The organism is Flavobacterium lindanitolerans (genome assembly GCF_002846575.1).
GTDB classification, from domain to species: domain Bacteria; phylum Bacteroidota; class Bacteroidia; order Flavobacteriales; family Flavobacteriaceae; genus Flavobacterium; species Flavobacterium lindanitolerans.
In genome coordinates this window covers 1-57671 of the sequence record NZ_PJND01000012.1, presented here as the reverse complement: position 1 = coordinate 57671, position 57671 = coordinate 1, and the positions used below count along the sequence as shown (strand labels likewise).

The following is a 57671-nucleotide window of genomic DNA, read 5'->3' as shown; positions in this document are numbered from 1 at the left end:
GCATATTGTTTTTTATGCCAAAATAGGAAGCGAAACCAATGATTTCGACATTGCTGATGTTTGCAATGAGATTTGTGAAAAGTTGATTTACCGCCATCCACATATTTATGGAGATGTGACTGTAGCGGATGAAGACGAAGTCAAGCAAAATTGGGAAAAGCTGAAACTCAAGGAAGGTAAAAAATCAGTTTTGGAAGGTGTTCCTAAAAGTCTTCCTGCACTTGTAAAGGCAAGCAGAATCCAGGATAAGGTAAAAGGTGTGGGATTTGATTGGGAAGAACCGCATCAGGTTTGGGATAAGGTAGAGGAGGAAATTCAGGAATTCCAGGAAGAAATCAAAAACGGAGACCAGGATAAAATCGAATCTGAATTTGGAGACGTTTTGTTTTCCATGATAAATTATGCCCGATTCCTGAAAATTAATCCTGAAGATGCTCTGGAAAGAACCAATAAGAAATTTATTAAGAGGTTCCAATATCTTGAAAATAAAGCTAACGAATTAGGAAAGCAATTATCCGAAATGACATTGGCCGAAATGGATGTTTTCTGGAACGAAGCCAAGAGATTGTAAAATAAAAAGGCTGCCTAAAAATAGACAGCCCTTTCAAATGAATTATAATTAACACAACTAACCTTTAGATAGTATTTTCAACAATCAATTGCCATTTTTTGGCTATTTGTTCGTTTTCCTGCCAATAGGCTTTTCCTAATTTATCCGTTTCTAAATCGTACAGTACGATTGTGGTTGTATTTCCGTTCTTTAATTTGAACGTAAATATTATTTTGTCATCATTATTCCCTGAAGATGTTTCTTCAATCCTGCAAGAGTTAACTTCGCTTAAATCAACAAAAGAAGCTCTGTCATTTTCTTTATTCAAGTCAATAAATAAAAAGCCTTTATTGGTTTTGTCAAGTGAATAGATTTTCTTGTAATGGGTTTCCTTTGTTGAAAAATCATATTTTCCCTGACGGAAATGATTAAAAATTTCTTTTACTTTCTTTTTGTTTTTTGCCTGATTGTTGGCAATATAGATTAAAGGTATGGCGCAAATCAATGTTAGCACCAACCCTATAATTAGAGATGCTGTATCCATTTTTTTTAATTTAATAAATAGTAATTGTGGGCTGTAATACTTTACAGCCTTTCGATTTTAATTCAACAGAATAAAATCACCAGAAAAAATGGAAGGGAAATAATAAGATTGAAACATTCAGGCATCGGTTGATGTCTTGTTTCAAAAAAGCTGCAGTAGCTTTGCAGGTGCTGAATCCTGAAAAACTTACATCGTAGTAAAATTCAAACCATTTGGCATAGGTAGGAAGGTCTGCTCTTGGGTTTGAAATGGAGTTTATGCTTATTTCCTGATTGATAAACGCAGAAGCCTTGAGAAAATCAACCTGCTCAATTGATTTTTTATTTTGAGGAATGGATATAGCGCCAAAAGCCTTCGCTTCCTCCGTTTGACTAAAAAAGAGAGAAACCAGGAAAATAAAAAACACGGTGATGTTTTTAATCCATTTCATCGCGCAAAGATACCTTTTATCCGAGAGGAATAAAAGGAATACGGTTTTTAAATACTATAAATCAATGAAAAGCCCCACAATTGCGGGGCTTTTATCTGAAAATTTTATTCTGTTTTTAAGTTTCTGACCTGTTTCAGCTTTTCTTTCCACATCTGTAGACTTTCTTTATGTCTTTCAATATTTTTCTTTACTTCAAGCACCATCGGATTGTCTTTTTTTGCATTGGCAAAAAACTGAATGTTATTTTCAAGCTGGAAAATTTCCTGTTGTACTTCTTCAATTTTGCGAATCAGGAAGATTTTCTCATTCTCTAATTTTCTGCTATCGTCAGAGCTGGAAAGCTGGTCAATTCTGCTGTTGAATCGCGCCATTTCCGAATCTTTCTTGCTTAGGCTAAGCTTGTCGAACAAAGCATCCAGTATCTTATTGAATTTTCCTTCAATATGACGTCTGGCGTGTGGCACTTTTCCAAAGCCTTTCCAGGTTTCGATATGGGCTTTGATAGCATCCAAATCTGCTTTGTGTTCGCCTGTCAATTCAAAATCCCTGATGGTTTCAAGATAAGCTTTCTTTTTCTCAAATGCTTCCAGTTCTTCTGAATTTACTTCATTTCTCTGGGCATGAAGTTTGTCAAAATAATGATTACACGCTTCTTTGAATTCTTTCCAGATACTGTCTGAATATTTTCTTGGAACATGGCCAATCTGCTTCCATTCTTCCTGAATTTGTTTCATTACAGGAGTGGTTGCTGCAAAATCTTCACTGTCTTTTAATGATTTGGCTCTTTCCACCAAAGCCATTTTTTTGTTCAGGTTTTCCTGCTGGTCTTTTTTGATATCCTTATAGAAAGAGTTTTTCAGTGCATTGAAGTCACGGACAGCATTTTTAAAGGCAGACCAGGTTTCTTCATTAACATCGGCAGGAACTTTTCCGGTAGCAAAGAACTCATTGCGTAAAGCCTCAACTTTTTCAATTTGAGCCTGCCATGAAGAGTGTGCTTCGACTTTTTCTTTGGCAAGTTCCGCTATTTTTGATATAATCTCTTTTTTCTTCTCAAGATTTTCCTGTTCTGTACCTCTTTGTTTTTCGAACAGTAATTCTCTTTTATCATGGATTTTTTTAGTCAGTTCACTAAATGTGTTCCAAATTGCTTCACGGTGTTCTCTTGAAACCGGGCCTATATCTTCTTTCCAGATTTTATGAAGGTCTTGCAATTCGCGGAATGCCTTGTTAACATCCGGCTCATTCACAAGTTCTTCAACACGGGAAATGATTCTTTGCTTTTGCTCAAGGTTGTGCTTAAAGTCCAAATCTCTGGCTTCTCTGTCAAGATGCAGGTAATCATAGAAATTTTCAACATGGAAATGATAGTTATTCCAAACGTGATTGTATTTGTCTCTTGGAATAGGACCAGCATTTTTCCATCTTTCACGCAATTCATTGAAATGCTTAAGCGTGTCCTTGATATTTTCCTGTGGATTGATTAATTCTTTAAGTTCTTCAACAATAGCCAAACGCACATCCAGATTTGCTTTTAGATTGTTTTGAAGGCTTTTGAAATGTGTGTTTTTCTTGTCTCTATATTGATTGATTAGTGTATCAAATTTGACTTTTAATGGAAGATGGTAATGGAAATCTTCTGTAGTGTCCGGGTTTTCAGCCAGAAACTCTTCTCTTTTCTCTTCAATGAAGTGGTTGTATTTTGATAGGAAAGCAGAACGAAGCTCTTCTACATGGTCTTTCACAGACATTACTTTTTCTACAGCAACAAGTTTTTCCAGTTCTGCTACAAGCGATTCCATGTCCATTGCTTCATAATCCTGCATTGGGATTTCATGACGCTCTTTTAGTGTTTCGTCTTCGCTTTCTTCAGCATTGGAATCTGCTATGGCATCCAAAGCTTTTTGGTTGTCACTCACAACAACGGTTTCTTCCAGTTCTTCCGGAGAAATTTCTATGGCATCCGCAGTTTCAGAAACAACATCATTTGCATCGTCTGAACTTACTTCTGTAGCGTCAGCGTTGTTTTCATTTGGCTCCTCAATTTGCGAATTTTCGTTTTGAGACACATTTTGTGTTTCATTTTCGTTACTTCCATCTGCTTCATGCAGGTTATCATTCTTTTCTTCTAACATCATTAAATGTTTATGGTTGGTAATACTTTCGTTTGGAAAGATAGTAAAGGCATCTGAAAATTCAAAGAAAAACCAATATTTTACTCGATTTTCCGGGTTATTCTTTTTTTGCGAATAGGGCTGTTTCAGATTCTGACGATTTGTTTTTTATTTTTTTTTAAGCTTATCGATTCCAGATTTTCCATGATTTTTCGGCCTGATACTGTAGCATTTCCAAACCGTTTTTAATCTTTGCGCCTTGTTTTTTTGCTTTTTTAAGGAAGATAGTTTCTGCAGGATTATAAATCAGGTCGTGAGCAATATGTTTTGGCGTAAAATACTCATAAGGAATAGGAGGATAGGCATCAGTATTTGGCGATGTGCCAAGCGGTGTGCAATTGATTACAATTTGATGGTTGTCAAAAGTGGTGGCATTGACCAGATTATATCCAATACTTTCGTCTGTTGCCTCTCTGGAAACGAAAGTATATAAAATTCCGAGTTCTTCTAATGCATAGGCAATGCCTTTTGAGGCGCCTCCTGTTCCAAGAATCAAGGCTTTTTTGTGGTGGGGTTCCAATAAAGGTTCTAACGATTTCCTGAAACCATAGTAATCGGTATTATAGCCTTTTAAATTTCCTTTTCGGGTGACTTTTATAGTGTTGACTGCGCCAATCTTTTCTGCTTTTCTGGAAATCTTATCCAGATAGGAAAGTACGGATTCTTTGTACGGAATCGTCACATTCATCCCTTTTAGGTTGGGATTATTCTTAATGATATCTGGAAATTCTTCAATAGACGGGATGTCAAAGTTTACATAATCGTAGTTTTTCAGATTTAAGGACTTGAATTTTTCTGTAAAATATCCTTTTGAAAAAGAGTATGCGATGTTTTTTCCAAGAAGTCCAAATAAGTGAGTGATTTCCATATAACCAAAATTAAAGCCTGACAAAGCGAAATTAATCATTTTTGTCAGGCTTTAAAAGTTATGTTTGGTATTGTCTACTTCTTATTAATCATTTCCTGGACATCTTCTCTTGCCCAAACATCAGGAAACAGGTTCTCTAAAATGGTGTGATTTTCAAAACTTACACGCAAACCGTTACTCAGATGGAATTTTCCTTTGGCTTCGTCTCCTTCTGCAAAATACAGTCCGGCCAGGCGGTATTCCAATTGGAATTCTTCAGGGAAATATTCTGAAGCCTGCAATAACGTGTGTATGGCGGCATCGTATTCGCCCAGATTTTGCAAGATGTCAATCCAATACAGCCAGGTGTCTAATTCATAATCTCCAAACTCTACAGCTTTTCGGTATCCCATTTCGGCTTCTTCCAGAAAATCCAAAGCTCTGTTGATGGTGGCATAACGTTTCCAGTATAATCTGTTTTCGTTGTCAATCCCGATAGCTTTGTTCACATAAAACAAGGCTTTCTGATAGTTTTTCTGTCTTACATAGAAATCGGTAATCGCAATCCATCCCTTGTCTAACAACGGGTCCTCATGTACGGTTTTATGGAAATATTTCAGAGCCAAAGGCTTGTTGCCTAATTTCTCATAACATTTTCCAATTCGCAATAGGGCATACGATGTAGGGTCATCCAGTTCGATGGTCCTGTTATAGCTTTCAATCGCTTCTTCATAACGTTTAAGACGCTCCAAAGATTTTGCTTTTTCCATAAAAGCACCCATGAATTCGTCATCAATCATTGAAGCATAATCGAAGCAACGTAAGGCATTTTCATAATCCTGTAGTCCGTAGTAAAGTCTTCCGCTTTGATGCCAGGCGATTTCACTGTAAGGATTTCGGTCAATATATTTCTCAAGGAAAGCAATAGCTTCCTTGTTTTGGTCTAAAAATTCAAAACAATATACCACATTATATAATGCGGCCTGGTCTTCCACATCTTCTTCCAGACATTTAATAAAATTCTCTTTCGCTAATTCCAGATTGTCCATAAAAAGATATTCCATCCCAATCAGGTTGTAAACGTCAGCATAATCATCCGTAAGCTTTAAGGCTTCCTGTAATAATTCTACCGCTTTTTCGTGATTGTCTCTCTTGGAATAAATATTGGCTTTTTGGATAAAAATTTCTTCGTTTTGAGGTTCAATGGCGTAAAGTTCATTTAAAAGCTTTTCAGCAGTTTCAAGCTTGTCGTCATATACCAACATTTCTACTTGTACTAGTTTTAAGCCTGTAGAACGAGGGTGCTGCTCAAGCGCTAATTTTAAGGCCTTTTTGGCCAGAGACGCTTTACCCATATCCAGGTAGTGAAGAATAATTTCTTCAAATTCTTCCGAATCAAAGAAGAGAACTTTGTTGGTTTTCAACATGGATTCGAACTTGGACAAGGATAAATTGTAATCTTCTTCATCGTGACTCAAATGCATACTCTTTGTTTTTAAAATTATCCTTAATAAATTTAGGGAACGTAAATCTTTTGTCGAGGTTGGGCTAAAATTGTTGTGAACAATTTAATTAACAAAACTCCTCTCTGTAAGTTACGGATTTTTATTGTTAAATCCTAGTTTTTTAGTGCGGAATATACTTCATCCATTACTTCCAGCATAATGGCACAGCCTTCTTTGATTTCTTCTTCAGAAATGGTCAGAGGAGGCGTAATCCGGATTGCTTTTCCTTCAAACAGCAGCCAAAATAGAATGAGTCCTTTGTCCTGGCATTTCAGGATGATTTGGTTTGTTATTTCAGCATCTTCTGTCATTGCTGCCAGCATTAATCCACGTCCTCTTATTTCTTTTATCAAAGGATGTACCAAAAGCGAACGGAAAAGCTTTTCTTTTTCAAGTGTTTGTGGAATCAGGTCGGTTTCTGTGATTTCCTGCAGCGTTGCAAGACTTGCGGCCGCTATGACAGGATGTCCTCCAAAGGTAGTAATATGCCCAAGTTTTGGATTGTCACTTAATAAATCCATCATTTCTGACGAAGCCGTAAAAGCGCCTACAGGCATTCCGCCACCCATTCCTTTACCTAAAATTATAATATCGGGTACAACGTCATAGTTTTCAAAACCGAACAGCTTTCCGGTTCTTCCAAAACCCGGCTGGATTTCATCTATAATCATCATGGCACCTACTTCCGTGCACCGTTCTCTTACTTTTTTCAAAAACCCATTTTCAGGCTGAATGAATCCCGCACCGCCCTGAATGCTTTCCAATATGATTCCGGCCGTTTTTGTCGTGATTTTTTTTAAGTCTTCTTCATTATTGAATGTAATGAAATCGACATCAGGAATTAACGGACGGAAAGCCCGTTTTCTTTCTTCAAATCCCATAACGCTCATAGAGCCCATCGTATTGCCATGATAAGCATTATTGCACGAAATAAGCTGGCTGCGTCCTGTAACTCTTCGGGCCAGTTTTAAAGCGCCTTCGGTGGCTTCTGTACCGGAATTGACCAGATAGGTTTTTTCAAGTGGCTTAGGTAAGAGTGAAGCTAATAATTTGCAAAACTCAACAGCCGGATTTTGAGAATATTCGCCATATACCATGACATGTGAATATTTGTCGAGCTGGTTTTTTATGGCATCATTGACTCTTTTGTTCTGATGGCCTAATGTACAGGCCGATACTCCGGCTACGAAGTCAAGATATTTTTTATTGTTTGTGTCGTATATATAAGAACCGATGGCGTGAGAAACTTCCATTCCAAGCGGGTAAGGGGAAGTTTGTGCCTGGTATTTTTGAAAATCTTTATTCATTTTATTTGCATTATGGTAGTGGCATTACTGAGTTTTTGCTTTTTTCTCCAGCCTTTTCTCAGGTTTTTTCTTGTCGTAATCCAGAGTTTCTTTGCGGACTTCCATAGGAGTATCTTCCTTGGCTTTGTCAATTTTGCTCTGTTTTAATATTTTTTCATGGATTTCGTTTTCCTCAGGAGGAAATATATCGTCTTTGGTTTTTATTATTTCATCGCCCCGCCAGAGGAATCCTCTCAGTTTCCGTGCGTTTTCAGGAAGGTCTTTTTCAGGATAACTTTCACTTTCAGGATTTGTAAAAGAGGTTACAGTCGTAATTTTATTGTCTTCCAGTTCCAGATGGATACGGCTGCTGATTCCTTTGTCAATAGCAACCAATTGTCCTTTATCATAGCCATAATAAAGCTTTTCTGTATTTTTAACGAGGTCGACTTCATATAATTTGTTGTCCCGGAACTTGCCATATAAATTAACACCTTTGACCTGATTATAGCCGGTGCCTAAAGTGTCTTTTGAGGCTATAAAAGCATCCGTCAATACTTTGAGTGAATCCAGTTTTTCAGTTTCAGGATTTGAGATAAGATGTATTACCTTTCCCGTCAATTGGTTTTCTCCATTCCAGATAACCGGTCTTCCAATTAATTGTGTCAGTCCGTTTTTTTGATTCGAATGTAAGGAATCGCATTTGCCGCTCATGTCAATTTTATAAAATCGAACGTTATTAAAAGCACGAACAATACGGTTTTCCGGTTTTCCGGTAACCATCAGCTTTTTTCCATGAACATAAAGTGTATCTTTTTCTATGAGGGTAGCGGCGACGGCCCTTTTGGTCATGACTAAAGAATCCTGATTCCGGTAGACTTCACCATAATGCCCCCGAACAACTCCTTTGTTAATCGAATCTGTTATCTTAACATTATTAGTTGCCGAAGCAAATTCACGGTTCCGGTCATAATACAAACTATCTCCTCTTATAAGACGGTTGTCGTATTTGATATAGGAATTTTTGACGAAATGGGCAAAATTTTTCTTGGTGTCATAAAATCCCTTTTCGGTATAGATAAAGTTTTCCTTACTGGTAATAGTTGAAGGGCCAAACAGATAGGAATGACCCGAATTGGAATAGTAATCGAGATGGTTTGACTTGATTACATATTTCGGGTTTGTTATGGTAACAGCGGTCAGGAACTGGAATTTCTTTTCATTAAGGTAATATCTTCCGGATTTGCTCCTTAAAGTATTTTCCTGGTCTTTTATGGTTCCGTAGGTAGTATAGTAAGCCTGTTGGATTCTCCTGTCGAAATTAATGGTGTCTGTTGTCAGTGTCATTTTCGGGTCACGCATTACTACGTTTCCGGTAGCGAAGGCAAATTTTATATTACCCTGGTATTCAGCATAACGGCTGTCCATAAATACGGTATCGCCCTGATTCATTTTTACATCACCAAAAGCTTTTATATAGTTTTCTTTTTGGAACAAATAGGCTGTGTTGCAAGTCATCCTAACACCATCATGCAGGATTCTCACGTTTCCTCTGTATCGGATAGCCCCGGGAATTTCTTCCTGTTGGATATCGACAAAGTCGGAATTCTCTACTATGATTTTTTTTGGTGGAGCCTGTGCCAGCAGCGTATTGAAACTCAGTAGTATAAAAAAGCTTGCAAGAAATAAAAAGTTCTTCTTCAATGGATGGAATTTTGGTTCAAATTTAATTAAAATCTCCATATCTGATTTTTAATTAAGAATTATTTGTGTAATCAATTGAAAGTAAATCTGGTTAGGCGGATTTTTTTATAATTTGCTTCACATTGTCAGGATTGAATGACTTTGTATGGGATAAATCTGTAAGAATCTGTGAAATCTAAGGTATGATTTTTAGAGTTGCCACAGATTAAAGGATTAAAAGGATTTTTTTAGAAATTTATCTGTGAGAATCTGCGAAATCTGTGGCATAATTTTTTGAAGTTGCCGCAGATTAAAGCATTGGAAGGATTTTATTAAATCTATAAGGAACAAAAAACGCCTTGAAATTATCAAGGCGTTGTTCTTATTTTAAAATTGTCTGTTTTCTGTCAGGTCCAACGGATATGACTTTAATTGGCACTTCTACAAAATTTTCAATGAATTCGACGTATTCTTTTAATTCTGAAGGAAGTTCGTTATAGGTAGTCATTCCGGTAAGGTCTGCTTTCCATCCTTTTTTCTCCACATAAACGGGAGAAACATTTTCCGGTTCGATATTGTAAGGAAGGTGGTCAATTTCAGTTCCTTTGTAATTGTAAGCCGTACAGATTTTCAGCGTATCAAATCCGGATAACACATCGCCTTTCATCATATACAAAGCAGTTACTCCGTTGACTTGTATAGCATATTTCAAGGCTACCAAATCTAACCATCCGCATCGTCTGGCACGACCCGTAACAGAACCAAATTCGTTTCCGACTTTTGCCATTGTTTCACCGTCCTTGTCAAAAAGTTCGGTAGGAAACGGACCGCTTCCAACTCTTGTTGTATAGGCTTTGAAAATTCCAAACACTTCTTTTACGCGATTAGGAGCGATTCCCAGTCCCGTGCAAGCCCCTGCTGCTGTTGTATTTGAAGAAGTAACAAAAGGATAAGTTCCGAAATCAATATCTAAAAGTGAGCCTTGCGCTCCTTCTGCTAAAATTGATTTGCCTTCTTTCATGGCCTTATTGATATATTCTTCGCTGTCGATGAATTGTAGCGTTTTTAAGACTTCAATCGATTCGAAAAATTCATCTTCCAATTCTTTTAGGTCATATTGCAGGTCAACATCATAAAAAGCAATCATGGCTTCATGTTTGTCAGCCAATGCTCTGTATCGTTCTTTAAAATCAGCCAATTCGATATCGCCCACACGAAGACCGTTTCTTCCGGTTTTGTCCATGTAGGTTGGTCCAATTCCTTTTAAGGTTGAACCAATTTTTGCTTTGCCTTTCGATGCTTCCGAAGCAGCATCAAGCAAACGGTGTGTTGGTAAAATAAGGTGTGCTTTTCTTGAGATAATCAATCGTGACTGGATATCAATATCAAATTTTGCCAGGCCTTCCAATTCTTTTTGGAAAACAACCGGGTCGATTACGACTCCGTTTCCAATAATATTGATTGAATTTTTATGAAAAATTCCTGAAGGAATAGTTCTCAAAACGTGCTTGATTCCATCAAATTCAAGCGTGTGTCCTGCGTTAGGTCCGCCTTGAAAACGGGCAATAATATCGTACTTTGAAGTGAGAACGTCAACAATTTTTCCTTTGCCTTCGTCGCCCCACTGCAAGCCGAGTAGTAAATCTACGGTCATTTTTTTGTTGTTAGTTGTTTATTTATTCTTTAGGTGTAGTCTTTTTGTTTCCGTAAAGGTAAAGGGAGTGGTTGTGAATTTCGATATCAAAAATTTCTTCGATAGTTTTTTTGATGCTTTGGATTCGCGGGTCGCAAAACTCTATCACCTCGCCAGAATCTGTCATGATGATATGGTCGTGCTGTTTGTCGAAATAGGATTTTTCGTAATGTGCCTGATTTTGTCCGAATTGGTGTTTTCTTACCAGGGCACAGTCCAATAAAAGTTCAATCGTGTTGTAAAGCGTAGCCCTGCTCACACGATAATTTTTGTTTTTCATCTTGATATAAAGAGATTCGATGTCGAAATGCTCTTCATTATCATAAATCTCCTGGAGAATAGCATAGCGCTCAGGAGTTTTGCGATGTCCTTTTGTTTCAAGATATTTTGTAAAAACATTTTTTACAATCTCTTGATTTTTATTGTTATCTACGGAAATTAGTGTCATATCCTGCAAAGATAAATCATTTTATTTCAAGTATCAAGTTTCTCGTTTGTTGATTTTTACCTAAAAAAATATTAAAACTTTTTAGTGTAGAAAAACGATTGTTTTCTTGATTTGTAAATGGCTTCGATTCCGATTTTAATTCTTGTTAATTCTTGTGACTTTATCGATTCCATCAATCTTTTTGATGTTTTCAATCAGTTTTTTCAGAATGGTATTGTTTTGTACGATAACCACAACCTGTCCGTTAAAAATACCCGCATCACCACTAAGCGAAATGCTCTGGATGTTTACGTGCATGTTGTTAGAAATTACTTTGGTCAGTTCGTTGGTCAAACCAAGCGTATCCATTCCGGTAATGTTCAATATGGCTTTAAATTCCTGCTGTGACGAATCAATCCATTTCGCTTTGATGATTCTGTAGGCATAGTTCGATTGCAGGCTGATTGCGTTGGGACAGTCTTTTTTATGGACTTTTATTCCTTCATTGATGGTTACAAATCCAAAAACTTCGTCTCCGGGAATCGGGTTACAGCAGGTGGCCAGTTTATAATCCAGTTTGTCCTGTTCTTTTCCAAAAACCAGCATGTCGTAATTATTGCTGATTTCCGGTTTGTTGATGGTTTCCGGATTGCTTGAAGGCGTACGTTTGATTTTGTTCTTAAAGAAATTCATAAACGTATTGCTCTTCTGGGCAGCAAAATCTTTGAGCTGTTGGTTGTCAATAGCCCCAATTCCCACACGATAGAAAAGGTCAAGGCTGGTTTTCAGCTTGAAATAATTGACCAGTTCGTTTACAGTCGTTTCGGTCATATTGACCTTTAAATGACGTAATTTTCGGGTCAGTAATTCTTTTCCGTCTTCTGCAATTTTCTTTGTATTCTCGTTAAGAACGTTTTTGATTTTGGTTTTGGCACGTGATGTCGTTACATAATCCAACCAATGTGATGTGGGTTTTTGGTTTGGTGAGGTAATGACTTCAATCTGGTCGCCACTGTTCAGTACATGGTTCAACGGGACTAATTTTCCGTTAACTCTGGTTCCGCGTGTTCTGATTCCAATTTCGGAGTGAATACTAAAGGCAAAATCCAGTGATGTTGCACCTTTAGGAAGCGACTTGATTTCTCCTTTTGGCGTGAAGACATAAATTTCCTTTGAGTAGAGGTTCAGTTTGAAATCTTCTACAAAGTCTACCGCATTGGTGGAGGCATTTTCCAGGGCTTCTTTTAAAAGATTCAGCCAGGTATCCAAACCGTGCTCTTCTGAACCGCCCTGTTTGTATTTATAGTGTGCAGCGTAGCCTTTTTCGGCAATTTCGTCCATTCTTTCGCTTCGCACCTGAATTTCTACCCAACGTCCTTTAGGTCCCATTACTGTAATGTGAAGAGCTTCGTAACCGGTTGATTTTGGAGAGGAAATCCAATCGCGCAAACGGCTCGGACTCGGACGATAATGGTCGGTTACGATGGAATATATTTTCCAGGCAAGGAATTTTTCTTCGCTCGGAGTAGCCTTATAGATAATTCTCAAAGCGAATTTATCATATACTTCATCAAAGCTTACACCTTGGGCAAGCATTTTTTTCCGGATGGAGAAAATGGATTTTGGACGGCCTTTGATGATATAGTCGATTCCTTCGGCATCAAGCGATTCTTTCAATACATCAGAAATAGACTTGATGTATTCGTCCTGTTGCTCTTTGGTTTCTTTTATTTTGCTGACAATGTCGTTATAGATTTCAGGTTCTGTATATTTCAAACCTAAATCTTCCAGCTGGTTTTTAATGTTGTATAATCCCAAGCGATGGGCCAAAGGTGCATAAATATAGAGAGTTTCCGATGCGATTTTTGCCTGCTTATAATCTACCATTGATTCCATGGTTTGCATGTTGTGCAAACGGTCGGCAATCTTGATAAGGATAACGCGTACGTCATCGTTTAGGGTGAGCAGCATTTTGCGGAAGTTTTCCGCCTGCATCGAGATTTCATTATCGGTTTTTACCTGGGCTATTTTGGTCAATCCCTCAACGATTTTTGCAATCTTCGGATTGAACATTCTTTCAATGTCTTCTACGGTAATATCGGTATCTTCAACTACATCATGCATTAGTGCTGCGGCAATAGAAGTTGCGCCCAAACCAATTTCCGAAGCTACAATTTTAGCCACGGCAATAGGGTGGAAGATGTAGGCTTCGCCAGATTTCCTGCGTTGGTCCTTGTGGGCATCTACAGCCACATCAAAAGCCTTACGGATTAGTTTTTTGTCATCTTCTGACAATGTTTGGTAACTGATTCGTAAAAGCTCTTTGTATTCCCTCGCAATTGCCTTGTTCTCTTGTTCTAAATCAATCTCTACCATGGCGTTTCTGATGTTTGTTAGCTATTGACTAAAAGTAAAATAAAGTTTTTGAATTTGCAATTTTTTTGCCTCTTTGTATAAAAGCAAAAACCGCTCCAAATGGGGCGGTTTCTATATTCTGAAAAACAGTTGAATAGGTCTTCGTTATTTTATTCTGAAAAAGTTAAGGTCCTGAAAATCATAGCTAAAATCTGTAGCAGGAGAAATTGGCTTCATGGTAAATCCTGCATTGTCTTTTTCAAAGAAGATATGGGCATCTGCATGAAAATAGCGATTGTCCCATTTTACTACGAAATTATTGTCTTTATAAAAGAAAATTTCGCCTTTAAGTTGAGGTGAACGTTTGGAAGCAAAATACATTTTTCCCTTTTTTTCAGTGATGGCAACTTCGCCAAACCAATTGTCTTTATAGGTTCCAATATACTTTTTGGTGTCGATTTTCTGGTTTTTGTTTTTTGCGACAGTTTGCCATACTTCGTCTGTAACTTTGTCTGCTTTTTCTCCTGAAGCTTTTTCCCTGTCACTGAAATATTTGACGTGGTCAAAAGGTTCCATTCCCAGATAACTGTCTTTAATTGTATTGGTTATGGCTGAAAAAGCGGCTCCTGATTGTTGGTTGGTAAAAACAATGATTCCAAGTTGAAGTTCTGGTATCAGGGTTACCTGGGTTACGATTCCTTCCAGACCTCCGGTATGTGAAACCTGCATTTTTCCTTTAACATCATTTAGTTGCCAGCCCAAACCATAGGCTTTAAAAAGTGAATTATAAGGAGGAACGGGTTTATTAGGCATCAATGTTTGTGGCGTCCACATTTCGGCATGTTCTTTTTCCGAGAATATTTTCTGCCCGCTGCCATATTTTCCCTTATTCAGTTGCATAATTGCCCATTTGCTCATGTCGTTTACGCTGGAATAAATACCTGCGGCGGCGTCAAACAGTTGGTTTTTATAGCGTGAGATGACTTTTAGTTTTCCATCAATCGGCACGTGAGGAACAATAACATTGGATGTGTCTTTTAGCCTTACCCATGAAGAAGCCGTATTGGTCATGCCCAGCGGTTTTATGATTCTGTTTTCTACAAATTCATTCCATGTTTGTCCGCTGGCCTTATGCACTACTTCTCCGGCAATGATGTATAAAAGATTATCATAATCGTATTTTGCCCTGAATCCGGAAACCGGTTTTAGGTACTGTATGTTTTCGATAATGTCTTCGGCTGTGAAATCTGAACCGTCAGGCCATATCATCAAGTCGCCTGCCCCAAGTCCAAGTCCACTGCGGTGTGTCAACAGGTCCCGAACCGTAAATTCATTGGTAACGTAGTCGTTATACATTTTGAAATCAGGAAGGTATTTGACGACTTTGTCATCCCATTTGATTTTGCCTTCGTCTACAAGCATTGCCAATGCAGCACTTGTAAATGCCTTACTGTTGGAGGCAATTCCGAACAGTGTGTTTTCATCCACTTTTTGCTTCGTAATTATTGACTTTACGCCATAACCTTTGGCATGAACAATCTTTCCGTCTTTTACAACAGCTACGGCAATACCCGGAACATCAAATGTTTTTATGGTTTTTTCAACAACCTCGTCGATTTGAGTTGGTGTGATTTGCGCATAAATGCTGGTGCTTATTAAAAAAGTAGCTAAGAAACCTAATTTAAAATTCATAATTCGTAATTAATTAAAATCCTCTTTGTCTTTTTGCTTCAAAAATCAAGATGGCTGCTGCAACAGAAACATTCATCGAATCGATGGCTCCCTGCATTGGGATAATGATGTTTTGAGTTGAATTGTCGCGCCATTCCTGTGTTAATCCTGTGGCTTCCGTTCCTACAACCAATGCAGTTGGGGTTGTATAATTCTGAGTATGATAGCCTGTTGAATCCTGCAAGGTAGCGCAATAAATACTGATGTTTTTTTCTTTTAGGAAAGCAATAATTTCTTCGGTAGTTCCCGTTGCAATCTGGTTTGTAAACAGGCATCCAACGCTGGAACGTACGATATTGGGATTATATAAATCGCTTTTTGGGTTGGCAATGATTACGGCATCCAGCTTTGCAGCATCGGCAGTTCGTAGCATAGCGCCAATATTTCCAGGCTTTTCAGGAGATTCAGCAATTAGAATCAATGGATTTTTACCCAGATTCAATTCTGAAAGGGAAAGATTTTTTGATTTTGCTACCGCCAAGATGCCTTCTGTAGTATCACGGTAGGCCAGTTTCTGGTATACATCTTTGCTGATTTCAATCAATTCTGCAGAGCCGGAAAGTTTTTTGGCGTCGTATTCGGAAATGATTTCAGGCAGAAATAAAATCGTTTCTATTTCATAACTGCCTTTTTGGGCCAGTTCAATTTCTCTGTGGCCTTCAATTAAAAACGTTCCGGTCTGTTTCCGTGCTTTGGATTTTTCCTGAAGCAGTACCAGCGATTTGATAAATGGATTCTGAACTGAAGTGATTTGTTTCAAGATTCTGGATTTCTAAGCTGCTAAGGTACTAAATCAAAAATCTAAAGTCAAAAGTTCTGAAGTCAAAAGTTCTGAAGTCGAAAGTCAAAAGTCGAAAGTCCTAAATCAAAAATCTTAAATCAAAAATCCCAAATCATAAGATTCCCCTTGCCTTAATCTCCAGATATTTATTAATTGTATCTAAGGTCAGGTTTTCAGGCTGGGTCAATACGGAGTGGATTCCATATTTTTTCAGTTCGTTTACAATCAGTCGCTTTTCAAATGCAAATTTTTCAGCAATTACCTTATCATATACTTCCTGTATAGTGACTGCTTTCGAGTTGATAATATCGTTTAATTCTGTGTTTTGGAAAAATACAACCACCAATAAATGGTTTTTGGCAATTCCTTTCAGGTAAGGAAGTTGGCGGTGCAAACTGTCGAGCGTTTCAAAATTAGTATACAGAATGATTAAACTTCTGTGGTTGATATTTTTCTTTATATCGACATACAAGCGGCTATAGTCGCTTTCAAAGAAATCAGTTTTGACATTGTAAAGATTTTCAAGAATTTGATGCATCTGCGAAGAGCGCCTTTCGGCAGCAACGCGGTTTTCTACTTTTTTAGAAAAGGTAAACATTCCGGCCTTGTCCTGCTTTTTTAAAATGACATTGGACAGAACCAGTGTTGCATTTATGGCATAATCTAAGAGGCTGAGTCCGTTAAAGGGCATTTTCATGACACGTCCCTTGTCAATAGCCATATAAATAGACTGTGATTTTTCATCCTGGAATTGGTTGACCATCAAGGCATTTTTCTTGGCGGTCGCTTTCCAGTTCAGCGTGCGGATATCATCGCCCTGTACATATTCTTTAATCTGTTCAAATTCCATTGTATGGCCAATTCTCCTGATTTTCTTTACACCATATTGGAATAAATTGTTGGAAAATGCTATCAGGTCATATTTTCTCAATTGAATATACGACGGATAAGTAGGAACCATCTGGTTTTTATTGAATGTAAACCTTCTGGAAACGAGTCTTAGCGGTGAGAGTACATAAATGTTCAGATTTCCAAATACATATTCACCTCTTGAAGTCGGACGAAGATAATATTGGATATCGTCCTGTGAGGAGGCCTTGATTCTTCTTTTTATTCCAAAATTGCGAATCTGAAACTGTTCCGGAATTTCGTCTATGATTTTTACGCCAATTGGGAAGGTATAGTAGTTTCTTATTGTAACTCCAATAGGATTTTCATCTCCGTTTGACAGTTTTTCGGGTGCGATTCGGGTGCCTTCGATTCCATGTTTGGCGCTAAACAAAATCAGTATGTCAAGAGCCAGAAAGCCTAAAAGTATCAGCAATAAATAGCTGGCGGCGTTGTAAAGTGCCGGAAAAATAAAGGCAACGCAATACAAGAATCCCACGCCAATCAGCGCGTAAAAAAAGAAATTGTTGATGTATAATTTTTTAAGCAGTTTCAACGGACGTAACTTTTAAATTATCTTGGAATTTCGATGGCTTCGATGACCTGTTTGATGATTTCGATACTGGTGATGCCTTCCATTTCACGTTCCGGAGTTACGATAACTCTATGTTGTAAAACAGGAATAGCGGCTTCTTTAATGTCTTCCGGCGTTACGAAATCTCTTCCGCGGATTGCGGCATATCCTTTTGCCGCGTTTAAGATGGCAATAGAAGCGCGAGGCGAAGCACCCAAATACAGGAAAGCATTTTCACGCGTATTGATAACCAGTTTGGCGATATATTCCAAAAGTTGCGGCTCAACAATAATCTGCTTTACCAAAGACTGATATTTCTGGATTTCTTCTGAAGATAATACTGTTTGGATATTATCCAATTTTCCATGATTTTGTAATTGGTGTTCTTTCTGGATGATAAGGATTTCTTCATCCAGCTTTGGATAGTCAATATTGATTTTGAACAGGAACCGGTCCAATTGAGCTTCCGGCAGGCGGTAGGTTCCTTCCTGTTCGATAGGGTTTTGGGTTGCAATTACCAGGAACGGTGCTTCCATATCATAAGTAATTCCGTCCATCGTAATTTGACGCTCTTCCATAACCTCAAACAAAGCGGCCTGAGTTTTGGCAGGAGCCCTGTTAATTTCATCAATCAGGACAAGATTGGAGAAAACAGGCCCTTTTTTGAATTCAAATTCTGACTTTTTTAAGTCGTATACAGAAGTTCCCAAAATATCTGACGGCATCAAATCCGGCGTAAACTGAATCCTGCTGAAACCAATGTTTAGGGTTTTGGCAACCAATTTTGCGGTGATTGTTTTGGCAACTCCGGGCACACCTTCCAACAGGACATGTCCGTTTGAAAGAATGGCAACCAAAAGCTGGTCAATCATTTTGTGTTGTCCTACAATGACGCTACTGATTTCCGCCCTTATTTTTTCGATACTCTCCTGTAGCTGGCTCAAATCTATTCGGGATTGAAAATTTACATTCTCAATTGGATTTACATTCGGATTGTGTGCTGTATTTTCTTCCATTTTGTAATTGGATTATGTTTCTTGACTGTTTTTTTCTTTGGCGAGAATTTTCTCTATGGCTGTATTCAAGGCAATCAGGTCGCTTTCAATACTTTGATGGTAACTCTTTCTGCGTTGGTTGATAAGATAGACTACTTTTTGGATGTCTTCTATTTTCTTGCCGGATTTTTGCTGGAGTTTCTTTTCAAAGTTTTCATCCAGAACTGTAGTATCCAACAAATAATCGTTTCTTATTTTTTCGAGGAAATATATGATTTTCTTTTCAATTATGTTATCGTGATTTCCTTCCTGGAAATATAAGTTGCCAATGGTCTTTGTAAAGTCTACGGTAGTGTTTTCCAAAGGTTTTATAATAGGGACAATTCGTTGTTTTCTTTTTGCATTAAATATGAAGAAAACAATCATACCCAGCAAGAAAATATACCATGCCGCTTTTAATGCCGGTTGACTCAGGATATAACGCATTGGAGAACCTGAAACGATTTCTCCCGACTGATTTTTTAAAAGCCAGAATACTTCACCATCGGTATAGCTTAAGACCTTGGCGGCATATTCCGAATGATTGTCTTTTAAAAGATGATAGTTGGTGAATACAACAGGTTGCGTATGCAGATAGAATTCCCCTTTGCCATAAGGCACTTTTATAAAATCGACCAGTTTTTCCTTGGTGTTTTCATGATATCCGAGTACTGTCGTATTTAAAGTGTCAATTTTTTCAAAATAGGAATTTCCGGCACCTACGGAAATATCGTATTTTTTCTGGCCCAAATGCGGGTTGGCCAATGAAGTGAAAATAGTATCCCGACCCATAAATTTTGAAGAATAGCTAAATTTTAGGCTGTCCATCAATTTTTGAGGAAATGATTTTGAACTGATAAAAATTTTATTGCCATGTTGGGCAAAGTATAAAAGTTCTTGTGTCGATTCGTCATCAATCATATATTGGTCAGAAACAGAAAGAATCGTTCCACGAATAGTATATGTATTTACAAGACTGTCATAATCATATTTTGGTTCAAAATATTGATAGGCAGTCTCTGTGATTCGATTAACTTTTTGTCCGAATAAGGCAGGAGCCTCCTCATTAAAGACATACAACCCGAAAGGGATTTTGTCTTTAATGTCATAAGTTGGTGTCCAGTTGATGGGCTTTGGACGGGTAACGTCAATATAAACAATGCCTACCAAAAGCAGTACCAAAAACACGATATATATTTTGATAGTCTTGTTCATTATAAAGTTTTTATTGTTTTTTCAAACGATTGTATTGCCTGGGAGAACGTTTCTTCCCCTAGCTCAAACTCACCATACCAAATATAGTTGTACAGGTAAGAAAGATAGGCAAAGTCGTTTCTGAGCTTTTCGTTTTTTATTTCATAGAGATAGTCAGAATTTGTTTTTTCGATATCCCACTCGATTATTTCTTTTGAAGCGAGTTCTTTCAGAAGCCACAAATAATAATAGCGTATTACCAAACGGTTTTCACCCGATTTTACCGCTTCTTTTATCAGTTTTTCAAAATCTACCAGATGGAGGTTCTTTTCGATTTCGTCATAATGGATGACTTTCTTGTCAGACGATTTTCCAAATATCCATTGTCCTTCGTCATTCATAATTGCTTTTACGATGAGGTAGATTACAAACAGGATGACAATGACTGCAAGTATTTTTAGTATTAATTCGACGGCAGACATTGAAGCTTCGTCATTCCCCAGGCTGAAAATTTTATTATACCAATAGGCGAGCCACTCCTTGAAACGTTCCCATGCGCTTTTTCCTTTGGATTTTGGTTCATAATCAAAACTGGAATCGCTGTATTTTTCTTTAAAATTGGAAAAAGAACGTTCTTTTATTTTTGTGGAGTCAATAATATCTTTTTCAGAAAATTTTGAAGCTACGGTAACCGAATCCGTTTTGGCAACAGAAAGCGAGTCCTGTCCGAAAGTATTCAGGCAGAAGAAAAATAAAAATATGTAAAGCAGCTTATTCAAAATTTGTTCCGATAGTGTCAATTTCACCAAAGGTGGAGTTGTTTTCATCATGTTCTCTTCGGCTATAGTAAATCAAGCCCTGATTGACAATTAGGAGGTTGTTTAATATGTAGTTAGCCAGAATTGCGATGACAAATAATATGGTCATCAGGATTCCAAAAGTGGAGAAGGCATCCTGTGTAGGTGCGGTTGAGCCGCCTTCAATTGAAGAGAAAAGCAGAACCATTGCAATTACATAAGGAATCATTGAAAAGATGGTTAATATAATCTGAATAATCATATACATAAGCATGGTAACACCCACAATTGGCCAGAACTGCTTTTTTAGATAACTAATGGCATTACCCAGTGAAGTGAAGTAACCATTCTCAGTATTCAGGTAATCAAAGAATGCCAATGTAATCAAACTGGAAATGGCCGGAAGTGCAATTATCATCAACGGTATTCCGATAATAATGAATGAAAGAAACAGCAAGACAATAAATAAGATTGCCACAGCCGGAATTATTACAAATAGGGAAATAATAAAGAATAAGAGAATTTTTCCGGTTTTGTTTTTTAGGCCGTTTATTATATCTCTGGTGTCAAAACTACTTCCTGAATTTTTATCATACAGGTCAAGATAGACAATCGGATAAGCAAAATTCAGTAATGAGAGAAAAAGAGACAGCAGTATAAATCCGACAAGTGAAGTGATAAACAATCCCAGGTTTTCGTTAAAAAGCTTGTCTATAGGATTGTATCCTGTATTGGTATTCTCGAATGTAGAAAAAATAGCCTCAAAATAAATTTTCGATAGAAAATAAATAAAAACCACTAACAACAGCAGAAAAATCCCGTTGATGACAAAATAGTTTTTAAGGAAATGTTTTCCATCTTTTTTGAAAAAAGAGAAAGTGTCGTTAAGGTAGTCGTTAAAATTTCTTTTCTTGAATAAAGTTATCATTTGGCGGATTGTATTTTTTTATTGACTATAAAAGGAAATATGAGGAAATAAAAAGAAATCAAGGATAAGGTAGATAAGATGATAAACACATTCAGCCAGTTAGGCATTTCGAGTGAATAGCGGGTTACAAAGCCTTCCAGGATTCCGGCCCCAATAGTAAAAGGCATTGTTCCTAAAAAGATTTTTAAGCTGTTTTTAAATCCTATTTTAAACGAAGTCATCCGGGAATAGGTCTTTGGGAATAATATCGAAGCACCTAAAATAAATCCGGCAGCAGCTTCAATAACAATGGCAAAAATTTCCATTGAGCCATGAATCCATATTCCTCTTACGCTTTCCCAAAACACGCCCTGTTCATAGAAAAAATATTGAAAAGCACCCAGCATAATACAGTTTTGAATCAGTATGTAAAAAGTTCCAAGTCCTGCAAAAATACCATAGAGAAAACACCTTAGGCCAACATATAAGTTGTTTAGCGTGATTCCAATTGTCATACCCCAATTGCTTCCGTCTTTGTAAATAGCGACCGGGTTACCATCTTTGATATTACCCAAAGTTTTATTGACATAATTATCCCCTAAAATAAGCCTTACAAAATCGGGGTCATATTTGGCCGAAACCACACCAATTGCAGTGGTCAGAAAGAAGAGGAGGAATGCATACAGAACATACCTTCTGTATTGGTAAACCAGTAGCGGAACTTCTGTAGAAAAAAAGTAGACAAACCTGTTGGTTTCTGTTCTTTTTGTCTTGTAAATTTTTTGGTAAATCTGTGCCGCCAGATAGTTAAGATAGACAACGGTCTTGCTTTTAGGATAATAAGTTTGTGCATAAGACAAATCGTTGACCAAATGTATATACAAACTGGCCATTTCATCAGGATTTTTTTTAGCTTTACCGAAAATTGCTTGTTCAAAATCAAGCCATTTTTCTTTATTTTGCTTTATGAATGCAATTTCTCTCATTGGAAGCTAAAATATAAAATATGACACAATTATCTATAAATACGACTCAAAATGTCAATATTAATTTTACGGCGGCTTCAATAGGTGACAGGATTTTGGCTTATCTCCTTGATTTTTTGGCAAAAACGGCATATCTGATTGTCATATATTCTGTGTTTTTTTACGGTTTGGGAATCAATAAGCTCATGGATAAGATGGATGATTGGTCTCGAATTTCAATATTGGTGCTGTTTTACATGCCGGTTGCTTTTTATTCGCTTCTTTTGGAGAGCCTGCTTGAAGGCCAAACATTAGGCAAAAGGCTGCTTAAAATTAAAGTGGTAAAAATAGACGGTTATCAGGCTTCTTTCGGCGACTATCTTATGCGATGGCTTTTTAGAATAATTGATGTCAGTTTTAGCAGTGGTATAGTAGGATTGGTTAGCATAATAGCCAGTGAAAAATCGCAAAGGTTAGGAGATATGGCGGGAGGAACATCGGTTATTACGCTAAAAAATAACATCAATATTAACCATACCATTTTGGAAGAAATTGATGTCAGCTATGTACCCACTTATCCTCTGGTTATAAAATTAAGCGACAACGACGCCCGAATTATTAAAGAAACTTTTAATAGTGCAAGGGCAAACAAAGATTATCATATGATTACGCGATTGAAGACAAAAATCGAAGATGTTACAGGAATCAGAAACCAGTCAGGTAATGATGAAGATTTTATTAAAACGATTTTGAAAGATTATAATTACTATACGCAGAAAATGTAGTGGATAGTTGATAGTTGATAGTGGTTAGTCGAAAGTTGGAAGTCGAAAGTCAAAAGTCGGAAGTCGAATGTCAAAAATCATAAATCCCACATCATAAATCTCACACCATAAATCATAAATCCCAAATCCAAAAATTCACAAACTACACATGTTTTATCTTTTAGATATAATCGGAACTATGGCTTTTGCGCTTTCCGGCGCTTTAACGGCAATGAATAAAAGGCTCGACCCTTTTGGAGTTTTTATTATCGCCTTTGTGACAGCTGTTGGTGGGGGAACTTTAAGAGATACGCTAATAGGTCGTACTCCTGTGGGCTGGATGCGTGATTTGAATTATGTTTACTTTATTATAGCAGGTTATTTCCTCGCCATCATTTTCAGAAAGAAACTCGACAGGCTGCGAACCTCATTGTTTTTGTTTGATACGATAGGATTGGGCGTTTTTACGTTAATCGGACTTGAAAAGGGATTGGATACGAATCTTCATCCGATAATCTGTATTGCTTTGGGAACGATGACGGCTTGTTTTGGAGGTGTAACAAGAGATATTCTTTGTAATGAAATACCCGTAATCTTCAGAAGGGAGATTTATGCCACGATTTGTATTGTTGGCGGGATTTTATTTTTCATCCTCAAGCATTGGAATCTGGATAATGATATCCTTTATGTAATTACTTCCTGCGTGATGATTTCGCTACGACTTCTGGCTGTTAAATTCAAATGGTATCTTCCGGCATTAAAGCAAAACTAAATTATCTTGTCAGGTATACATACCCTGTCAGCGGTGTTTTATAATCAGGGTCGTTGAGGTCAAGTACATAATAATAAGTGCCATCCGGAAGGTCATTTCCGCCAATTTGGATGCCTTTGGTTGCCTGGCCATACCAGTTTTCAGTATTGTTATTTCCCGTCCAGACCAAAGTACCCCAACGGTTGTAAATAGAAAGCTTGAAGTTTACAAATATATCTCTCAGCCCTCTTATAAAGAAAAAATCATTCCACCCGTCGTCATTAGCCGTTACGGCGTTATAAACTGTTGGCGGACAGTTTTTAGTGTCCAGCAAAAAGGAAGTAATACTATAGCAATTTTCATCTTCTATCCTAACAAAGATTTCTTTTGGTGTAGAAGAAGCAACATAATGGTTTGTGTTAGGAATTGGGTTTTGGTTTGCCTGTGCTTCTTCTTGGGAATTAAAAAAATGGACAACATGGTCTGGGTCAACTTTTACCATTTCTTCGTAATGTGAAAAATCGAAAGTGCCTTTTTTTAGTCCTTCATTACAGGCCAATATTTTATCAAGCAGATTAAATTCCGGCGAAACCAGCATAGAAATCGAAACGGAAAACTCATTGTTCGTTTCGTCTAATTCGGTTACAATTCCGGTACCGTTTCCGGTATCATCAACTACAAATTTTAAAGTGAAATCATTTGGAATTTCATCAGGTATGGTCAGGAAAATAGTATCGCTATAGCTGCCGCCAATAGGAATTGGCGGAACAGTCAGGGTTTGCTCAATCAGGTTTCCGTCTGCATAAATTGCAATTGGAACTTCGGCCCTTAAAGGATTTGTACTATCTAGATTGTATACGGTATAATCAACCATAATCCTTCGCGAATTGCATTCCAGTGCTACATTGTCTATAGAAATAGTGGCATCGGGAAGCTGATTGTTCAGTTTGGTAAGGATAGTGCTTATCATTACAAAATCCTGTTCCGATGTTAGCTGGATTTCTACAGATTCATCATTAATCTGAATGTAATTCTGGATTTCATATACATCCAGGTCCATGTTGTACAGGGTTCTGGAATTGGTAAAAGAATTAGTGCCGTTAAATGCATTGTTGGCAGGATTTAAGGCATTGCTTAGTATGTGTCCATTGATTTTTAAAGACTCTGTAAATCCTGCGGTAGGCAAATTTACGTCACCTTCCCAGGCAATAAAGCCTATTTTTGAACCGGCATTGTCAATTACATTCAGGCTATTTAGTGTTAATGTCAGGTGATTTTGTGTTCTTGAAACACCTTGCAGACCATCATATACATTGATTTGGTTCAGCGGAAAGCTTTCATTTTTATAAATGATTACAATTGCCCAACCTGCAAAATTTGTACGATTGTTGCAGTAATGGTTCGCATCTAAAAAGGGAGATACATCTAAATCAGACAGGGTATAGTTTCCGTTTCCTGTAGAAAGTATTTGGGAGGTAACATCTGTAAAGGCACAGAAATAGTCAAGGTCGTTCTGGAAGTAGGCGAAGTTTCTTTCAGAAGTAATGGGAACACCGTTTAAAACCACGTTCCAATCGCCGGTTCCCGAACCTGCCCAGTACAGATATGCTTTTTCAATCTCATCGTTAACACCCATGTTTAGGGTTGCGGACGAAGAGGTGGTGATGGTACAAAAATTATTGAGATTGTTCTCGGAGGTGTTTAATGTATTTCCAATGATAGTAAAATCATAACGTCCGTTGAATTGCCTGAATAAAGCTACATCCTGTGCAAAGGCGGCACAGGAAAAAAAGAAAAGGACAACAAAATTTCTAATTTGTAGTTTTAGATTCACCCGATAATCAATTGAAAGATATAAAGATACTATTTATTTACAATAGAGTATGTTAACAAAATAAAATTAGCTTTAACGAATGGTTCAATCATATCCAAAAAATTAGTACTTTTCCAAAGCATAAAAACAAGCCGTGAGAAACTATACTGTCAGGAAATATCAAGCTGGAGACTATCTTAATTGGAATGCTTTTGTGGCTAATGCCAAAAATGCTACCTTTTTGTTTCATAGAGATTTTATGGAATATCATAGTGACAGGTTTCGTGACTATTCCCTTGTGGTTTTAGATGGTGAAAACTGGATTGCGGTGTTGCCGGCAAATGTAGTGGGAGATACCGTATTCTCACACCAGGGGCTCACTTATGGAGGTATAGTCTGTGATGTAAAATTGAAACAGTCCATGATGCTCCTTATTGTAAAAAACATAATGCAATATCTTGAAGCTGCTGGAATACAGAAACTCCATTTTAAGATGATGCCGTCTATTTATTTTGACTATCCTTCAGACGAACTTAATTATGCCCTGTTCTTGGCAGATGCAAAACTGACAAGAAGAGACGCCTTATCTGTTATTGATAATTCGAGACCGCATAAGATTTCCCGTGCCAGAAGAGCTTGTGTACGCAGAGGACAACAATTAGGGTTGACCATAAAAGAAGAGCCTAATTTCAGGCTGTTCTGGGATGAAATTCTTATTCCGAACATTTCTGCAAAACATGATGCCAAACCGGTTCATACGGTTGAAGAAATTGAAAAACTCCATCGCTTATTTCCGGAGAATATCCGACATTTTAATGTGTATTTTGAAAGAAAGATAGTTGCCGGAACTACCATTTTTATTTCTAAAAATGTTGCACATCCTCAATATGTTTCTGGTCAAAATGAAAAAAATGAACTGGGTTCACTTGATTTTCTATACAGCCATTTGATTCTTGAAGTGTTTAAGGATAAAAGATTCTTTGATTTTGGTATTTCAAATGAGGAAAACGGACGAAAACTTAACGAAGGCCTTATTTTCTGGAAAGAGAGTTTTGGTGCCAGGACACTTACACAAGATTTTTATGAAATCGCTACTTCCAATTATGACAAGCTAGAAAATGTTTTGATATGATAAAATTTCTGGATTTAAAGAAAGTAAATCAGCCTTATGAACAGGCTTTTCAAGATAAGATGAAAACTGTCATGGATAAGGGCTGGTATATTCTAGGTGATGAAATCAAGGCATTTGAAACTAATTTTGCCCACTATTGCGGCACAAAATATTGCATTGGCGTTGGAAACGGACTAGATGCTTTGGTACTGATTCTTAAAGCCTATATACAATTAGGAAAACTCCAGAAAGGAGATGAAGTAATCATTCCGGCAAACACCTACATCGCCAGTATTTTGGCTGTGCTTCAGGCAGACCTGATACCCGTGTTGGTCGAACCCAATTTGGAGACGTACAATCTGGACCCTAACACCGTAGAAAAAGCCATTACATCTAAAACAAAAGCGATTCTGCCCGTTCATCTTTACGGACAATTGGCTCCAATGAAAGAAATTAATACGTTGGCAAAACAGAACAATTTGCTTGTGATAGAAGATGCAGCTCAAAGTCATGGTGCTGTTCTGTATTCTCAAAAATCAGGAAACTGGGGCGATGCCGCAGCATTTAGTTTTTATCCGGGAAAGAACCTGGGAGCTTTAGGCGATGCGGGAGCCATCACAACAAACGATGATGCGTTGGCAAAGATGATTTTTGCAATCCGTAATTATGGTTCCGAAAAAAAATATGTCCATGACTATATTGGTATAAATTCACGTCTGGATGAATTACAGGCTGCTTTTTTGAGTGTAAAACTGCCAAATCTGGATAAAGAAAATGCGGTAAGGAAAAAAATAGCGGAACGTTATCTGTCAGAAATTAAGAATGATAAGATAAAACTGCCTTTCTTTGATGGTACGCAAAATCACGTTTTTCATCTTTTTGTAATCAGGACTGCAAACAGGGAAGAATTACAAGAGTATTTGTCAGCCAATACCATCCAGACCCTGATTCATTACCCAACGCCGCCACATCATCAAAAAGCACTTTCTTATATGGGTGATTTGTCATTTCCAATTACGGAAAAAATCCATCGTGAGGTTTTAAGTCTGCCTATAAGTCCGGTAATGACAGACGAGGAAGTAAGTTATGTAATTGAAATAATTAATAAATTCTAATTGGTTTCTGTAAAGAAAATAGTAGGGTCTTCGCTATTCAAGGTAACTTCTTTGAACAGTATCAGCGTAATCATAAAGCTTCTGATAGGCATAGTGTCGTCAAAGGTTGTTGCTGTTTTTTTAGGAGCTCCAGGCATGGCCCTGGTAGGCAATATGCGAAACTTTTTTTCGTCCATCGAAACAATAACTACTTTGGGTTTTCAGAACGGAATTGTAAAATATACTGCTGAAAACAAAGATGATGAAGACCGGTTGAAAAGAGTAATTTCTACTGTTTTTATAGCCCTATTAGTGTCTTCTGTACTCTTTGCTCTGGCTCTTTTTATCTTTAGCAATTTTTGGAACAACCAGGTTTTCGGAGAGCGAAATAATTATGGTTTTGTCATTTCAATTCTGGCGATTTCAATTCCGTTTTATGTGTTGAATGTTTTTTTTACAAGCATTCTGAATGGTTTCGGGAAATTTCATAAAGTAATTTACATTGCTATTTTTGGAAATATCATCGGATTGCTCATTTCCGTGATTCTGATATGGAAGCTGAATATTGCCGGAGCCTTGATTTCGATTGCAGCCACACCTGCACTACTTTTGATAGTTGCCTATTTGTACTTCAGGTCACTGATGAATGTGCGGGAATATATCCATTTCCGTTACTTCGATTTTGACGTTATCAGAAACCTGTCTTCATTTTCATTGATGGCTTTTGTGTCAGGATTCTTTGGTCCGTTGGTTTATCTGAACATAAGAAATAATGTCATTGAAAAGTTAGGAGAAGAACAAGCCGGATACTGGTCTGCAATGGAAAGGATTTCTTCCAATTATCTGTTGTTTATTTCGACATTGCTAACAGTTTATTTCCTTCCAAAACTTATAATGGCTGTCAACAATCACGAAACTAAAAAAGTGTTTTACAGCTACTACAAAACAATTTTGCCGCTTTTTATTTTTGTCGCTGCGATTATTTATATCCTTAGAGACTTTATTGTTAAATTACTGTTTACAAAAGAGTTTTTACCGGTTGAAGACTTATTTCAATGGCAACTTATAGGCGATACCTTCAAAGTAGCTTCGATGATTTTAGGGTATGAATTTTTTGCAAAAAAAATGACATTGGCTTTTATCGTAACAGAGCTCATGTCTTTGGGAGTTTTATATGTGTCCAGCATCCTTTTTATTGACGTCTATGGTATTGAAGGTATTGTTAAGGCCCATGCTTTTACGTATGCGTTCTATTTTTTGGTGTTGGGAGTTTATTTCAAAATTAAAATGAAGCCTGTCGGCAGTGGGTATTAATGTCTAAACAAAACTAAATGAATCAGGCCCTTTTTATCATACCATTTTATAATGAAGGAAAAAGAATTTCATTTGATTCTTATCGGGAAATCATCGATGCTTCAAAAGAAATAGATTTCCTTTTGATAAATGACGGAAGTTCTGATGATACTTTGGATATATTAAACAGGCTTTCTGAGGAATTGCAAAACAGTACTGTATATAGTTTATCTCAAAACTCAGGTAAGGCTGAAGCGATAAGGCAAGGCATATTACACAATCCAAAAGAATACGAATATATTGGCTATCTCGATGCAGATTTTTCGACTCCGGTTTCTGAAATGATAAAATTACTGGACTATGCGAAAAAAAACAGGGATATTGATATTGTTTTGGGAAGCCGCGTAAAGCTTCTGGGAAATGAAGTGGTAAGGTCACAGGCAAGACACTATTTCGGTCGAATCTTCGCCACCATAATCAGTAAGCTGATTTTACGTGTTCCGGTTTATGATACGCAATGCGGAGCAAAAATCATTAAGGGCGATATAGCAAAAAAACTATTTGATAAACCATTTCTAACCCGATGGATTTTTGATGTTGAAATGCTGTTACGATATAAAATGAGCTATTCCGATTCGTTGGCAACTGTCAAAGAATTTCCTTTAGAAATCTGGATTGAAAAAGGAAATACTTCCATAAAATTAAAAGAATTCCTGATTTTTCCATTTCAGATTCTGAAAATATACTTCCATTACGATAAGAAAAAAGGGTAGTCTTTTTTAATGAACTGATTTCCTTACAATAGTGGGGTATATTTCATTTTTTTCCTGAGTGTTGAAAATGATGAAATGCGCTGTTTCATCTATTTTTTTGAAATTTCGGTAGATATACATAGCGGTAACACTAAAATCATCTCTGTTTTCAAACATAAATTCCTCGCCTTCCAGAAAGCTTTTTTCGAAAAAAATAAAATTTTCCTTTTTTGCAGCAATCTTTAAAATCCGTTCCGGATCTCTGTTTATCTCATTATTTGTGAGCCAATCTGCCGGTAACACGCTTTGGGTGTTAAAAACATAATGGACCATAGGAAAACTGGGAGCAACAATATAATTATTGCCATACTTTTTGACCAGAGATTTAAGGTCGAGCAATTTTTCGCCAGTGTCCTTATTGGTTATAAGGTACTTTAATTTTGGTGAAACCTCAGTAAGCGAATAATTTAATTCTGAAAATGGTTTTTCTCTATACGGTTTTAGATTTGAAGAATAAGCCAATACTAAAATGATACTACCAGTAAAGATAAATAGCTTTTGGTTGTATACTTTATCTAATTCTTCTTCAAATAAAACGGTAATTGAAAGGATTATTCCGGTCGAGAAGAAGATAGGATAATTATAGCCCATGCTTATAGAACAGCTCCAGGCAATCAAAAGTACCAATAGGATAGGAATGAAATAGTAAAAACGCTTCCAATCTTTTATTATCTTACTGATTATGGCAAAAACAGTCGAAAGCATTGCAATTCTGGAAGCGATTAAAAAATCGCTGAAAAAGCATAAGGAAAGAGAGAAAATAAGTAAAACAATTGACAGGTTTTTTAAATATCCCGGAATCGTCAGGGGTTTCTGCTTTGGGAAGTAAAACAATAAAAAAGCGGATACGATAAGCAAAGGAATAAAAACAGAGATTCTGGGATAAGTAATTATATAATCCAGAAAACCGGAATAAAGAAGGTCTTTAAAATGGGTCTGTCCTGTGGTTTGCTCTAAAAACTCATGAATTGAAGAAGTACAAGCCACCCACGAGAGGAAAAGCAGTAAAAAAAGAACCAGATACAAAAAGAAAAACAGGCCTTTTTTAATGCCTTGCAAGCAGGTTATAGCAAACAGAAACCCAAAGGGAATCAAATAAAAGGACTGTTTTGTAAGCGATGATAATACGCAAAAGAGGGCAATTGCCAGGAGCTGAAGGTTGCTTGATTTTTTACTTAAAGAAAGGATATACAATGCAATGACGGAGAAAAACAGACCGTCTGTTGTAGGCCATGGATAGGCGGTAAAGTTTAATAAGGAAATGACAAGCCCAAGTATCATTAAAGCCCATTTGTTGAACTTTATTTGCTGCGGATAAAAATTGGTAAAACTTTTGACAGCCAGAACTACCTGTAAAGCAAACAACAAATAGTTTGTGACTTTTATAAAATAAAATTGGCCAATTTCAGGAAGTATTTTAATAAAAATGGCTTGAAAATATAGTGTCGACGGTGGGGCTTTGTATACAAAATCTTTATAAACATCCTGTCCGTTAGCAATTCGCCAGGAGTAACCCGGAATATACCCCGTATCCCATGTTTCAAAACCATACCTTGCCGTGAAAAGACAATATACAGCAAGGATAAGAAAGAATAAAAGACGATAGCTACTATTGGCCTGAATTGTTTTCATGAATTAAGGGTTAGTTGTATTCCAGCTTTCGGTATATATTTCAGCGATTTTGACAAAATGGTGTTCTTTTTCAATGAATTGGCGAGCCCTTTTTCCAATCAAAGTCAATTCTTCCGGGTTTTCAATCAAAAACGAAAGCTGTTGTACTATAGATTCAACATCAGGCAAAGCATTAATGGCCACACTATCCGTTAGCTGATAATACTCCTGAAACTCTGTTTCAGCTCCTGTAAAAACAACTTTTCCTAATGCCATTGCTTCTAAAGCATTATAGCCCTGGTCGAAAGCATAAATCTGGTCGAGAATAATATGGGCCGAACGTATATGTTTTTGGTACTCGTCATACGGCAGACTATTGACAATTCTGATTTCGACCTTATTCCCATATTTTAATTCTATTTTGGATAGTGCCTCTAAAAAAACAGAACTTCCTTTTTTGACAGCGCTATACTTGTTGACTCCATGAAAAATAACAATCTTAGATGGGATTTCCATCGGAATAAATTCAAGCTTATCGGTATTTATCGGATTAGGAATGAATGTGAAATCGAATCCTGTCTGTTCCATCGGGATTTTATAATCAAGGTCGGATACTAACAGCCCGTCGCAATTTGTTTGTACAAAATCAAAAAGCTTACGCTGCTGGTTGTTGGTATAATTCAACGTATAATTATAGTACTTTTTGGTGGCGGCTGGATTGTTGAAATAAGGTGTGAGTACAGAATATTTCAAATTGTTTTTTAGCAGGACATCAACAATTGGAGTCTCGTCTCCGCAAATCAAAAGAAATTTTTTTGAGTTTTGGGCAAATAGCTTTTCATAAAGCCTTAACGCCAATTTGGGATAGGTTTCTATAGCATTGGAATTAATCAGCTGAACAACATCGTAACCTTTTAGTATTGGCAGTAGTTTTCGAAACTGATAAGCTCTTTCATAGGCTTCAAGGTCCAGCCGAAACAATTTTCGGGTAATCCTGTTACAGAAGCGAAGTAAGGAGTTGGAAGCTACTAATGTTGAAGAAATTGGAAAATCAACAGGATATTTTTTAAAATCATCTCCGGTACCCACAATATGCACTTCATGTCCTAAAGCAGTAAGTCCTTCCTTTAATGAATTGTGTAACCGGCTGAATTCTCCAACGAGTAGAATCCTCATAATTGTTTATATTTGTTTCAAAAATAATTAAAAAAGTAGCAACAGATGCATCAAACCAAAATATGTTTGATAGGAATTACTCTTTCAAATGGTGGCGCGCAAAAGATTCATGCTATTTTGTCAAATTTTTTTTCCAGCAAAAATATAGAGGTACATAATATTGTCATCTTAGATGAAGTGACTTATGATTTCTCAGGAGAATTGCTAAACCTGGGCAAACTGAAAGATAAGGGAAACGGGATATGGAATAATCTGAAACGGTTTCTGATACTGAAAAGATATATCAAAGAGAATAATTTTGATTATATAATCGATGTAAGAACCAGAAACAACCAGATTAAGGAATTCCTGATGACGAAATTTGCTTACAAAGCACCGTATATCCCCATGATTCATAGCTATAATACGGATTGGTATTTCCCTAAAAATAAATTTTTAGCAAAAAATATCTTTTCGAACGCCTATGGTATTGTTTGCATATCGAAAGAAATAGAGGAGAAAGTCAGGAACAAATACGGTTATAAAAAACTGAAAACAATCTATAATCCGCTTGAAATTGATAAAATTGTATCCCTGTCAAAAGAAAGGATAAATTTGAATTTCGAATATGTTTTTGCGGCAGGGCGAATGGTTTTTGATAATAATAAGCAATTTGATAAGTTGATTCGGGCATATGCGGCCTCGAAGCTTCCTTCCCAAAACATCAGGTTGGTATTGCTTGGAGATGGTCCGCAAAAAGAATATTTACAAAACGTAGCACAATCTGAAAAACTTGGAGACAAGGTAGTATTTTTGGATTTCCAGAACAATCCGTTTCAATATATGAAATCGGCACGATTTACTATTCTGGCAAGTAAAAATGAAGGATTGCCCAATATTATAACAGAATCATTAGCCTGCGGTGTGCCTGTAGTGGCCTTTGATTGCAAGTCCGGACCGCGGGAATTGATTGAAAATGGCAAAAACGGACTTTTGGTAGAAGACCAGAATTTCGATGCCCTTGTCAAGGCAATGGATGAAATGAATGAAAATGAGGCATTACGTGCAACTTGCAGAGAGAATGCCTTTGAAAGCATAGAACGCTTTTCGGTAGAAAAAATAGGTGCCGAATGGCTTGAATATTTAAAAATAAAATAGGTAATGAATATTGAAATTATTGAAATTCCTAAAATAGAAGATTACAGAGGAAACATAGCCGTTATTGAAAATGAGGTTGTTCCTTTTGAAATTAAGCGTGTTTATTACCTGTTCGATGTTCCCAGCAGTTCCTACAGGGGCGGTCATGCACATAAAACATTAATACAGTTATTGATTCCGCTATCAGGAAGTTTTGATGTAATGTTGAGTGATGGTAAGGAAAAACAAGTGGTTACACTTAACAAACCAGATAAAGGACTTCTGATAAAACCAACAACCTGGAGAGAATTAGGGAATTTTTCGTCTGGTGCCGTATGTCTTGTTATTGCTTCAGAAGTCTATCAGGAAGAGGACTATATCAGGGAATTCGACCAATTTATAGAACATGTAAATCAGTCATAAATTGACACCAGAATATTTTTGCGCTCAAGATATTTTTTAAAAGCATAGAATTTTCGGGCAACAAAAACAGGCATCGCCATTACCAATTTGGCTTTTAAGGGAATATTGGTCTTGTCAACAGATTGCATATAGAAATTGTAAGTTTTCATATCGCCCGCCAGTTTATGCTGTATGGCAAAAAAAACTCTGTGAAGGTCGAGGTATTTCTTTAATGACGGGTTTTGTTTCTCTTCTTCCTGAAATTCATCCAATTTAGCATAAGAACGTCTTAGCGTTTTTTCCAATGAAATCCTGTTTTCCGCATCAAGCACATGTCTGGAGGAAATTTCATTATCAAAAGCCACATCATATTGCAAGGCAAGGCGAATCCATAAATCGGTATCTTCTCCGGCACCTAACGTAATTGTGGTTTTAAATGCTTCTATTTCATTCAAGATGGTTCTTGGAACGGCAACTGCCGAAGTCCAGGCTATCCTGTCAATATAGCTCGACTTAAAAAAATCCTTTACAATTCCCTGCCAAGGATGGGAAGGAATGTCAATATGTTTTGGCTTTATTACTTTATCAGCATTAAAAAAACGCTCATAATTTGTGCAGTAAAGACCACATTCCGGGAACATCTTATACAGATTGGACAATTGCTCTAAATGGTTAGGAAACCAATAATCATCAGCATCAAGGAAAGCAACCAAAGTGCCGGAAGCTTTTGTTATCCCGTAGTTTCGTGCTTTAGAAACGCCTTGGTTTTCTGTAGAGAATAATCGGATTCTGGCATCGCTGATTTCTAAGGCTCTTGCTTCACTATTATCTGTAGAACCGTCATTTACCAGAATAACCTCAAAATCGCTAAACGTTTGCGCCAATAAGCTGCTTAACGTATTTCTAATGCTGTTTTCCTTGTTGTATAAAGGTATGATGACGGAAAAAAAAGGCATTCTTAAAGAGGTTATGAGGTTTTTGTCAAAAGTACTTTTTTTATTGAAATAAGCCTAAAAACTGTATTTTTGTTTTTATCTATGCAGAAAAAAGAACTTCATATAGTTAGCTTTGACAACCCGTTTCCTCCCAATTATGGAGGTGCCATCGAAGTTTTTTATAAGATAAAAGCACTGCATGAGATTGGTTATGCGATTTATCTGCACTGTTTTGTAAATTCTGTGCCTGAACAAAGTCCGGAATTGGACGCCATTGTTTCAGAAGTATATTTCTATAAAAACTCACACAATCCATTTTATTTCTTTTCAAAAACCCCGTTTTCTGTACTTTCCAGAAACAACAGGGAACTTTTAAATAACCTGAAAAAAAATAATGCCCCTATTTTATACGAAGGCCTAAAAACGGCATATTGTTTTGAAGATAACCTATTGAAAAATAGGGTGAAAGTCATCCGGTTGCACAATCTGGAACAGGATTATTTCAAGGGAATTGCGTTAAGTGAAAACAATCTGATTAAAAAGGCCTTGTATTTTCTGGAAAGCAAAAAGTACGAATCATATGAAAAGAAATTACAACACTTTGACAAGGTTCTGGCGCTTTCCAGGTTTGAAAATGACTATGTCAATTCAAAATTCCATAACTCATCCTATATTCCCGTCTTCCATGGCAATGAAAAGGTTGAAATTATAGAAGGATTTGGTAAATATGCTTTTTATCATGGAGATTTAAGGACTTCCGACAATCGAAAGGTTGTGAAATATCTTATTGAGGTTTTTAAGAATTTGGATTATAAGCTTGTAATAGCCTCAGGGTCAAAAGAAAAAATGGTCAGGAGACTGATTAGGAATGCCCCAAATATAGAATTTGTATTTTTAAAAGATTTCGAAATGCTGAAACAGCTTTTGGGCGAGGCACATATTAACCTGATCCTTTCCTTTCAAAGGTCGGGCACCAAACTTAAATTGCTGAATTCTTTATTCAGGAGCCGTTTCTGTATTATCAATGAGAATATTATCGATGATGAAATCGTCTCGGATTTCTGCATAAAAACAGATTCAAAAGAGAAATTAATTTCCCTTATTAATTTCCTGAAATCGCAACCATATTTGGATGGCGAAAAGAAAAAAACTGTACTGGAAGAATATTTAAATGATAGGGCAAATGCCCAAATCTTATCCGGAATTTTAGAAAGCCTAAACCGCTAAACTGTTCTTTGAACCACTTCAAAAACAGAACCGCTGTCACATTTCAATGTTTTGGAAGGGAATTTCATCAAAAGGGCATAATCGTGTGTTGCCATGATGATTGTTTTTCCGTTTGCATTGATTTTTCGCAATACATCCATGACTTCAACACTGGTTTGCGGATCAAGGTTTCCCGTAGGCTCATCTGCCAAAATAATTTCCGGGTCATTCAGCAAGGCTCTTGCAATCGCAATTCGCTGCTGCTCTCCTCCGGATAGCTGATGCGGCATTTTATTGGCAAAGTTCTTCATGCCCACTTTTTCCAAAACTTCTTCTATCTTAACCTGCATTTCCTGTTTGTCTGTCCAGCCTGTGGCTTTCAAAACAAAAATCATATTTTCCTGTACGTTTCGGTCAGGAAGCAATTTGAAATCCTGAAATACAATACCAATTTTACGTCTCAGGTAAGGAATGTTCTTTTCTTTAAGTGTCGCCAGATCATAGTCCACAATACTTCCTTGTCCTTCCGTTAGAGGAAGATCAGCATACAAAGTTTTCATGAAGCTGCTTTTTCCGGAACCGGTTTTTCCAATAATGTAAAGGAATTCGCCATGTTTTACTTCAATATTTACATTCGATAAAATGAGGTTTTTCTCCTGATAGATATTTACGTTTCTTAAAAAAAGCACAGGTTGCGACATAGTAATCTTGTTTATGTTGTAAAAGTAATAAGTTAACGTGCTTTATCAAAATTAAATTGCAAATCGTTGTTTTTAATTTCTGTCGGTTTGTATTCTTTTGAGTTTCAATGTTCCCAAACCGCAATAGCATAAAACTTCAAATGTTAAAAAAGATGTTTACAATAAACACAAAAGAGCTTCCGTTATAAACTTAAGAATTTGATATATTTGGATATTAAACAAAACCATTAAAAATGCACAGACTTTCAAGGTTATTTCTGTTGTTTTCATTTATAGGGACCGCTCCGGTTTTTGCTCAGCAGACAGCAATTTATACCAACGATTTAACGGAATACAATAAAGCCGTTTCGCTTTATAACGACAAGCAGTATCAGGCTGCCCAGATTATTTTCGAAAAAGTAAAAGCTGACAACAGCAATAAGAATTCGGATATCGAAGCGGATTGTGCTTACTATATAGCGAACTGCGCTATCCGCCTGAATCAGGCTAATGCTGATCAGATGATGGAAAGTTTTGTAGAAGACTATCCGACCAGTACCAAGCAAAATCAGGCCTATATTGAAGTGGCGCATTATTACTTTGAGCAGGGTAAATATCCGCAATCGCTCAAATGGTTTGACAAGGTTGACGAAGGTTCGTTAAGCAATAATGACAGAGAAAGATATAACTTCCAAAAAGGCTATACCTTTTTTACAGCGGGAAATAAAAAAGAAGCTACAAATTATTTCAACCAGGTGCTGAATTCAAAAGAATACGGTTCTCAGGCAAAGTATTATTTGGGTTTCATGGCCTATGAGTCGGATGATTATACCAAAGCCACCAAATTATTTGATGAGGTTTCCGGTGAAGAAAAATATCAGGAGAAGATGTCTTACTTCCAGGCAGACATGAATTTCAAACTGGGCAAATTTGATAAGGCGATAGAATTGGGGAAAGCGGCGATGGCTAAATCAAATGCTTTGGAAAAATCGGAATTGAACAAAATTATAGGAGAGAGCTATTTCAATTTAAAAAAATACGATCAGGCAATTCCATACCTGAACGAATACAAAGGGAAAAAAGGAAAATGGAATAATACCGATTTTTACCAGCTTGGATATGCTTACTACAAGCAAAACGACTACGAAAATGCAATTTCACAATTCAATAAAATTATTGACGGACAAGATTTTGTAGCACAGAATGCCTATTATCATTTAGGAGAAAGCTACTTAAAAACCGACAGGAAGCAACAGGCGCTAAATGCCTTTAAAAATGCTTCTGAAATGGCATTTGATGCAAAAATCCAGGAAGATGCCTATCTGAATTATGCCAAACTCAGCTACGAAATTGGTAACTCTTACCAGAGCATTCCTGCCGTTTTAAACGGTTTTATTGAAAAATATCCAAACAATCCGAGTCGGGCAGAAATCGAAACACTTCTAATCAACTCCTACATCACCTCAAAAAACTACAAAGAGGCGCTGACATTATTGGAAAAAAATAAAGCTTCTAATAGAGAGGCCTATCAAAAAGTTACTTTTTACAGAGGTTTGGAATTGTATACGGATGGCAATTATCAGGAGGCGCTTGCCATGTTCAAGAAATCTTTAGGAGAAAGAAGCAACGCCAGATTCACAGCCCGTGCCACTTTTTGGAAAGCAGAAACAGAATATGTTCTGGATAGTTTTAAAGAAGCAGTGCTTACTTATAAACAATTTTTAGGTGATGCCGAAGCTAAAAACACGCCGGAGAATAAAAACATTTACTATAACCTGGGTTATGCCTATTTTAAGCTGAAAGATTACGATCAGGCTGCAACCAACTTCCAAAGCTATATTTCAGGTCCAAAAGACGATAAGGTTCGTCTGAATGATGCCTATTTGCGTTTGGGTGACAGTTATTATGTTTCTTCAAAATACTGGCCGGCAATGGAGGCCTATAACAAAGCTATTGAAATCAAAGGCGTTGATGCAGATTATGCTGCTTATCAAAAAGCAATCAGCTATGGTTTTGTGGCCAGAAACGAAAAGAAAATTGAAGAGCTCAACAGCTTTATCAAGAACTTCCCTAAATCACAACTTCGTGACGATGCCCTTTATGAGTTAGGAAACACCTATGTAGCAGAAAAAAAGACCGAAAGCGCTATTCAGACCTATGATAAATTGATTGCAGAATACAGAGAAAGTTCCTATACATCAAAAGCTATCCTGCGTCAGGGATTGGTGTATTACAATGCAGAAAAAGATGATCAGGCACTAACCAAACTTAAAAAAGTAGTAGCCGAATTTCCAAATACTCCGGAAGCTCTGGAAGCTGTATCGACAGCAAGGCTGATTTATCTGGATAAAGGAAAAGTAGACGAATATGCTACCTGGGTAAAAACGCTGGACTTTGTTGAAGTATCTGATGCAGAATTGGATAATGATACATACGGAGCGGCTGAAAAGCAATATCTTCAGAATAACATCAAACCCGCAATTGCAGCATTGAGCGGTTATATAGCGAAATTCCCGAACGGAATCAATTCTCTGAAAGCAAATTTCTATCTCGCACAATCCTATTTTGCGGATGGTTTGGAAAATAATGCCATCCCGAATTATGAATTTGTAATTGCAAAACCAAGAAATGAGTTTACAGAGCAATCGCTTGCAAGGCTGTCTCAGATTTTGCTCAAAAAAGCGGATTATGCAAAAGCAGTTCCGGTTTTGAAAAGATTAGAAGCGGAGGCCGATTATCCGCAAAACATAACATTTGCCCAGTCCAATCTGATGAAATCGTATTATGAGCAAAAAGATTATGCTAATGCGGTAGTATATGCCGAAAAAGTTTTGGCAAATGCGAAAACAGACGACAGGGTAAAAAGTGATGCCCAGGTTATAGTGGCACGTTCTGCAATAAAAATCAATGACGAGGTTAAAGCCAAAGCAGCCTATGCAAAATTGCAGACCATTGCTAAGGGAGAACTGGCAGCAGAAGCATTGTTTTATGATGCCTATTTCAAAAATAAAGACGGGAAATTTGAGGCATCAAATACGGCCGTACAGAAATTGGCCAAAGACTATTCCGGATATAAATATTTTGGAGCCAAAGGACTGGTTGTAATGGCGAAAAATTTCTACGGACTAAAAGACAGCTTCCAGGCAAATTACATTTTGGAAAGCGTCCTTAAAAATTTTAAGGATTATCCGGACGTTATTGAAGAAGCCCAAAAAGAATTGGATATTATTAAAGGAGAAGAAGCCAAACGCAACTCATCCATCCAGAATTAATCACATCTCATTCTAAATACAATTTAAGTAATATGACACATAAAACCCAATATAAGATTGCTTTATTATTTCTTTTCGCTGGCCTGCAAGGCGTTTTTGCCCAAAAGAAGGATGAGAATATCGGAACCGAAGTTGTAAACGTGGTAAAGCCATATACGCCAACTATTTCTGATGCTTTTAAAGTCAAAGAAACACCGCCATTGGAAGACGAAGACAATACAAAAAAGGAAGAAATCAAATACAACATCTTTTCCTTTCCGGTAGCTTCTACTTTTACGCCGGCAAAAGGAAGGGCTGCTTCTGTTGACAAGGCAAAACAAGAAAAATTATATAAGAATTATGCGACTTTGGGTGTTGGAAACTATGGTACGCTGAATGCGGAATTGTTTGTAACCGAAAACCTGAACCGTAACGAATATGTGGGAGGAATGCTTCGCCATCTTTCTTCGCAGGGAGGTATTGATGACCTTTTGCTGGATGACAAATTCTATAATACATCCCTTGACCTGACATATGGGAATCAGCAAAAAGACTTTTCTTGGAATGTAGATGCCGGTTATCAACACCAGGTATATAATTGGTACGGATTGCGAAATGACTTTGCCAATGATCTGGCTGATCCGCAAGACAGGCAAGACCTTATAAACAGTATTGATCCGCAGCAAACCTACCAGAATATTTATTTGGGAGGCCGAATCAGTGCCAAGGAAAGTATCTTTAAAGAAGCAAGCCTGAAATTCAACCATTTCTCTGATGCTTTCGGTTCTTCAGAGAACAGATTTTATGTAAAACCTACTGTTGGTTTTGAAATTTCAGGAAACAAGATTAATGCAAATTTCATAGTGGATTATCTGGGCGGGTCTTTTGAAAAAGATTATTTTGGTACAACAGCTATTAATTATGGTTTTACCAATATTGGTATACAGCCAAGTTTTGTATACCAGCAAGATGACCTGACAGTCAACCTGGGAGCCGGGCTTTTTTATAGCATGGATAATGAAAACAGTGATAACAAGTTCTTTGTTTATCCACAGATTACCGCTACCTACAGAATCGTAGGGGATGTCATGATAGCTTATGCCGGAGCAGAAGGTAGCCTGAAGCAGAATTCATACCGTGATTTTACACAGGAAAACTTTTTCGTGTCGCCAACTCTGGCAATTGCTCCAACCGACCAGAAATATGATATCTATGTTGGTCTAAAAGGAAAAATAGCCAATAATGTCAGCTTTAATATTAGAGGTTCATACAAAAATGAAGACGGAAAGGCTGTTTTCCTCAGCAATCCATACAACAATGAAAACCCAAATCAGGAAGGCTATGCTTTTGGGAACTCCTTTAGTGTCTTATATGATAATGTAAAGACGATGAGCTTTTTTGGAGAGCTGAAGGCTGATTTTTCTAAAAACGTTTCTTTTGGCATAAACGGAACATTCAATAGCTACAAAACAGATGAATTGGCGGAAGCATGGAATCTTCCGGAACTTCAGGTAGCGGCAAACCTTGACTTCAATATTACTGAAAAATGGTATGCAGGAGCCAGCGTTTTCTTTGTAGGCGAAAGAAAAGATGTTTTTAGCTACACTTCCCTGTTGAGAAACGAATTAGAAACTGTAACCCTGGATAGCTATTTTGATTTGAATATGCATGTAGGATATAAATACAACGACAGGCTTACGGCTTTTCTAAAGGGAAATAACCTCACCGGTCAGGATTATCAAAAATGGCTAAATTATCCTGTACAAGGAATCCAGGTTTTGTTGGGGGCAAGCTATAAATTTGATTTTTAATAAGTCGAAAGTCGAAAGTCAAAAGTCGAAAGTCAAAAATCTAAAATCACAAATATCAAAAAGCCTGCATTTACCTGTAGGCTTTTTTATTCCAAAAAGAAATCAGCGAAAATCAGCGTCATCTGTTTTATCCGCGACTAAAAAATACCCAATGACACTCAAAGAAAAAACACTAAATTATTATAAGCAATTGGTACAGGATAAAATCGATGCCTTTCAGGATATGATTTCAAACCTGACAGATGATGCCCAAAATGATGCAAAGGGCTCTGCCGGAGACAAACATGAAACAGCACTGTCCATGATGCATCTGGAGCAGGAAAAACTCAATCACAAGCTAAAAGAATTTCTGGAGCAGAAAGGCGTCCTTGACAAGATTGATGCTTCAAAAGAAACCAAAATAATTACCTTGGGAAGTGTGGTCAAAGCAAACGGAATCTTATTGTTCATGAGCGCAGCACTTCCAAAAATTAAAATAGAAGAGAAAAACATTATTGCACTCTCACCGCAATCACCATTGGGAAATAAGCTTCTGGGTCAGCAGGTTGGTTATAGTTTTGAAATTAACGGCACAAAATACCTGATAGAAGAAGTCCAATAAAAAAGAAATTAAATCACCATCCAAACGGATGGTTTTTTTATGAAATAAACCAAATGGGCTGTTTTCAGACGGATAAAATTTCATAATTGCTAAAAAGTTTTTATTTTAATTTTAATTTGTAACTAAAAATAAATTTATAGTTTAATAAATAAAACAAAAACCACAAATTTGCTTTAATAAAATAATCGAATTTAAAAAGTAAAGATATGTGCGGGATATTAGCAATTATAGGAAAAGGAAAAGACGAAGAATTAGTAAGGCAGCTTTCCAAAAGAATGTCGCATCGAGGACCGGATGAAAGTGACCTGCATGTGACGGAAAACGGACATATCTTAAGCCACGAACGCTTATCTATTATTGACCTCCATTCAGGAAGACAGCCAATTAAAGGAACCAGGTCAGCCTATATGGTTCATAATGGTGAAATCTACAACCATCAGGAACTTAGAGATACGGTATTGAAACACCATACTTTTAGAACCAAATCAGATTCGGAAGTAATCGTACATCTGTATGAGGAGTTCGGATATGATTTTCTGAATATGCTGGACGGTGATTTCGCTTTTGTCATCATTGATGGTGATGATTTTATAGCAGGCAGAGATGCGGTTGGAGTGAAACCTTTGTATTATGGACTTGATGAGAGAGGCCGTATTTATTTTGCTTCAGAAATGAAGCCTATGGCAGACCAGTGCAAGACATTCGCCACTTTTCCTCCCGGACATTATTATACGCAAAAAACGGGCTTTGTGAAGTATTACAGGCCGGAGTATGAAGACCATGAAAAAGCTACGGAAGCGTTGGATTTGGTAAAAATTCGCGAAACTTTGACAGAGGCGACACGAAAAAGGCTGATGAGCGATGTGCCTATTGGAGTATTGCTTTCCGGCGGGCTTGATTCATCGTTAACATCGTCTATAGCGGCACGGCTATTAAAGGAAAAAGGTAAGGAATTGCGTTCCTTTTCTATTGGATTGGATGCAGAAGCTCCTGACGCAAAAGCAGCCCGAAAAGTGGCTGAATTTTTAGGTACAGACCACCATGAAATCTATTTTACGATTGAGCAGGGAATTGAAATTCTGGATAAGCTAATCTGGCATCTGGAAACTTATGATGTAACTTCGATACGGGCCAGCACGCCAATGTATTTCCTTTCGAAAGCGATTACAGACATGGGTGTGAAAGTAGTGCTGTCTGGAGAAGGAGCCGATGAGATTTTTGGAGGCTATCTTTATTTCAGAAATGCACCATCAACAGAAGATTTTCAAAAGGAAACTATTGAAAGAGTACAGAAACTGTTTACTGCCGATTTGCTGCGTGCTGATAAGTCAACAATGGCACATGGGCTGGAAGCAAGAGTTCCGTTTTTAGATAAGGCATTTCTGGATTTGGCAATCAGTATCCGTCCGGAAGAAAAGCAGCCAAAAACATATGACGGAGTTGAAAAATACATCCTGAGAAAGGCATTTGACACGCCTGAAAATCCTTACCTGCCACAAGAAGTATTATGGAGGCAAAAAGAACAGTTTTCAGATGGAGTAGGCTATAGCTGGATTGACACGCTGATAGAGTACTGCTCTTCCCGGGTTACAGATTTGCAAATGGAACAGGCTGCCGAGCGTTTTACATACAATACGCCGGTAACGAAAGAAGCCTACTTCTACCGCGATATTTTCCATAAGCATTTTCCGCAGTTAAGTGCGGCACAGACCGTGAGGAAATGGATACCGAAATGGCAGGAAAACTTAGACCCTAGCGGCAGGGCAAATGCGGCCCACATACAGGCGGATACAGCGATATCAAAAACCGGTGCTGTAGCCTGATTTAAAAATAAAAGTTTAGTTTGTTTGTTGCAAAAGCGTTCACTTTAGGGTGGCGCTTTTTGCTTTTTTAAAAAGGCCTGCTTTATGTTGAAAAATAAATGGCCAAACCTTAAAAATGTTGATAACTTAAGTGCTAAAATCTCCTTTTGTGGCTGATTATCACTCCTGTTTTTATATATTTGTTCGTTAAACAAAAAAATACCTTTTTAGACAGATTATATATGAGCGAAGAAATCAAGAAGAGCAATTATTCAGCCGATAGTATTCAAGCATTAGAAGGGATGGAGCACGTAAGAATGCGTCCGTCGATGTATATTGGAGATGTAGGTGTAAGAGGTTTGCACCACTTAGTTTATGAAGTTGTCGATAACTCAATCGATGAGGCAATGGGTGGCCATTGCGACACTATATCCGTTACCATTAATGAAGATAATTCCGTAACCGTTGAAGACAACGGGCGTGGAATTCCTGTGGATATTCATAAAAAAGAAGGCGTTTCCGCACTTGAGGTTGTAATGACTAAAATTGGTGCCGGAGGTAAATTCGATAAAGATTCCTATAAAGTTTCCGGAGGTTTGCACGGGGTAGGTGTTTCTGTTGTAAACGCCTTGTCCAATCATATGAAATCTACTGTTTTCCGCGATGGAAAAATTTATGAGCAGGAATATGAAAGAGGAAAAGCGCTTTATCCGGTAAAACAAATCGGGGAGACGGAAAAACGTGGTACAAGACAGACGTTTTATCCGGACGATACTATTTTTACGCAAACAACAGAATTTTCATATGACACCCTTTCTGCCCGTATGCGTGAGCTTTCATTCCTGAACAAAGGGATCACGATTACGTTTACAGACAGAAGAGTAAAAGATGAAAAAGGAGAGTTCCTGAGCGAAGTTTTCCATTCAGATGAAGGTCTTAAAGAATACATCCGTTTCTTAGACGGCAACCGTGAGCCTATCATTTCGCATGTAATCAGCATGGAAAGCGAAAAAGGTGAAATACCTGTGGAAGTTGCTTTGATATACAATACCAGCTACTCGGAGAATATATTCTCTTATGTAAATAATATCAATACTCACGAAGGAGGAACGCATTTGCAAGGTTTCAGAACCGGTTTGACCCGTTCGCTTAAAAAATATGCCGATGCTTCCGGTCTTTTGGAAAAATTGAAATTTGAAATCACGGGAGACGATTTCCGTGAAGGTCTTACGGCTATTATTTCCGTAAAAGTTTCAGAACCTCAATTTGAAGGACAGACCAAAACGAAATTGGGTAACAGAGAAGTAGTTTCTCCGGTGAGTCAGGCCGTAGGCGATATGATTGAAGCCTATCTGGAAGAAAACCCAAATGATGCAAGAGTAATCGTTCAGAAAGTTATTTTGGCCGCACAAGCGCGTCACGCTGCTAAAAAAGCGCGTGAAATGGTGCAAAGAAAAACCGTTATGGGCGGTGGCGGATTACCGGGTAAATTATCCGACTGTTCAGAACAGGATCCGGCAAAATGTGAAGTTTTCCTTGTTGAGGGAGATTCTGCGGGTGGAACTGCAAAACAAGGTCGTGACAGAAATTTCCAGGCTATTCTTCCGTTGCGTGGTAAAATCCTGAACGTTGAAAAAGCGATGCACCATAAAGTTTTTGAAAATGAGGAAATCCGAAACATTTTCACGGCTCTTGGGGTAACTATAGGAACGGCAGAAGATTCGAAGGCTTTGAATATTGAAAAATTAAGATACCATAAAGTAGTAATCATGTGTGATGCCGATGTCGACGGTTCTCACATTTCTACCTTAATATTAACCTTCTTCTTTAGATTTATGAAGGAGCTGATTGAGAACGGACACGTTTACATCGCGACACCTCCTTTATATATGGTAAAGAAAGGAAACAAAAAAGAATATGCATGGAACGACGCACAACGTGATGAAATTACGGAAAGAATGGGTGGTGGTTCCAGCGTGCAGCGATATAAAGGTCTTGGAGAGATGAATGCGGAGCAATTGTGGGAAACAACCCTAAATCCGGAATTCAGAACTTTACGTCAGGTAACGATTGACAGCCTTGCAGAAGCAGATCGTATTTTCTCTATGTTGATGGGTGATGAGGTGCCACCTCGTCGTGAATTCATCGAGAAGAATGCGGCCTATGCTAATATCGATGCCTAATACTCTGAAATAAACAACAACAAATAAACAAATACAATTATTATGAAAGTTACAATAGTAGGTGCCGGAAATGTGGGCGCAACCTGCGCTGACGTGATTGCTTACAGAGGAATTGCCAGTGAGGTAGTTTTATTAGATATTAAAGAAGGATTTGCAGAAGGTAAGGCAATGGACATCATGCAGTGCGCTACAAATACAGGATTTAATACAAAAGTTTCCGGAGTAACCAATGATTATTCTAAAACTGTCAACAGTGATGTTGTAGTAATCACTTCTGGTATTCCTAGAAAACCGGGAATGACAAGAGAGGAATTAATCGGAATTAATGCTGGAATCGTTAAATCGGTTGCGGAAAATGTTTTGAAATATTCTCCAAACACCATTGTAGTTGTAGTTTCAAATCCAATGGATACAATGACCTACTTGACTTTAAAAGCTACCGGACTTCCGAAAAACAGAATCATCGGAATGGGAGGTGCTTTGGATAGTTCTCGTTTCAGATACTACCTGTCAAAAGCTTTAGACAAACCGTCTAATGATGTTTCGGCTATGGTAATTGGCGGACACGGTGATACGACTATGATTCCGTTAACTCGTTTGGCATCTTATAATGGTATTCCTGTTTCAGAATTCCTTTCGCAGGAAGCGTTGGATAAAGTAGCGGCAGATACTATGGTTGGTGGTGCTACATTGACAGGGCTTTTAGGAACATCTGCCTGGTATGCGCCGGGTGCTTCTGTGGCCTATTTGGTTGACAGTATACTGAATGACCAGAAGAAAATGATTGCCTGCTCAGTATTCCTTGAAGGAGAATATGGGCAAAATGATATTTGTTTGGGTGTTCCTTGTATTATAGGTAAAAATGGTGTGGAAGAAATTCTTTCCATCAACCTGGATGAAAAAGAAAAAGCATTGTTGGCTAAAAGTGCCGATGCGGTAAGAAATATGAATGCCGATTTGAAGTCGGTTTTGGCGTAATTCCTACCTTATAAATTAAGAGACTGCTTCTTGCAGTCTTTTTTTTATGATATAATTAGCAAATTAATTGGTTAATCTTTTGGTTAATTATATATTTGCTCGTTTTAAAAAAAAGGGAATAAGTCAAGTTTTGTTATTATTGTCTGATAACTACTTGATTTAGTCTGTTTTATCTGTTTAAACACACCAAGAATAAGAAATTTAATTAATTTTTAGTAATAATGCAGAATAGAGGACTCGTTAAATTTTTTGCAATTTTATTTGCATTGGTAAGTATTTACCAACTATCATTCACATTTGTCGCCAACCGCGTTAAGAGTGATGCAAAAGCCTTTGCTAACGGAGATGAGAAAAAAGAAGTAAAGTATCTTGATTCAATCAGCAAGGAAAATGTTTACAACCTTGGCTTTACAAAATTTACTTACAAAGAAGTTTCTGATAAGCAAATCAACAAAGGACTTGACCTTGAAGGTGGTATCAATGTGATTTTGCAAATTTCTGTAAAAGACGTTTTGAAAACTTTGGCTAACCACACAAAGAACCCGGTTTTCAATAAAGCTTTGGAGAATGCTGATAAAAATCAACAAGGTAATCAGGATTATATTGATGCCTTTTTTATTGCATTTGATGAAGAGTCTAAAGGAGCGGTAAAATTAGCAGATCCTGAAGTTTTTGCACACCGTAATCTTGAAGAGGTTAACTTCAATATGTCTGATGCACAGGTGAAAACCATTATCAAGAGAAAAGTTAAAGAATCTGTTGAAAGTGCATTTAGAGTATTGACTGAGCGTATTGATAAATTTGGTGTAGTTCAGCCAAACATACAGATGCTTGGTGAGTCAGGAAGAATTCTGGTTGAACTTCCGGGTGCGAAAGATGTTGACCGTATCAAAAAATTATTACAAAGTACAGCCCAACTTGAATTCTGGGAAACGTACAAAATAGAAGAAATGGGTAATTTCTTAATGGCTACTAATGAAGTTCTTAAGAAAACCGAAAAAGAAATCAATACTAAAGAAACTCCTAAAACAGCCAACGATACTCTTGGAAATCTGTTGACAGATGCTTCTAAAGATTCTACTGCAGTAAAAGGAAACAATCCTTTGTTTGACAAAATGACTGCTTACGGACAAGGTCCTATCTTAGGATACTATTCTCCGAAAGATACTGCAAAAATTAATGGGTATTTGAAAATGCCGGAAGTGAAATCACTTCTAACAGGCGAGCAGCGTTATGCTAAATTTGTTTGGAGCAAGCCTCAATCTATAAATGTATTAAAACAACAGATTGTTGATCCTACAAAAACTCCTAACTCTAAAAAGGTAGAAGTTTTAGAACTATATGCATTAAAAGGTAACAGACAAAACACTCCGGCAATGAGCGGAGGTGTTGTAACTGACGCAAGTGATAAATTCGACCAGATGGGTAAGCCTTCTGTAGAAATGATCATGAACAGCAAAGGTGCCAAAGATTGGGAAGCTCTTACAGGAAAAGCATACACTGAAAAAGGATTCATCGCTATCGTATTGGATGACGTAGTATATTCTGCTCCTGGAGTAACAAGTGGTGCTATCACAGGTGGTATTTCTCAAATTACAGGAAACTTTGATATTTCTGAAACAAAAGACTTAGCAAACATTCTTAGAGCAGGTAAATTGCCAGCTTCTGCAGATATCGTTCAGTTTGATGCTGTTGGTCCGTCATTAGGACAGGAAGCAATTGATAATGGTATTACTTCAGCTTTAGTTGGATTATTACTGGTATCGCTTTGGATGGTTGTATACTATGGAAAATCAGGTTGGTTTGCAAACATTGCATTGGCAGTAAACTTACTTTTCCTATTTGGTATTTTGGCTAGTATTGGTGCAATCCTGACATTGCCTGGTATTGCGGGTATCGTTTTAACAATGGGTACAGCGGTAGATGCTAACATTATCATTTACGAGCGAGCAAAAGAAGAATTGCGAATGGGCAAAACACTGGAAGAAGCAGTAAAAGTTTCTTTCAGCTGGAGAGGGGCGATGTCATCAATTACAGATGCGAACGTAACTCACGTTTTGACTGGAGCCGTATTATTCATTTTTGGGACAGGACCAATCAAAGGTTTCGCAACTACATTGTTGATTGGTATCTTCACGTCGTTATTTACATCAATCTTTATTACAAGAATCTTGTTAGAGTGGAGTATTTCCAGAAAGAACAACCTGACGTTTGTAACATCAATGTCTAAAAACTGGTTTACAAACTTTAATTATGATTTCTTGGGTAAAAAGAAAATCACTTACATTTTCTCAAGCTGTGTTGTTATCGTGAGCGTTGCTTCATTCTTTATCAACGGACTTGATGAAGGTGTAGATTTCAAAGGAGGTCGTACTTTCCAAATCCGATTTGAAAAGCCGGTAGAAGCGTCTGAAGTATCTGACGAACTTACTAAAGTATTTGACGGAGTTGTTCAGGCAAAAGTATTAGGAGATAAGGAACAGCTTAAAATTGTTACTAAATATAAGATTGATGACCCAAGCTCTGATGCTGATGTGGAAGTAAACAAAATGCTGTTTGACAACCTTAAGAAATATTACGGACCGGATTTGACTTATGAAAAATTCGTAAATGCATATGATGGAAAAACCATAGGTATCGTATCTTCTTCTAAAGTAGGTCCTGCTGTTGCAAAAGATATTAAAACGAACTCATTCTGGGCAGTATTGGGAGCTATGGGAATTGTTTTCCTTTACCTGATGATTAGTTTCAGAAAATGGCAGTACAGCTTAGGTGCGATAGCTGCTGTAGCGCACGACGTTATCTTTGTTTTAGGTATCTATTCATTATGTTATAAATTCATGCCTTTCCACATGGAAATGGACCAGCACTTTATTGCGGCTATCTTAACGGTGATTGGTTACTCGATGAACGATACGGTAATCGTATTCGACAGAATTCGTGAATATCTTGCAGGTAAAACAAAAGGTAGCTTCAATGATATCGTAAACCGTTCGGTTAATACTACAATGTCAAGAACATTAAACACGTCGTTGACAATGATTTTAGTATTGCTTATCATGTTTATCTTTGGAGGTGAATCTATCCGTGGATTTATATTCGCAATGCTTGTGGGTATTATCGTAGGAACATACTCATCATTGTTCATTGCAACACCGGTTCTTTGTGATTCGATTTCTGATGCTGAACACAAGAGAATTGAAGATATGCACAATAATGTTGAGAACAAATAATACGTTTTCGATAGATAAATAATAAAAGCCCGATACGTCGGGCTTTTTTTTGTTTGTATAGTTCTGGAAATCTGTTGGAATAGAGCAAACAGAAAGGTTTACTCCATGGTGTTCGCTCCTCATAAACTTAGCGTCTTAGCGAGAAGCTGTTTTCACGCAAAGGCGCCAAGACGCAAATATGTTGTTCTGGGTATTGAATTTGAAAATAATATATAAGGCGTTCGTTTGTGAATTAGCCTTTTTAAGAGTTCTTTTCGTTTTTAATTGATATTTAGATTGCACAAGTTTGAAGGTTTGTAAAAACCAATAAAAAAGGGCCGTATGGCCCTTTCTATATTTGATGAGTAATTTGCTATAAAGAATTTATCTTTTTCTCTGCAGTAAAGATAAAATACAGACCAGCAAGTATAAAAGGAATGCTTAGCCATTGTCCTGTTGAGAAAAGACCCAGAGATTCCTCGATTCCACCCTGGCTTTCTTTTACGAATTCAACAAGGAAGCGTACAGTCCATAACAAGACTAAAAATAGCCCGAAAAGATATCCGGATTTTTCTCTCGCCTGTGTTTTCCAGTAAGAGAAAAATAAGATGAAGAAAACAATCACATAGCCAACCGCTTCATATAGCTGTGCCGGATGTTTTGGAGCAACCTGCTGCAATATTGCTGCATATTCTGGATTCGTTGCGATTTGGTGATATGCATCATTGACATTGTTGGTTTTGGTTTCAATCATTGCCACGTCAGGTTTGATACTGTCCCTTAAAAATTTAATTCCAAGGGGAGAAGTCGTTTTGTGTCCTACGATTTCAGAATTGAAAAAGTTTCCAAGTCTGACAAAAATGGCGCCAGAGGCCACAGGAATTACAATACGGTCCAAAATCCATAAAAGAGGCCGCTTGATAACATTCTTGCTGTAAAAATACATTGTAATGATTATTGCTATCGCGGCTCCGTGGCTGGCCAATCCGGAAAAACCGGTAAATTCAAAATGTGGTTTCGTTTTGAATGGAAGAAAGACACTCCAGAAATCTTCGCGGAACAACTCTGACTGGTAAAAAATGACATGGCCTAAGCGGGCTCCTATTAATGTGGCGAAAAAAGTATAGATGAAAAGCGTGTCTAATTTTTCAATCGATTCGCCTTCTCGCAAATATATCTTTTTCATTAAATACCATCCTAATACAAAGGCAATTACAAACATCAGGCTGTAATAACGTATTACGAAAAAACCTAAGTCAATGCCTTCTGATGGATTCCAAACAATGTTTAGAGCTGTAGTCATAATTTTAAAGTTCTGAATTTAACCGTAAAAATAAAGATTTGATTTTAATCGAATCAAAAAAAGGCGTTAATGTTTATGCTTGCAGACTTTTTCAGGAACAGGGTCGTAGCCTTTTCCGCCCCAAGGATTACAGCTTAGGATTCTGCGGATTCCCAAATAACCACCTTTAAACAGGCCATGCTTTTGCAGTGCCTCTATCGTGTATTGAGAACATGTTGGCTGATAACGGCAGGAAGAAGGCAGAAAAGGGGAGATACCGCCCTGATAAAACCGGATCAGCAGAATAAAAGGAGCGGTAAGTAGTTTTTTCAGGCTCACAATAGTGCTGTTAAAAAAAATGATGAAGCTTAATAGCTTCATCATTTTTTGTTAGTTTATAGAGAATGTTGTTCCTTCTTTTCCGTCTTTGAGATTAATTCCCAGATTGGTAAGCTGGTCCCTGATCTTGTCAGACAATGCAAAATCCTTATTGGCTCTTGCTTCATTGCGCATGCCTATAAGCATGTTGACAACACTGTCTAGCTTGTCATTATTTTCAAGTGATTTTTCGTTAGTCAGTCCTAAAACATCAAATAAGAAATTTTCAATGGTTTTGCTAAATAGTTTCAGATCCTCCGAAGTAATCGTTTCCTTATTTTCTTTTAATAAATTGATGTAGCGAACTGCTTCAAATAGCTGTGCTATTAATATTGGAGTATTGAAATCATCGTTCATGGCGTCATAGCAGGCATCGATCCATGCCCGAATATCAAGCGATGATTTTTCAGAAGGAATGATTTCGTTTATCGTGTCATAAGCATCCATTAATCTTACAAAGCCTTTTTCAGAGGCTGCGATTGCATCATCTGTAAAGTCAAGATTACTTCTGTAATGTGCCTGCAACATGAAAAAGCGTGCTACGGAAGGAGCATATTTCTTGCTTAAAAAAGGACTGCCGCCGGCATAGATTTCTCTTGGCAATATGTTGTTTCCGGTAGACTTGGCCATTTTTTTGCCATTTAGTGTAAGCATATTGGCGTGCATCCAATAATTTACAGGAGCTTGTCCGGTGCAGGCTTCATTTTGTGCGATCTCACATTCGTGGTGTGGGAATTTAAGGTCCATTCCGCCACCGTGAATATCAAAGTGATTCCCCAGATATTTTGTGCTCATTGCAGTACATTCCAAATGCCAGCCTGGGAAACCATCACTCCATGGAGAAGGCCATCGCATAATATGTTCCGGTTCTGCTCTTTTCCATAGGGCAAAATCCTGCGGATTTCGTTTGTCGGATTGTCCGTCAAGCTCACGTGTATTGGCAATCATGTCCTCTATGTTTCTGCCGCTCAGTTTTCCATAATTATGGGTCTTGTTAAATTTTTGAACATCAAAATAAACAGAGCCATTGGAAACATAACCAATGCCATTTTCGATAATCTTTTTGATGATCTCGATTTGCTCAATAATATGGCCTGTAGCAGTAGGTTCTATGCTGGGTGGAAGGAAATTAAACTCCTTTAAAATTTCATGAAAATCAACAGTATAACGCTGCACAATTTCCATAGGCTCAAGCTTTTCAACACGGGCCTTTTTTGCAATTTTATCTTCGCCTTCATCCTCATCATCTACAACATGTCCTACATCGGTAATATTGCGTACATATCTTACCTTGTAGCCAAGATGAAGCAGGTACCTGAAAACGACATCAAATGACATGAACGTTCTTACGTTTCCTAAATGTACATTGCTGTAAACTGTTGGTCCGCAAACATACATTCCTACATTGCCCTCATGGAGGGGAACGAAAACTTCTTTTTCTCCGGAGAGAGAGTTGTATATTTTTAGATTTTGAGTCTGGTACAATGGCATAGGTTGTCGATTTTAAAATTCAGGACTAAAGTGGGTAAGGCCTATTTTGATTAGTCGCTTAAAACTGAGTGTCAAATTTAATATAATCTAAGAATTCTCGTCTTGTAGCCTCGTTTTTAAATTTACCTCCAAATTCTGAAGTAACGGTGCTGCTTTCGATATCCTTTATTCCTCTGGAATTTACACAAAGGTGCTTGGCATCAATTACACAGGCAACATCTTCCGTATTCAGTACTTTTTGTAATTCCTGAACAATCTGCATGGTCAGGCGCTCCTGAACCTGCGGACGTTTTGCAAAATACTCAACGATACGGTTCATTTTGGAAAGACCAACTACTTTTCCGTTAGAAATATAGGCAACATGGGCTCTCCCGATAATTGGCAACAGGTGATGCTCGCAAGTAGAATACACCGTGATGTTTTTTTCTACCAGCATTTCGCCATATTTGTAATTGTTGATGAATGTTGAAGCGTTAGGTTTTTTTGCCGGATTCAGACCGCCAAAAATCTCCTTAACAAACATCTTGGCAACGCGGTTAGGTGTGCCTTTTAGACTGTCGTCAGTAAGGTCCATCCCCAATGTTAGGAGAATGTTTTCTACGTCTTTTTTTATAAGCTCGATCTTTTGGTCGTCTGTAATGTCAAAGGCATCGCTTCTTAAAGGATTTTTTGCATTTGTGGCAATATGGTTATCTCCAATTTCGTCTAGAAAATCTTCGTTATTTGTCATTGAAAATTATATATTATGGTAAGTACGTATTAAAGACTGCAAAGATAAATAATAAATAGCAAAGAAATTCCATAGATGTTAAATTTAAAAATTTTCAAAATTTAAGATAATTATTTCTTAAATTTATGTAAATTTCGCTCCTCAAAATAATCTAAAAATGAAAAAGAATTATCTTTTATTATTCTTATTTGCTTTATTGTTAACGAATAGTTATGGCCAGGATTTAGGCTGTGTCAGCGTAAATGCGAACACCCCCTTGCCTATCTGTAACGTTGGTGATTCTAGGACTATAACGGCTTCACCACCTGTTAACAGTATTCCTAGACAAACTACAAGTTACGTAATTTCTCAAACTCCTTTTGTGTGGAGAAGCCCTGATAACGTAAATGACGTTACAAGTATCACCACAGACGACAGATGGTCTCAGATAGTTCCTTTGAGAGGAAAGCAAACTGTGCCGCTTAACTTCTGTTTTTTTGGGGAAAAATATAGCGAATGTTTGATTGGAGATAACGGAGCGGTTACTTTCAGTATTCAAGGTCATCCCGATTCACCAGGAGGACTTTATACCACTGGGCCGAGTGGATTCTCTTTTGGTCCTGGTGATCGTATTCCTACGGGGCCGGGATATGGGCCTCCGTATAAGAATGCAATCATGATGCTTCAGGATTTGCAGATAAATAATGGTGCTATAGCAAGTACTGCAATTAATTTTTTTACAGTTGGAACTTACCCTTGTAGGGCGTTTGTGGCCAACTGGCAAGACGTTCCTCTTTTTGGTAATTGTGCGGCTTCTGGTCTTCAATCATACCAAATTGTATTGTTTGAGTCTACTAATATTATAGAAATCCATGTGAGAAGACGAACCTCTTGTCCGAACTGGTTAGGAGGTAGAGGTCTGCTCGGTATTCAAAACGCTGATGGTTCTATAGGATATTCGCCAACTAGTCCGGACAGAAACGTGGGTACTTGGCAGGTATTGGAAACTCAGTCGGAAGCATGGAGATTTACTCCTAATGGTCCAATGGTTCCTGTTACTTATGAGTGGTATGAAGCTGCCAATCCTGGTGTCGTAATTGGAACAGGTCCAAGTTTGACAGTTAGTCCGGCAGTGACAACAGATTATTGTGTTAGAGCCACATTTGGGAGTTGTGATGCCGCAATTCCACCACTTTTAGCAACAGATTGTACTACTGTAAAAGTAGGGGAGCCTGTAGGATATCCTCCAAAAAATATCAAGCATTGTACTACTGATGCTAACCCTAGGGTTTTTGATATTGGAATCAATACTGATGTTGTTCTCGGTACGATTGACCCAGGACCGCCTGACAATTTGAATCCGTATGATTTTGAGATTGATTATTATGAAAATCTTACGGATGCGAATTTTGATGCCAATCCGATAAATACAGCGTTTTATGATCCTTCTGATACAGATGCGCCGGTGTTGTATACACTTCCTGCACCAGATATGACCAAGACGGTATATATTAAAATACGTGATATTATTTCCAACTGCTCTTACATTCTTCCTTTTGATTTGATCATAAGAGATTGTGATGCGCAGGAAATTGCACCTATGATTTTGTGCGACGTTAATAATGATTTTCAGGAAAATTTTAATTTAAATAATGAATTGCCTGCAATCAATGCTGCAATAGCAGCCGAAGCAGGTAACCCGCTTCCAGCTGACTTCTCGATAACTTTCCATGAGTCTGAAGCTGATGCTGATGATGTTACAACAGCTCTTACTCCTGCAGAAGTAGCATCATATCCTGGTACTACAGGAGATAGAGTATATGTTAGGGCAGAAAGTATTGCGGATCCTACATTCTATTATGTGTATTACTTTGATTTACGTCTGGTGCCTACGCCTATAGCTACTATATCCGGAAGTGCACAAATTTGTGAAAATTCAACAGCGACTATTACAATTACAGGAACAGCTGGAGCTACCGTTCAATATACTGACCATACAGGAGCTACAGTATCTGTTGTTTTAGTTGATGACGGAACAGGAACAAACACCGGAGTATATACTTTCACAACACCGGCTGTTATTCCGGCAAATTCACCATATACTTATACTTTAGTTGATGCTACCCTAACAACTGCTGGAGTTACTTGTACGCAACCATTAACAGGGTCGGCTACTGTAACTGTAGGAGGTTTGCCAACAGCTAATATTACTACGCCAAATACGCCAATCTGTGAAGGTTCTGCTCTTACAATCAATGTTCAGGGAACGCCTAACACGGTAGTGACCTACACGGACCCAGCGGGAGCATCACAGACAGTATCTCTTGACGGAACGGGCAATGGCAGCATAAGCCTACCTACAACCCTTACGCCGGGTACCTATACCTACACGCTTGTAAAGGTATCGACCACTAGCACTCCTCCGTGCGAGGACAACCTGACCTCTGCGGTAACCATCACGGTAAGGCCATACCCTACAGCAACTATCCACCAGGTAGACACTCAGGTATGTCTTGGCAGCCCTTCGAGGGTAAGAGTTACCGGAGAACCAGGAGCTACAGTTACTTATACATTAGACAGTACGGCTGACCAAGTCATATTAGACGCTACAGGCGAGGCTATTATCCTTGAGGTATTGCCTACTGCAGGAACGCATACATATACCCTTGTTGGTGTTAACTCAGCCGTTGCGCCATTCTGCGGACAGGCTGCGACTGGCAGCGTGAGCATCGAGGTTACGGATGCGCCAACTGCGACGATATCGACCCCGACCCCGGTAATCTGCGAAAACGGCACGGGTACGGTTACCGTCACCGGAACGCTCAACGCGCAAGTCACCTATAC

At 37.7% G+C, this 57671-nt stretch carries 46 protein-coding genes (1 of these 46 running past the window's edge); 18 read left to right on the top strand and 28 right to left on the bottom strand.

Annotated elements, in window-relative coordinates:
* Window positions 1-571: the 3' portion of a nucleoside triphosphate pyrophosphohydrolase gene (mazG, locus tag B0G92_RS16195; RefSeq protein WP_101473016.1), read on the top strand. Its footprint begins 203 nt before the window's first position; 571 of the gene's 774 nt are visible here — the last part of the coding sequence; its start codon lies beyond the left edge, outside the window; it ends in the stop codon at window positions 569-571.
* Between the two features lie 64 nt (window positions 572-635).
* On the opposite strand, the gene B0G92_RS16190 is transcribed toward mazG, so the two are convergent.
* The 18 genes from B0G92_RS16190 to B0G92_RS16105 all read right to left on the bottom strand — a co-directional run bounded on the left by B0G92_RS16190 (window position 636) and on the right by B0G92_RS16105 (window position 22386).
* The gene (locus B0G92_RS16190; protein ID WP_101473015.1) at window positions 636-1094 is read right to left on the bottom strand and encodes a hypothetical protein; all 459 of its coding nucleotides are present in this window, start codon (window positions 1092-1094) and stop codon (window positions 636-638) included.
* Window positions 1095-1170: 76 nt separating this feature from the next.
* Window positions 1171-1524, bottom strand: a complete 354-nt coding sequence (locus tag B0G92_RS16185) for a hypothetical protein (RefSeq protein WP_101473014.1) — start codon at window positions 1522-1524, stop codon at window positions 1171-1173.
* A 104-nt stretch (window positions 1525-1628) separates the two neighbouring features.
* Window positions 1629-3659: a DUF349 domain-containing protein gene (locus B0G92_RS16180; RefSeq protein WP_101473027.1), complete on the bottom strand. Its 2031-nt coding sequence runs from the start codon at window positions 3657-3659 to the stop codon at window positions 1629-1631.
* A gap of 163 nt (window positions 3660-3822) precedes the next feature.
* On the bottom strand, window positions 3823-4605 hold the full coding sequence (locus B0G92_RS16175; RefSeq protein ID WP_245867926.1) for a shikimate dehydrogenase family protein: 783 nt from the start codon (window positions 4603-4605) through the stop codon (window positions 3823-3825).
* 35 nt (window positions 4606-4640) lie between these two features.
* Window positions 4641-6029: a tetratricopeptide repeat protein gene (locus tag B0G92_RS16170; RefSeq protein ID WP_056072964.1), complete on the bottom strand. Its 1389-nt coding sequence runs from the start codon at window positions 6027-6029 to the stop codon at window positions 4641-4643.
* A 134-nt stretch (window positions 6030-6163) separates the two neighbouring features.
* Window positions 6164-7357 carry an aspartate aminotransferase family protein gene (locus tag B0G92_RS16165; protein ID WP_101473012.1) on the bottom strand — a complete coding sequence of 398 codons (1194 nt, stop codon included), beginning with the start codon at window positions 7355-7357 and terminating at the stop codon, window positions 6164-6166.
* A gap of 24 nt (window positions 7358-7381) precedes the next feature.
* Complete coding sequence (locus tag B0G92_RS16160) at window positions 7382-9079, bottom strand: OstA-like protein (RefSeq protein ID WP_101473011.1); 1698 nt, start codon at window positions 9077-9079, stop codon at window positions 7382-7384.
* A gap of 322 nt (window positions 9080-9401) precedes the next feature.
* On the bottom strand, window positions 9402-10673 hold the full coding sequence (locus B0G92_RS16155; protein ID WP_056072958.1) for an adenylosuccinate synthase: 1272 nt from the start codon (window positions 10671-10673) through the stop codon (window positions 9402-9404).
* Between the two features lie 22 nt (window positions 10674-10695).
* Window positions 10696-11160, bottom strand: coding sequence for a Fur family transcriptional regulator (locus tag B0G92_RS16150; protein WP_056072956.1), 465 nt, complete (start codon window positions 11158-11160; stop codon window positions 10696-10698).
* Window positions 11161-11295: 135 nt separating this feature from the next.
* Window positions 11296-13515 (bottom strand): RelA/SpoT family protein, encoded by a 2220-nt coding sequence (locus B0G92_RS16145; RefSeq protein ID WP_056072953.1) that lies wholly within the window; start codon window positions 13513-13515, stop codon window positions 11296-11298.
* 144 nt (window positions 13516-13659) lie between these two features.
* Window positions 13660-15186 carry a serine hydrolase gene (locus B0G92_RS16140; RefSeq protein WP_056072951.1) on the bottom strand — a complete coding sequence of 509 codons (1527 nt, stop codon included), beginning with the start codon at window positions 15184-15186 and terminating at the stop codon, window positions 13660-13662.
* Between the two features lie 13 nt (window positions 15187-15199).
* A complete protein-coding gene (locus B0G92_RS16135) occupies window positions 15200-15985 on the bottom strand; it encodes a TrmH family RNA methyltransferase (protein WP_101473010.1) in 786 nt (261 codons plus the stop codon).
* A gap of 133 nt (window positions 15986-16118) precedes the next feature.
* Window positions 16119-17450: a DUF58 domain-containing protein gene (locus B0G92_RS16130; protein ID WP_101473009.1), complete on the bottom strand. Its 1332-nt coding sequence runs from the start codon at window positions 17448-17450 to the stop codon at window positions 16119-16121.
* A 17-nt stretch (window positions 17451-17467) separates the two neighbouring features.
* Complete coding sequence (locus tag B0G92_RS16125) at window positions 17468-18484, bottom strand: AAA family ATPase (RefSeq protein WP_056072942.1); 1017 nt, start codon at window positions 18482-18484, stop codon at window positions 17468-17470.
* A 12-nt stretch (window positions 18485-18496) separates the two neighbouring features.
* Window positions 18497-19717, bottom strand: coding sequence for a DUF4350 domain-containing protein (locus tag B0G92_RS16120; RefSeq protein WP_101473008.1), 1221 nt, complete (start codon window positions 19715-19717; stop codon window positions 18497-18499).
* Window positions 19717-20475 (bottom strand): DUF4129 domain-containing protein, encoded by a 759-nt coding sequence (locus B0G92_RS16115; protein ID WP_101473026.1) that lies wholly within the window; start codon window positions 20473-20475, stop codon window positions 19717-19719. Before B0G92_RS16115 ends, B0G92_RS16120 begins: the two co-directional genes overlap by 1 nt.
* Window positions 20468-21421, bottom strand: a complete 954-nt coding sequence (locus tag B0G92_RS16110; protein WP_101473007.1) for a hypothetical protein — start codon at window positions 21419-21421, stop codon at window positions 20468-20470. Before B0G92_RS16110 ends, B0G92_RS16115 begins: the two co-directional genes overlap by 8 nt.
* Window positions 21418-22386, bottom strand: a complete 969-nt coding sequence (locus B0G92_RS16105) for a stage II sporulation protein M (RefSeq protein ID WP_101473006.1) — start codon at window positions 22384-22386, stop codon at window positions 21418-21420. Before B0G92_RS16105 ends, B0G92_RS16110 begins: the two co-directional genes overlap by 4 nt.
* 20 nt (window positions 22387-22406) lie before the next feature.
* Here B0G92_RS16105 and B0G92_RS16100 point away from each other — a divergent pair, with 20 nt between their 5' ends.
* Window positions 22407-23150, top strand: a complete 744-nt coding sequence (locus B0G92_RS16100; RefSeq protein WP_101473005.1) for an RDD family protein — start codon at window positions 22407-22409, stop codon at window positions 23148-23150.
* 148 nt (window positions 23151-23298) lie between these two features.
* Complete coding sequence (locus B0G92_RS16095) at window positions 23299-23901, top strand: trimeric intracellular cation channel family protein (RefSeq protein WP_056072929.1); 603 nt, start codon at window positions 23299-23301, stop codon at window positions 23899-23901.
* Window position 23902: 1 nt separating this feature from the next.
* On the opposite strand, the gene B0G92_RS16090 is transcribed toward B0G92_RS16095, so the two are convergent.
* Window positions 23903-25714, bottom strand: a complete 1812-nt coding sequence (locus B0G92_RS16090; protein WP_101473004.1) for a T9SS type B sorting domain-containing protein — start codon at window positions 25712-25714, stop codon at window positions 23903-23905.
* Between the two features lie 133 nt (window positions 25715-25847).
* On the opposite strand from B0G92_RS16090, the gene B0G92_RS16085 reads away from it, so the two are divergent.
* Together B0G92_RS16085 and B0G92_RS16080 are read left to right on the top strand one after the other, a co-directional pair.
* Entirely contained in the window at window positions 25848-26825 is a 978-nt protein-coding gene (locus B0G92_RS16085) for a GNAT family N-acetyltransferase (protein ID WP_101473003.1), read from the top strand.
* A complete protein-coding gene (locus B0G92_RS16080; protein ID WP_101473002.1) occupies window positions 26822-27919 on the top strand; it encodes a DegT/DnrJ/EryC1/StrS family aminotransferase in 1098 nt (365 codons plus the stop codon). The genes B0G92_RS16085 and B0G92_RS16080 overlap by 4 nt, the downstream gene beginning before the upstream one ends.
* Here B0G92_RS16080 and B0G92_RS16830 read toward each other — a convergent pair.
* Entirely contained in the window at window positions 27916-28095 is a 180-nt protein-coding gene (locus B0G92_RS16830; RefSeq protein WP_235498607.1) for a hypothetical protein, read from the bottom strand. The two genes, B0G92_RS16080 and B0G92_RS16830, sit on opposite strands and share 4 nt — an antisense overlap.
* Between B0G92_RS16830 and B0G92_RS16075 the strand changes: the two genes are divergently transcribed.
* Together B0G92_RS16075 and B0G92_RS16070 are read left to right on the top strand one after the other, a co-directional pair.
* Window positions 28013-29212 (top strand): O-antigen translocase, encoded by a 1200-nt coding sequence (locus tag B0G92_RS16075; protein ID WP_245867929.1) that lies wholly within the window; start codon window positions 28013-28015, stop codon window positions 29210-29212. The genes B0G92_RS16830 and B0G92_RS16075 overlap by 83 nt on opposite strands.
* A 17-nt stretch (window positions 29213-29229) precedes the next feature.
* Window positions 29230-29964, top strand: a complete 735-nt coding sequence (locus B0G92_RS16070; RefSeq protein ID WP_101473000.1) for a glycosyltransferase — start codon at window positions 29230-29232, stop codon at window positions 29962-29964.
* Between the two features lie 6 nt (window positions 29965-29970).
* Here the strand turns inward: B0G92_RS16070 and B0G92_RS16065 are convergent, their stop codons facing one another.
* A complete protein-coding gene (locus B0G92_RS16065) occupies window positions 29971-31635 on the bottom strand; it encodes a hypothetical protein (RefSeq protein WP_101472999.1) in 1665 nt (554 codons plus the stop codon).
* Between the two features lie 3 nt (window positions 31636-31638).
* On the bottom strand, window positions 31639-32790 hold the full coding sequence (locus tag B0G92_RS16060) for a glycosyltransferase family protein (RefSeq protein ID WP_101472998.1): 1152 nt from the start codon (window positions 32788-32790) through the stop codon (window positions 31639-31641).
* A 66-nt stretch (window positions 32791-32856) separates the two neighbouring features.
* Between B0G92_RS16060 and B0G92_RS16055 the strand changes: the two genes are divergently transcribed.
* On the top strand, window positions 32857-33927 hold the full coding sequence (locus B0G92_RS16055; RefSeq protein ID WP_180326464.1) for a glycosyltransferase: 1071 nt from the start codon (window positions 32857-32859) through the stop codon (window positions 33925-33927).
* Window positions 33928-33930: 3 nt separating this feature from the next.
* Window positions 33931-34329, top strand: coding sequence for a sugar 3,4-ketoisomerase (locus B0G92_RS16050; protein ID WP_101472996.1), 399 nt, complete (start codon window positions 33931-33933; stop codon window positions 34327-34329).
* Here B0G92_RS16050 and B0G92_RS16045 read toward each other — a convergent pair.
* Window positions 34320-35264 (bottom strand): glycosyltransferase family A protein, encoded by a 945-nt coding sequence (locus B0G92_RS16045; RefSeq protein ID WP_101472995.1) that lies wholly within the window; start codon window positions 35262-35264, stop codon window positions 34320-34322. The genes B0G92_RS16050 and B0G92_RS16045 overlap by 10 nt on opposite strands.
* 81 nt (window positions 35265-35345) lie before the next feature.
* On the opposite strand from B0G92_RS16045, the gene B0G92_RS16040 reads away from it, so the two are divergent.
* Window positions 35346-36470, top strand: coding sequence for a glycosyltransferase family protein (locus B0G92_RS16040; RefSeq protein WP_101472994.1), 1125 nt, complete (start codon window positions 35346-35348; stop codon window positions 36468-36470).
* Here the strand turns inward: B0G92_RS16040 and B0G92_RS16035 are convergent.
* Window positions 36467-37150 carry a cell division ATP-binding protein FtsE gene (locus B0G92_RS16035; RefSeq protein WP_056072895.1) on the bottom strand — a complete coding sequence of 228 codons (684 nt, stop codon included), beginning with the start codon at window positions 37148-37150 and terminating at the stop codon, window positions 36467-36469. The two genes, B0G92_RS16040 and B0G92_RS16035, sit on opposite strands and share 4 nt — an antisense overlap.
* Before the next feature lie 233 nt (window positions 37151-37383).
* Between B0G92_RS16035 and B0G92_RS16030 the strand changes: the two genes are divergently transcribed.
* From B0G92_RS16030 to secDF, 7 genes are all read left to right on the top strand, one after another.
* On the top strand, window positions 37384-40401 hold the full coding sequence (locus tag B0G92_RS16030; protein WP_101472993.1) for a tetratricopeptide repeat protein: 3018 nt from the start codon (window positions 37384-37386) through the stop codon (window positions 40399-40401).
* 32 nt (window positions 40402-40433) lie between these two features.
* Entirely contained in the window at window positions 40434-42191 is a 1758-nt protein-coding gene (locus B0G92_RS16025) for a TonB-dependent receptor (protein WP_101472992.1), read from the top strand.
* Window positions 42192-42342: 151 nt separating this feature from the next.
* Window positions 42343-42792, top strand: a complete 450-nt coding sequence (locus tag B0G92_RS16020; RefSeq protein ID WP_101473025.1) for a hypothetical protein — start codon at window positions 42343-42345, stop codon at window positions 42790-42792.
* Window positions 42793-42998: 206 nt separating this feature from the next.
* Window positions 42999-44615, top strand: coding sequence for an asparagine synthase B (gene asnB, locus B0G92_RS16015; RefSeq protein ID WP_101472991.1), 1617 nt, complete (start codon window positions 42999-43001; stop codon window positions 44613-44615).
* Between the two features lie 221 nt (window positions 44616-44836).
* The gene (gene gyrB / locus B0G92_RS16010; protein ID WP_056072878.1) at window positions 44837-46777 is read left to right on the top strand and encodes a DNA topoisomerase (ATP-hydrolyzing) subunit B; all 1941 of its coding nucleotides are present in this window, start codon (window positions 44837-44839) and stop codon (window positions 46775-46777) included.
* A 42-nt stretch (window positions 46778-46819) separates the two neighbouring features.
* On the top strand, window positions 46820-47755 hold the full coding sequence (gene mdh / locus B0G92_RS16005; protein WP_101472990.1) for a malate dehydrogenase: 936 nt from the start codon (window positions 46820-46822) through the stop codon (window positions 47753-47755).
* Window positions 47756-47976: 221 nt separating this feature from the next.
* Window positions 47977-50988 (top strand): protein translocase subunit SecDF, encoded by a 3012-nt coding sequence (gene secDF / locus B0G92_RS16000; protein ID WP_056072872.1) that lies wholly within the window; start codon window positions 47977-47979, stop codon window positions 50986-50988.
* A 352-nt stretch (window positions 50989-51340) separates the two neighbouring features.
* Here secDF and lgt read toward each other — a convergent pair whose 3' ends face one another.
* The 4 genes from lgt to folE all read right to left on the bottom strand — a co-directional run bounded on the left by lgt (window position 51341) and on the right by folE (window position 54848).
* Window positions 51341-52270, bottom strand: coding sequence for a prolipoprotein diacylglyceryl transferase (lgt, locus tag B0G92_RS15995; RefSeq protein ID WP_101472989.1), 930 nt, complete (start codon window positions 52268-52270; stop codon window positions 51341-51343).
* A 66-nt stretch (window positions 52271-52336) separates the two neighbouring features.
* Window positions 52337-52630 carry a membrane protein insertion efficiency factor YidD gene (yidD, locus tag B0G92_RS15990; RefSeq protein WP_056072867.1) on the bottom strand — a complete coding sequence of 98 codons (294 nt, stop codon included), beginning with the start codon at window positions 52628-52630 and terminating at the stop codon, window positions 52337-52339.
* A 9-nt stretch (window positions 52631-52639) separates the two neighbouring features.
* Window positions 52640-54118 (bottom strand): cysteine--tRNA ligase, encoded by a 1479-nt coding sequence (gene cysS / locus B0G92_RS15985; protein WP_101472988.1) that lies wholly within the window; start codon window positions 54116-54118, stop codon window positions 52640-52642.
* A 58-nt stretch (window positions 54119-54176) separates the two neighbouring features.
* The gene (gene folE / locus B0G92_RS15980; RefSeq protein ID WP_056072861.1) at window positions 54177-54848 is read right to left on the bottom strand and encodes a GTP cyclohydrolase I FolE; all 672 of its coding nucleotides are present in this window, start codon (window positions 54846-54848) and stop codon (window positions 54177-54179) included.
* Window positions 54849-55005: 157 nt separating this feature from the next.
* Here folE and B0G92_RS15975 point away from each other — a divergent pair.
* A partial coding sequence (locus B0G92_RS15975) for a hypothetical protein (protein ID WP_143395059.1) occupies window positions 55006-57671 on the top strand: 2666 nt, incomplete at its 3' end.

Excerpts from the sequence above, each read along its gene's own strand:
- B0G92_RS16190 (WP_101473015.1), bottom strand. The coding sequence starts at position 1,094 with ATGGATACAGCATCTCTAATTATAGGGTTGGTGCTAACATTGATTTGC.
- B0G92_RS16185 (WP_101473014.1), bottom strand. The coding sequence starts at position 1,524 with ATGAAATGGATTAAAAACATCACCGTGTTTTTTATTTTCCTGGTTTCT.
- B0G92_RS16180 (WP_101473027.1), bottom strand. The coding sequence starts at position 3,659 with ATGTTAGAAGAAAAGAATGATAACCTGCATGAAGCAGATGGAAGTAAC.
- B0G92_RS16175 (WP_245867926.1), bottom strand. The coding sequence starts at position 4,605 with ATGATTAATTTCGCTTTGTCAGGCTTTAATTTTGGTTATATGGAAATC.
- B0G92_RS16170 (WP_056072964.1), bottom strand. The coding sequence starts at position 6,029 with ATGCATTTGAGTCACGATGAAGAAGATTACAATTTATCCTTGTCCAAG.
- B0G92_RS16165 (WP_101473012.1), bottom strand. The coding sequence starts at position 7,357 with ATGAATAAAGATTTTCAAAAATACCAGGCACAAACTTCCCCTTACCCG.
- B0G92_RS16160 (WP_101473011.1), bottom strand. The coding sequence starts at position 9,079 with ATGGAGATTTTAATTAAATTTGAACCAAAATTCCATCCATTGAAGAAG.
- B0G92_RS16155 (WP_056072958.1), bottom strand. The coding sequence starts at position 10,673 with ATGACCGTAGATTTACTACTCGGCTTGCAGTGGGGCGACGAAGGCAAA.
- B0G92_RS16150 (WP_056072956.1), bottom strand. The coding sequence starts at position 11,160 with ATGACACTAATTTCCGTAGATAACAATAAAAATCAAGAGATTGTAAAA.
- B0G92_RS16145 (WP_056072953.1), bottom strand. The coding sequence starts at position 13,515 with ATGGTAGAGATTGATTTAGAACAAGAGAACAAGGCAATTGCGAGGGAA.
- B0G92_RS16140 (WP_056072951.1), bottom strand. The coding sequence starts at position 15,186 with ATGAATTTTAAATTAGGTTTCTTAGCTACTTTTTTAATAAGCACCAGC.
- B0G92_RS16125 (WP_056072942.1), bottom strand. The coding sequence starts at position 18,484 with ATGGAAGAAAATACAGCACACAATCCGAATGTAAATCCAATTGAGAAT.
- B0G92_RS16120 (WP_101473008.1), bottom strand. The coding sequence starts at position 19,717 with ATGAACAAGACTATCAAAATATATATCGTGTTTTTGGTACTGCTTTTG.
- B0G92_RS16110 (WP_101473007.1), bottom strand. The coding sequence starts at position 21,421 with ATGATAACTTTATTCAAGAAAAGAAATTTTAACGACTACCTTAACGAC.
- B0G92_RS16105 (WP_101473006.1), bottom strand. The coding sequence starts at position 22,386 with ATGAGAGAAATTGCATTCATAAAGCAAAATAAAGAAAAATGGCTTGAT.
- B0G92_RS16100 (WP_101473005.1), top strand. The coding sequence starts at position 22,407 with ATGACACAATTATCTATAAATACGACTCAAAATGTCAATATTAATTTT.
- B0G92_RS16095 (WP_056072929.1), top strand. The coding sequence starts at position 23,299 with ATGTTTTATCTTTTAGATATAATCGGAACTATGGCTTTTGCGCTTTCC.
- B0G92_RS16080 (WP_101473002.1), top strand. The coding sequence starts at position 26,822 with ATGATAAAATTTCTGGATTTAAAGAAAGTAAATCAGCCTTATGAACAG.
- B0G92_RS16830 (WP_235498607.1), bottom strand. The coding sequence starts at position 28,095 with ATGGACGAAAAAAAGTTTCGCATATTGCCTACCAGGGCCATGCCTGGA.
- B0G92_RS16070 (WP_101473000.1), top strand. The coding sequence starts at position 29,230 with ATGAATCAGGCCCTTTTTATCATACCATTTTATAATGAAGGAAAAAGA.
- B0G92_RS16065 (WP_101472999.1), bottom strand. The coding sequence starts at position 31,635 with ATGAAAACAATTCAGGCCAATAGTAGCTATCGTCTTTTATTCTTTCTT.
- B0G92_RS16060 (WP_101472998.1), bottom strand. The coding sequence starts at position 32,790 with ATGAGGATTCTACTCGTTGGAGAATTCAGCCGGTTACACAATTCATTA.
- B0G92_RS16050 (WP_101472996.1), top strand. The coding sequence starts at position 33,931 with ATGAATATTGAAATTATTGAAATTCCTAAAATAGAAGATTACAGAGGA.
- B0G92_RS16045 (WP_101472995.1), bottom strand. The coding sequence starts at position 35,264 with ATGCCTTTTTTTTCCGTCATCATACCTTTATACAACAAGGAAAACAGC.
- B0G92_RS16040 (WP_101472994.1), top strand. The coding sequence starts at position 35,346 with ATGCAGAAAAAAGAACTTCATATAGTTAGCTTTGACAACCCGTTTCCT.
- B0G92_RS16035 (WP_056072895.1), bottom strand. The coding sequence starts at position 37,150 with ATGTCGCAACCTGTGCTTTTTTTAAGAAACGTAAATATCTATCAGGAG.
- B0G92_RS16030 (WP_101472993.1), top strand. The coding sequence starts at position 37,384 with ATGCACAGACTTTCAAGGTTATTTCTGTTGTTTTCATTTATAGGGACC.
- B0G92_RS16025 (WP_101472992.1), top strand. The coding sequence starts at position 40,434 with ATGACACATAAAACCCAATATAAGATTGCTTTATTATTTCTTTTCGCT.
- B0G92_RS16020 (WP_101473025.1), top strand. The coding sequence starts at position 42,343 with ATGACACTCAAAGAAAAAACACTAAATTATTATAAGCAATTGGTACAG.
- asnB (WP_101472991.1), top strand. The coding sequence starts at position 42,999 with ATGTGCGGGATATTAGCAATTATAGGAAAAGGAAAAGACGAAGAATTA.
- gyrB (WP_056072878.1), top strand. The coding sequence starts at position 44,837 with ATGAGCGAAGAAATCAAGAAGAGCAATTATTCAGCCGATAGTATTCAA.
- mdh (WP_101472990.1), top strand. The coding sequence starts at position 46,820 with ATGAAAGTTACAATAGTAGGTGCCGGAAATGTGGGCGCAACCTGCGCT.
- secDF (WP_056072872.1), top strand. The coding sequence starts at position 47,977 with ATGCAGAATAGAGGACTCGTTAAATTTTTTGCAATTTTATTTGCATTG.
- lgt (WP_101472989.1), bottom strand. The coding sequence starts at position 52,270 with ATGACTACAGCTCTAAACATTGTTTGGAATCCATCAGAAGGCATTGAC.
- yidD (WP_056072867.1), bottom strand. The coding sequence starts at position 52,630 with ATGAAGCTATTAAGCTTCATCATTTTTTTTAACAGCACTATTGTGAGC.
- cysS (WP_101472988.1), bottom strand. The coding sequence starts at position 54,118 with ATGCCATTGTACCAGACTCAAAATCTAAAAATATACAACTCTCTCTCC.
- folE (WP_056072861.1), bottom strand. The coding sequence starts at position 54,848 with ATGACAAATAACGAAGATTTTCTAGACGAAATTGGAGATAACCATATT.